54 protein-coding genes and 1 pseudogene (2 of these 55 only partly in view) are annotated in these 57,671 nt (G+C 34.0%); 6 read left to right on the top strand and 49 right to left on the bottom strand.

The features are described 5' to 3' along the window. The 13 genes and pseudogenes from DET63_RS12900 to DET63_RS12840 form a co-directional block, all read right to left on the bottom strand. A protein-coding gene (locus DET63_RS12900) for an S-layer homology domain-containing protein (RefSeq protein WP_113936931.1) crosses the window boundary here: on the bottom strand, positions 1–132 show its start. Its footprint begins 1,596 nt before the window's first position; 132 of the gene's 1,728 nt are visible here — the first part of the coding sequence; it begins with the start codon at positions 130–132; the stop codon falls past the left edge of the window. A 220-nt stretch (positions 133–352) separates the two neighbouring features. Then, a pseudogene (locus tag DET63_RS12895) lies at positions 353–921 on the bottom strand (hypothetical protein). Between the two features lie 112 nt (positions 922–1,033). Then, positions 1,034–2,068, bottom strand: a complete 1,035-nt coding sequence (locus DET63_RS12890; protein ID WP_113936930.1) for a nuclease-related domain-containing protein — start codon at positions 2,066–2,068, stop codon at positions 1,034–1,036. 140 nt (positions 2,069–2,208) lie between these two features. Continuing rightward, positions 2,209–3,255, bottom strand: a complete 1,047-nt coding sequence (locus tag DET63_RS12885; RefSeq protein ID WP_113936929.1) for a GH25 family lysozyme — start codon at positions 3,253–3,255, stop codon at positions 2,209–2,211. Positions 3,256–3,453: 198 nt separating this feature from the next. Continuing rightward, complete coding sequence (locus DET63_RS12880) at positions 3,454–5,217, bottom strand: ABC transporter ATP-binding protein (RefSeq protein WP_113936928.1); 1,764 nt, start codon at positions 5,215–5,217, stop codon at positions 3,454–3,456. Beyond that, positions 5,217–6,968 (bottom strand): ABC transporter transmembrane domain-containing protein, encoded by a 1,752-nt coding sequence (locus DET63_RS12875; RefSeq protein ID WP_113936927.1) that lies wholly within the window; start codon positions 6,966–6,968, stop codon positions 5,217–5,219. The genes DET63_RS12880 and DET63_RS12875 overlap by 1 nt, the downstream gene beginning before the upstream one ends. A gap of 124 nt (positions 6,969–7,092) precedes the next feature. Beyond that, positions 7,093–7,314 carry a YneF family protein gene (locus DET63_RS12870; RefSeq protein WP_001132292.1) on the bottom strand — a complete coding sequence of 74 codons (222 nt, stop codon included), beginning with the start codon at positions 7,312–7,314 and terminating at the stop codon, positions 7,093–7,095. 78 nt (positions 7,315–7,392) lie between these two features. Continuing rightward, complete coding sequence (gene sirA / locus DET63_RS12865; RefSeq protein WP_002014415.1) at positions 7,393–7,833, bottom strand: sporulation inhibitor of replication protein SirA; 441 nt, start codon at positions 7,831–7,833, stop codon at positions 7,393–7,395. A 156-nt stretch (positions 7,834–7,989) separates the two neighbouring features. Continuing rightward, positions 7,990–9,990, bottom strand: coding sequence for a transketolase (tkt, locus tag DET63_RS12860; protein ID WP_113936926.1), 2,001 nt, complete (start codon positions 9,988–9,990; stop codon positions 7,990–7,992). A 301-nt stretch (positions 9,991–10,291) separates the two neighbouring features. Further along, positions 10,292–11,095: a phosphonate ABC transporter, permease protein PhnE gene (gene phnE / locus DET63_RS12855; RefSeq protein WP_002066554.1), complete on the bottom strand. Its 804-nt coding sequence runs from the start codon at positions 11,093–11,095 to the stop codon at positions 10,292–10,294. Further along, positions 11,095–11,889 carry a phosphonate ABC transporter, permease protein PhnE gene (gene phnE, locus DET63_RS12850; protein ID WP_113936925.1) on the bottom strand — a complete coding sequence of 265 codons (795 nt, stop codon included), beginning with the start codon at positions 11,887–11,889 and terminating at the stop codon, positions 11,095–11,097. Before phnE (DET63_RS12850) ends, phnE (DET63_RS12855) begins: the two co-directional genes overlap by 1 nt. Continuing rightward, on the bottom strand, positions 11,886–12,659 hold the full coding sequence (phnC, locus tag DET63_RS12845; RefSeq protein ID WP_113936924.1) for a phosphonate ABC transporter ATP-binding protein: 774 nt from the start codon (positions 12,657–12,659) through the stop codon (positions 11,886–11,888). Before phnC ends, phnE (DET63_RS12850) begins: the two co-directional genes overlap by 4 nt. A gap of 95 nt (positions 12,660–12,754) precedes the next feature. Next, positions 12,755–13,693 (bottom strand): phosphate/phosphite/phosphonate ABC transporter substrate-binding protein, encoded by a 939-nt coding sequence (locus DET63_RS12840; RefSeq protein WP_002137777.1) that lies wholly within the window; start codon positions 13,691–13,693, stop codon positions 12,755–12,757. Between the two features lie 185 nt (positions 13,694–13,878). On the opposite strand from DET63_RS12840, the gene DET63_RS12835 reads away from it, so the two are divergent. Then, positions 13,879–15,462: a bifunctional metallophosphatase/5'-nucleotidase gene (locus DET63_RS12835; protein ID WP_113936923.1), complete on the top strand. Its 1,584-nt coding sequence runs from the start codon at positions 13,879–13,881 to the stop codon at positions 15,460–15,462. A 40-nt stretch (positions 15,463–15,502) separates the two neighbouring features. Here the strand turns inward: DET63_RS12835 and DET63_RS12830 are convergent, their stop codons facing one another. Both DET63_RS12830 and DET63_RS12825 read right to left on the bottom strand, forming a co-directional pair. Next, positions 15,503–15,742, bottom strand: coding sequence for a DUF896 domain-containing protein (locus DET63_RS12830; protein WP_113936922.1), 240 nt, complete (start codon positions 15,740–15,742; stop codon positions 15,503–15,505). Positions 15,743–15,787: 45 nt separating this feature from the next. Next, positions 15,788–16,444: a YneB family resolvase-like protein gene (locus DET63_RS12825; RefSeq protein ID WP_002014433.1), complete on the bottom strand. Its 657-nt coding sequence runs from the start codon at positions 16,442–16,444 to the stop codon at positions 15,788–15,790. Between the two features lie 141 nt (positions 16,445–16,585). On the opposite strand from DET63_RS12825, the gene lexA reads away from it, so the two are divergent. Next, the gene (gene lexA, locus DET63_RS12820) at positions 16,586–17,200 is read left to right on the top strand and encodes a transcriptional repressor LexA (RefSeq protein WP_002087894.1); all 615 of its coding nucleotides are present in this window, start codon (positions 16,586–16,588) and stop codon (positions 17,198–17,200) included. Positions 17,201–17,303: 103 nt separating this feature from the next. Here the strand turns inward: lexA and DET63_RS12815 are convergent, their stop codons facing one another. From DET63_RS12815 to hflX, 33 genes are all read right to left on the bottom strand, one after another. Beyond that, entirely contained in the window at positions 17,304–18,107 is an 804-nt protein-coding gene (locus DET63_RS12815; RefSeq protein ID WP_002014437.1) for a DUF4097 family beta strand repeat-containing protein, read from the bottom strand. After that, a complete protein-coding gene (locus DET63_RS12810) occupies positions 18,108–18,650 on the bottom strand; it encodes a DUF1700 domain-containing protein (RefSeq protein ID WP_113936921.1) in 543 nt (180 codons plus the stop codon). Next, complete coding sequence (locus DET63_RS12805) at positions 18,643–18,966, bottom strand: PadR family transcriptional regulator (protein ID WP_002066545.1); 324 nt, start codon at positions 18,964–18,966, stop codon at positions 18,643–18,645. Before DET63_RS12805 ends, DET63_RS12810 begins: the two co-directional genes overlap by 8 nt. A 228-nt stretch (positions 18,967–19,194) precedes the next feature. Beyond that, positions 19,195–20,994: an ABC transporter ATP-binding protein gene (locus DET63_RS12800; RefSeq protein ID WP_113936920.1), complete on the bottom strand. Its 1,800-nt coding sequence runs from the start codon at positions 20,992–20,994 to the stop codon at positions 19,195–19,197. Between the two features lie 11 nt (positions 20,995–21,005). After that, entirely contained in the window at positions 21,006–22,193 is a 1,188-nt protein-coding gene (locus tag DET63_RS12795) for a nucleotidyltransferase domain-containing protein (protein WP_113936919.1), read from the bottom strand. After that, positions 22,186–22,671, bottom strand: a complete 486-nt coding sequence (locus DET63_RS12790; RefSeq protein WP_113936918.1) for a lasso peptide biosynthesis B2 protein — start codon at positions 22,669–22,671, stop codon at positions 22,186–22,188. The genes DET63_RS12795 and DET63_RS12790 overlap by 8 nt, the downstream gene beginning before the upstream one ends. A 41-nt stretch (positions 22,672–22,712) precedes the next feature. Continuing rightward, on the bottom strand, positions 22,713–23,009 hold the full coding sequence (locus tag DET63_RS12785) for a lasso peptide biosynthesis PqqD family chaperone (RefSeq protein WP_181777913.1): 297 nt from the start codon (positions 23,007–23,009) through the stop codon (positions 22,713–22,715). After that, positions 23,010–23,939 carry a phosphoenolpyruvate carboxykinase (ATP) gene (locus tag DET63_RS12780; RefSeq protein ID WP_113936917.1) on the bottom strand — a complete coding sequence of 310 codons (930 nt, stop codon included), beginning with the start codon at positions 23,937–23,939 and terminating at the stop codon, positions 23,010–23,012. It lies immediately after the preceding gene. A gap of 136 nt (positions 23,940–24,075) precedes the next feature. Then, positions 24,076–24,210, bottom strand: a complete 135-nt coding sequence (locus DET63_RS12775; RefSeq protein WP_113936916.1) for a paeninodin family lasso peptide — start codon at positions 24,208–24,210, stop codon at positions 24,076–24,078. A gap of 14 nt (positions 24,211–24,224) precedes the next feature. After that, positions 24,225–26,165 (bottom strand): lasso peptide isopeptide bond-forming cyclase, encoded by a 1,941-nt coding sequence (locus tag DET63_RS12770; protein ID WP_113936915.1) that lies wholly within the window; start codon positions 26,163–26,165, stop codon positions 24,225–24,227. Positions 26,166–26,396: 231 nt separating this feature from the next. Continuing rightward, positions 26,397–27,557, bottom strand: a complete 1,161-nt coding sequence (locus tag DET63_RS12765; RefSeq protein WP_113936914.1) for an aminotransferase class I/II-fold pyridoxal phosphate-dependent enzyme — start codon at positions 27,555–27,557, stop codon at positions 26,397–26,399. 16 nt (positions 27,558–27,573) lie between these two features. After that, positions 27,574–28,206 carry an acetyltransferase gene (locus tag DET63_RS12760; protein WP_113936913.1) on the bottom strand — a complete coding sequence of 211 codons (633 nt, stop codon included), beginning with the start codon at positions 28,204–28,206 and terminating at the stop codon, positions 27,574–27,576. After that, positions 28,203–28,817 (bottom strand): sugar transferase, encoded by a 615-nt coding sequence (locus DET63_RS12755; protein ID WP_113936912.1) that lies wholly within the window; start codon positions 28,815–28,817, stop codon positions 28,203–28,205. Before DET63_RS12755 ends, DET63_RS12760 begins: the two co-directional genes overlap by 4 nt. A gap of 238 nt (positions 28,818–29,055) precedes the next feature. After that, positions 29,056–31,386, bottom strand: coding sequence for a right-handed parallel beta-helix repeat-containing protein (locus DET63_RS12745; protein WP_113936911.1), 2,331 nt, complete (start codon positions 31,384–31,386; stop codon positions 29,056–29,058). 262 nt (positions 31,387–31,648) lie between these two features. Next, positions 31,649–33,187, bottom strand: coding sequence for a lipopolysaccharide biosynthesis protein (locus DET63_RS12740; RefSeq protein WP_113936910.1), 1,539 nt, complete (start codon positions 33,185–33,187; stop codon positions 31,649–31,651). Positions 33,188–33,248: 61 nt separating this feature from the next. Then, on the bottom strand, positions 33,249–34,043 hold the full coding sequence (locus DET63_RS12735) for an SP_1767 family glycosyltransferase (RefSeq protein WP_235661817.1): 795 nt from the start codon (positions 34,041–34,043) through the stop codon (positions 33,249–33,251). A gap of 107 nt (positions 34,044–34,150) precedes the next feature. Then, on the bottom strand, positions 34,151–35,119 hold the full coding sequence (locus DET63_RS12730; protein WP_113936908.1) for a glycosyltransferase: 969 nt from the start codon (positions 35,117–35,119) through the stop codon (positions 34,151–34,153). A 22-nt stretch (positions 35,120–35,141) separates the two neighbouring features. Further along, positions 35,142–36,320 (bottom strand): glycosyltransferase, encoded by a 1,179-nt coding sequence (locus DET63_RS12725; RefSeq protein WP_113936907.1) that lies wholly within the window; start codon positions 36,318–36,320, stop codon positions 35,142–35,144. Positions 36,321–36,458: 138 nt separating this feature from the next. Then, on the bottom strand, positions 36,459–37,658 hold the full coding sequence (locus tag DET63_RS12720) for a glycosyltransferase (RefSeq protein WP_113936906.1): 1,200 nt from the start codon (positions 37,656–37,658) through the stop codon (positions 36,459–36,461). Between the two features lie 32 nt (positions 37,659–37,690). Then, complete coding sequence (locus tag DET63_RS12715; RefSeq protein ID WP_113936905.1) at positions 37,691–38,872, bottom strand: glycosyltransferase; 1,182 nt, start codon at positions 38,870–38,872, stop codon at positions 37,691–37,693. 67 nt (positions 38,873–38,939) lie between these two features. Further along, entirely contained in the window at positions 38,940–40,142 is a 1,203-nt protein-coding gene (locus DET63_RS12710; protein ID WP_113936904.1) for a glycosyltransferase, read from the bottom strand. Positions 40,143–40,204: 62 nt separating this feature from the next. Then, on the bottom strand, positions 40,205–41,353 hold the full coding sequence (locus tag DET63_RS12705) for a glycosyltransferase family 1 protein (protein ID WP_113936903.1): 1,149 nt from the start codon (positions 41,351–41,353) through the stop codon (positions 40,205–40,207). Between the two features lie 42 nt (positions 41,354–41,395). Next, a complete protein-coding gene (locus DET63_RS12700; RefSeq protein ID WP_113936902.1) occupies positions 41,396–42,460 on the bottom strand; it encodes an EpsG family protein in 1,065 nt (354 codons plus the stop codon). 35 nt (positions 42,461–42,495) lie between these two features. Further along, positions 42,496–43,389, bottom strand: a complete 894-nt coding sequence (locus DET63_RS12695; protein ID WP_113936901.1) for a glycosyltransferase family 2 protein — start codon at positions 43,387–43,389, stop codon at positions 42,496–42,498. Positions 43,390–43,394: 5 nt separating this feature from the next. Continuing rightward, positions 43,395–44,504, bottom strand: coding sequence for a glycosyltransferase family 1 protein (locus DET63_RS12690; RefSeq protein ID WP_113936900.1), 1,110 nt, complete (start codon positions 44,502–44,504; stop codon positions 43,395–43,397). Further along, positions 44,489–45,646 carry a glycosyltransferase family 4 protein gene (locus DET63_RS12685; RefSeq protein WP_113936899.1) on the bottom strand — a complete coding sequence of 386 codons (1,158 nt, stop codon included), beginning with the start codon at positions 45,644–45,646 and terminating at the stop codon, positions 44,489–44,491. Before DET63_RS12685 ends, DET63_RS12690 begins: the two co-directional genes overlap by 16 nt. A 32-nt stretch (positions 45,647–45,678) precedes the next feature. Beyond that, positions 45,679–47,505 carry a polysaccharide biosynthesis protein gene (locus tag DET63_RS12680; protein ID WP_002165237.1) on the bottom strand — a complete coding sequence of 609 codons (1,827 nt, stop codon included), beginning with the start codon at positions 47,503–47,505 and terminating at the stop codon, positions 45,679–45,681. A gap of 302 nt (positions 47,506–47,807) precedes the next feature. After that, positions 47,808–48,470: a CpsD/CapB family tyrosine-protein kinase gene (locus tag DET63_RS12675; RefSeq protein WP_113936898.1), complete on the bottom strand. Its 663-nt coding sequence runs from the start codon at positions 48,468–48,470 to the stop codon at positions 47,808–47,810. After that, positions 48,419–49,159: a YveK family protein gene (locus DET63_RS12670; RefSeq protein WP_002167787.1), complete on the bottom strand. Its 741-nt coding sequence runs from the start codon at positions 49,157–49,159 to the stop codon at positions 48,419–48,421. Before DET63_RS12670 ends, DET63_RS12675 begins: the two co-directional genes overlap by 52 nt. 270 nt (positions 49,160–49,429) lie before the next feature. After that, entirely contained in the window at positions 49,430–50,764 is a 1,335-nt protein-coding gene (gene glnA / locus DET63_RS12665) for a type I glutamate--ammonia ligase (protein WP_002014472.1), read from the bottom strand. Between the two features lie 48 nt (positions 50,765–50,812). Further along, positions 50,813–51,202, bottom strand: a complete 390-nt coding sequence (gene glnR / locus DET63_RS12660) for a transcriptional repressor GlnR (RefSeq protein ID WP_002014475.1) — start codon at positions 51,200–51,202, stop codon at positions 50,813–50,815. Between the two features lie 174 nt (positions 51,203–51,376). After that, entirely contained in the window at positions 51,377–52,648 is a 1,272-nt protein-coding gene (locus DET63_RS12655) for a methionine gamma-lyase family protein (RefSeq protein ID WP_113936897.1), read from the bottom strand. Further along, on the bottom strand, positions 52,641–53,912 hold the full coding sequence (gene hflX / locus DET63_RS12650) for a GTPase HflX (protein WP_113936896.1): 1,272 nt from the start codon (positions 53,910–53,912) through the stop codon (positions 52,641–52,643). The genes DET63_RS12655 and hflX overlap by 8 nt, the downstream gene beginning before the upstream one ends. 92 nt (positions 53,913–54,004) lie before the next feature. Between hflX and DET63_RS12645 the strand changes: the two genes are divergently transcribed. Both DET63_RS12645 and DET63_RS30225 read left to right on the top strand, forming a co-directional pair. Beyond that, entirely contained in the window at positions 54,005–54,628 is a 624-nt protein-coding gene (locus tag DET63_RS12645) for a trimeric intracellular cation channel family protein (protein ID WP_002014478.1), read from the top strand. Between the two features lie 99 nt (positions 54,629–54,727). After that, entirely contained in the window at positions 54,728–54,865 is a 138-nt protein-coding gene (locus DET63_RS30225; RefSeq protein ID WP_002087943.1) for a hypothetical protein, read from the top strand. 31 nt (positions 54,866–54,896) lie between these two features. Here DET63_RS30225 and spoVK read toward each other — a convergent pair whose 3' ends face one another. Next, positions 54,897–55,853: a stage V sporulation protein K gene (gene spoVK, locus DET63_RS12640; RefSeq protein WP_002014481.1), complete on the bottom strand. Its 957-nt coding sequence runs from the start codon at positions 55,851–55,853 to the stop codon at positions 54,897–54,899. Positions 55,854–55,966: 113 nt separating this feature from the next. Here spoVK and DET63_RS12635 point away from each other — a divergent pair, with 113 nt between their 5' ends. Then, on the top strand, positions 55,967–56,929 hold the full coding sequence (locus DET63_RS12635; protein WP_002128613.1) for a tyrosine-type recombinase/integrase: 963 nt from the start codon (positions 55,967–55,969) through the stop codon (positions 56,927–56,929). A gap of 116 nt (positions 56,930–57,045) precedes the next feature. Next, positions 57,046–57,671, top strand: partial view of a Gly-Xaa-Xaa repeat protein gene (locus DET63_RS12630; protein WP_113936895.1) — the 5' portion only. It continues 3,625 nt past the right edge of the window; 626 of the gene's 4,251 nt are visible here — the first part of the coding sequence; its start codon is at positions 57,046–57,048; its stop codon lies beyond the right edge, outside the window.

The following is a 57,671-nucleotide window of genomic DNA, read 5'->3' as shown; positions in this document are numbered from 1 at the left end:
ACTTTTTAATGCTTGCTCGTCTGTTGAAATCGTTACGGTCTTTTCTACTGTGTCGGCATAGGAAAAACTTGGAATCGTTACCATACTAAATACAATTGATGCAGCTAAAACATTATAAAATCCTTTTTTCATACTAATTATTTAACACGTTTATATCTTAATTCGTGTTAACTTCCCTCCCTAATCTAAAATATTTAAGACTATCTAGCAAACTTCTAAACTAAATAACCCTTTACAATATAACAAACTCTATCTCATTCGTATAGATAGGAATGACTACTATTTGCCTACTTTTTCTATATTGGAATATAGAAAAGAAGCTATAAAAGATATAGCTTCTCCTCTCACTATTTCAATCTCGTTGTACCTTATACTCTATAACTCTACCATCTTTATCAAATTGCAAAATAAGACATTCACTATCTATAGGAATGAAACTACGTTCATTCCCAAGATAGTATAGTGTAGTAATTCCCGTTTCCAAACTGCTTGTTTTCGTAGGGCCCCTAACAATTTTATGATTTCCTCGTTTGATTTCCCTATCAATTTATGCTGCTGTAATAGGTCATCTACCATATGTACTCGTTTTTCTTCATAATTTAACCACCGATCCTGATTAAAGTTTGAAGTATATTTATTTACACTTAATTGTACAGTGCATACTATCAATGGAATGAGAGCAACCATCATTACAGTGAACAGTTGTTTCTTATCTTTATCACGTCTTGCTGATACATGTAATATAAACTTTTGAATAATAACTAATAAAATAAAAGGCATTACTACCACAAACATACTCATTACACTCAATGGCACATGAACCATATCGATAACAAAGATAAACACAAGATACATTAATATATACAAACAAAAATAAATGTACAATATTCCCCACAATATAGAGCTTTTACCTTTCTCCATCCAAATAACACCTTCTTTATCCCGCTATTTGCAAACAGTTATACTCCCACCTCAAAATTCGGCTGTACAGGGTAGGAGCCGGGATGCCCATAAAACCCTACTGATTAAAGTTTTACTTCGCGACATAATTCATCTGACCAATCATATCTCTAATCTTTCTTAGTTCTTGTGCTGTATATATTACTTTACTTGTTAAAACTTCATTTCTGAAAAACGTTACAATTTGCTCTCTATCTTTAAATCTCGGCAATTCTTCATTAGAAAGATCAATAACTTCTTTTCCATTCTCATTTTCAAAATATACAATCGGTTTTATTTTTTCCTTTACAATATCTATTTGCATTTCTTCCAAACAATTATATAAAGTTTGAGATAATATTTTCGCTTTATACGCTGGATTCCCTTCATTTCTTACTTGCAAAGTTAATGACGTTCCATCCGTAATAAATTCAAATGTCTCTTCTTTTTCAATTTCATGTTGATGCTTGCCAATTTCCTCAATCATAAATGAATATATACCTGCATTTTCTCTCGTTAAGCCATGGATTAATTTCCCTGTCCATTTTTTCGTCTCAAGTAGATAAATACCAGTTTTACATAAAATGAGGTGATGGATTCGATTTTCGTTTATGTCACGTTTATGTCTAGATTTATTGCGTATCATAAAAACGTTCGGCATAATATGAAATTCATCTTCTAGTATAATTCCTTGCTCAACAAAACCTCGTTTCATATAATGTAATGTTTCATGCGCATTCACTTCAGCACCGTTTTTGGTATACTCTCGTAAATCCGCAATTAAATTTTGAAACATATGTAGTTCATTACTATGCTTATCTTGCATTTCACTACGTTCTTTACTATGTTGAACAGCCAGTTGATTTTTCATCATACGCATATTTTCAAGTTCTCTAGCTGTACTAACTTGTAAATCATTATATTTTTTCTGTTCCATATTCTTTAAAGTACTTTGTTGTTCTTTATGATCTGTAATCGTAGCTGCAATTTCACTTTCATACGTTTCAATCGCTTGTTTCTTTTCAAATTCTACTTGCTGACTCTCTGATTCTAACTGTTTATTTTTATAAAACAGTACAAACACTGCAGCTAATAATATTAAAATTCCACCTATTAGCACATAATCCATACTTCTACTCCTTTATTTCATTTTCGATTATTTTTTATAAATATATCCATTATATTATACTATGCTTTCAATATACACTTTGTAAAAATTATATATTTTTAATAAAAGGCACCTCAGTCGAGATACCTTTTAAGTTCACTTTATTGTACACCATACTGAATATAACTTGAATCATTATATACCCACTGATTTGTCCCTAAGCAAAGCCATCCATTTTGCTTACTCCATACTCGATATGATTCACCATGATGTAACTGTCTTATAACATTCCCGTTTAATGATGGAGCGTCTCGCAGATTCACATTATCGCCAGTAATAGTTGCCACATAATGTTTGTACTGAATATAACTTGAATCATTATATACCCACTGATTTGTCCCTAAACAAAGCCATCCATCTTGTTCTCCCCAAACTTCATATGATTCGCCACGATTCAATTGGCGAATTACACTAGACTGTATAGATGGTCCACTTCGTAAATTCACATTATCTCCATTAATTACAGCAACTCCGTATACTGGAGTCGCATTATTAGGCGTGGGAACATTACCTCCACCACTTGCTCCATTTCCTTGTAAAGCTTCTAATGAAACAGCTGCTGATACATCACAATTTCCTACACCTGAAATTTGCCCAGAATCTGTGTACTGCCATGCTGTCCACTCTGTCCATCCACCAGCATCAGCAGGCGGTATACTAGAATATCTGGAAATCCATAGTGGAATGTCACTTAATCCGCTAATTCCAAATTCATTAATATACCAAACTCCTGTATATAACATTACATTTTTCCCAGTAGCTTGTTTCACATAATTTACGAAACTTCTTGCCCAATTCGATATAGTCGCACCCGTTAAACTACTATTGCTAGTATCCGTTGGCGATTCTAAATCTAAAACAGGAATTAAGTCCGTCTGATTACTCTGTAATATATTCACAAAATATTTCGCTTCTGAAATGGCATCATTTTGTTCTGGGTGCGCAAAATGATATGCACCAATTAATACATTCGCATTTCTCGCAGCTTGTACATTTTGAACGAAAGTAGGGTCAATATAGTTCACACCTTCCGTCGCTTTTGCATACGCCGCTGGAATACCAGATGACTTCACAGCATTCCAATCAATGTTTCCTTCCCAATGAGACACATCGATAAACGTAACATTTGAACTGGATCTATTTTGCATATAAAAGCTCCTATCAAATTTTTTTATTCCGTATACAATATGTACAACTTCGGTTAGAGGACACGACTTTTATGCTATAGTAATAAAATTCTAATACATTTATTTTGTCGAGTTGTTTAAGAAAAAAGTGAAATTGAAACCACCCTTCACCAAAAACTCCATTAATACACTTTTAGCACCGCAAAAAAGGCCTTGTAATTACAAAGCCTTTTGCAAACTACCTTTATTTTGCAGTAAGTACATATTGTAATAAAGTCCTTGTTTACTAAGTAACTCTTGATGTGTTCCGCTTTCTACAATTTCCCCTTCATGCATAACAAATATTTGATCCGCATCTTGGATTGTAGACAATCTGTGCGCAATCGCTATCGTTGTTCTGCCTTTTCGCATTTGCTGCAATGCCGTTTGGATAGCCTCCTCTGTTTCTGTATCAATATTTGCCGTCGCTTCATCTAACACTAATACTTTCGGATTAGTTGCTATCGTTCTAGCAAAAGCAATTAATTGCCTTTGACCACTAGAAAATGCAGCTCCTCTTTCGACTACTTCTGTATCATACTGCTCTGGTAATTTTTCAATAAACGTATTCGCTTGCACAAATCGCGCTGCTTCCTCTATCTCTTCATCCGTAATCTCTTCATTATACATACGAATGTTTTGCTTTACATTTCCAGCAAATAAAAATGCATCTTGCAGCACAAGACCAATTTTCTTTCGAATTTCTTGTTCTTCAAACTTCTCTAAATCTACTCCGTCTATTACAATATTTCCTGATTTAATATTGTAAAATCTCATTAATAAATTCATAATCGTACTCTTTCCGCTACCAGTATGCCCTACGAAAGCAACCGTTTGCCCTGGCTTTACGTGAAAAGATACATTTTTTAAAACGTCACGCTTTCCATCATATGAAAAAGTAACATCTTTAAACTGAATTTCCCCATTAGCTATTCCTGGCTGTTCACTCCCCATTTGAACAGGAGCTAAATCTTTATCATCCATTAAATGAAATACACGCGATGATGAAACAAGCGCTTGTTGGAAGAAAGATAGTTTCATCATCATCTCATTTACCGGCTGGAAGAAACGATGAATATAGTTAACGAAAGCATATAAAACCCCTACTTCAACAGGACTCTTTAAAGCATCGATTCCGAATAAACCAAGTACTAACGCAATTGCTACAATATGAACAAGATCTGTTGCTGGACGTAAAAGTAATGCATCTAATTTCAATGTACGACGTCCAGCACTAAAATGTTTATTGTTCACTTCTTCAAATTCTTTTCTCATCCGCTTTTCTTGCCGGAACACCTGAACAATATTCATACCTTGAATGGACTCATTTAACTTTGCATTTAATATACTCAGCTGATTACGTACCTCTAAATAAAAAGCTGCACTTTTCCGTTGATACAACACCATAATTGCAAACATTACCGGAATTAATATGAGCGAAAATAGCGCTAATTTTACATCTAATAAAAACATCGCTACTAAAATCCCTACTAAAAAGACTACATTTTTCACGAATGTTGATAGTACACTAACATAAAAATCCTTAATCGCTTCTGTATCATTCGTTATGCGAGATACGAGCGTACCAATCGGCGTACGATCAAAGAAGCTTAATGACAATTTTTGAACATGTTCATACACTTCAACTCGCATATCTTGGACAATCTTAAAAGCGATATTTTGAAAGTACAATAAGTCTAAATAAGTAAATAATACTTTTAATAAATGAGCAATAATATACACTACAAATAGGGTTACAAGTGCTGATTGTTCAAAGTTACGTGGTACTAAGTGTTCATCAAGAAATTGTTTAATTAAAAAAGGACCCATCATTTCAGTTACAGTTGCACCAACTAGAAATAAAAATGCTAACGCTAATAACCTTTTATATGGTCTCATATAAGAAAGCAATCGCCTTAAATCACTCCGCTTTTTCTCAGCCATCATACGCCTCCTTTCTCCACCAACGCCTCTAACTGCTGGCTTTCATACATTTCCTTATACCAACCATTTTCGTTCATTAGTTGTCCATGTGTTCCTCGCTGCATAACCTTACCTTCATCAATAACAAGAATAAGATTTGCATGCTGAATCGCACTTAAACGGTGCGCAGTAATAATCGTCGTTTTTTCTGCTCTTTCTCGTTTCAATGCAGTTAAAATAGTTTCTTCTGTTTTTGCATCTACAGCTGATAAACAATCATCTAAAATTAAAATTTCAGCATTCGTTAATAACGCACGTGCAATTGAAATCCGCTGTTTTTGGCCTCCTGATAGCGAAACCCCTCTTTCTCCTACTACCGTTTCATATCCTTCCGAAAATTGAATAATATCATTATGAATACAAGCAATCTCAGCAGCCCTGCTAATTTCTTTATATGTAGCATCGGCCTTTCCAAAAGCAATGTTCTCCCCAATACTCGCTGAAAATAAAAAATGATCTTGCGGTACGTATGAAATTGCAGAGCGTACACCGTGAAGTGTTAAATCTCGAATATCCCGCTCACCAACTTTTAATTCACCATTAAAGTGGTCATACTCACGAATTAAACATTTTAATAACGTCGTCTTCCCTGCACCGGTACGCCCTACAACTCCTAACGTTTCACCTTTTCTTAAGTTAAAGTAAATATCTTTTAAGTTTAATAGTTCATTCTTTTTATAAGAAAACGAATCAACAGCAAACGAAACATCACCACTTGCTATAGTATGTATAGCATTTTCCTTATTCACTACATCTGAAGTTTGTGAAAGTATTTTCTCCACACGATCATACGAAGCACGTCCACGCTCCATAATATTAAATAGCCATCCAAAAGCTAACATTGGCCATACAAGTGTCCCTAAGTACGTTGTAAATGTTACTAATTCCCCTACAGTTAATTCGCCCCGTACAACTAATAATGATCCGTAACAAATTGCGATTAAAAATGAAAATCCGACAATTAGAGCAATCGTTGGATCGAATAACGAGTCAATACGTGCGACTAGCATATTTTTATGTACGACATCTTCCGATTTCTTCCGAAACGATTGTAAATCCTCTTTCTCTTGTCCAAGTGAGCGAATTACCTTCATCCCACTCATACTTTCTTGTACTTTATCATTGATTTCAGAAAACGATTGCTGTGCTTTATGAAATCTTCTATGTAGTAAAGTTCCATAATAATTTGTAGAAATAGCTACAATTGGCATCGGAATTAAACTTAATAACGTTAACTTCCAACTAATTGTAAATCCCATCGCTACGAGTACACATCCTCCAACAGCTAATGAATCAACGAGTGTTAAAACACCTGACCCCGCAGTTTGCTGAATGGCCTGAATATCATTTGTCGCATGTGCCATCAAATCGCCTGTGCGACGTGATTGATAAAAGGATGGGCTCATCTTAGTAAAATGTTCATATAGATTCTTTCGCAGTTGACGAGCTAGTTTTAAAGAAGATCCAAAAATCATAATACGCCATAAGTAACGTAATATATACATCGTAATTCCTACAACTGCTAATAGAATAACCCAGTTCAACAATTTTTCAGACGTTAATGTTCCATTGTTAATTTCATCTACTACAATGCCCAGTACTCTTGGCGCTACAAGTTCAAGAAGCGCGACACCAAATAACATAATAATTCCGATTATGTACGCTCGTTTTTCTTGCTTAAAAAACCAAGCTAAATTAAAAAACACTTTCATATTTATCCTCCTCCCTTAAAATGAGCGATGTTTTCAGTTTACCAAAAACACAGAATTTTTAAAAGTTTTAAACACTTATTATATCCAAAAGAAAAGGACACTCGGTAAGAGTGCCCTTTAGCGCTTATTTCGTTTGTTGCTTGTTCATCGCGCTCATCATTTGATTGATTTTCTTTTGGGAAGGTTTTTGTCCCATTTGCATCATCATCATTTTTAACATTTGTTCGTTAATTGGTGGATTTTTTTGTAAGTAATTCATCATATATTTGCGGGCAATGAAAAATCCTAACGCCACGCCTGCTACTAGTGCTACTACGCCCACTAGAATACCTAACCACATTGGCATATCTTTTCCTCCTTCATGTTGTCTACCTTACAGTGTACTAAAACCTTTTCAATAAGACAAGATACTATTCGACATTTTTTACACATATGTTCGTACTTGTTTGAGAGGATTTAACCAACCGTACTTTTTATTTTCATAATCCATCGCTAAAAATGTTAACTCACACTTTCTAAGCACCTCAAAGAAGGTTGTTTCCATGGATACATTTCCAGAAGTGTTTATTCGAATATATTGTGGTTTCACCATTATTTCTCCGTATTCGGCTCCTGTATAAAGCGTATGAGTATGATTTGTTCTTTCATATTTACCAAGAACACGCAAGGCTTGTTCTAATTTATGATGAATTTTCATTACTTGTAACGGCATCGTAATATACGTCATTTGTTTATATAATACTTTCTTCTCCGAAAGGAACCCAGATTCTGAAAATCGAGCAAATAAATCAAAAAACAAATATTCACGACCAAAGTAAGCTTTCGCAATATCCTCTTGAATTAAATACAATTCATACGTTTTCATTTTTCCCCTCCCGATCTGGACAACCTTTTCCCTACATTATATAAGAGAAGATTTGCAATGATTGTCTGACTACGGAGAGAGAAAAAACTTTTCCTGTCGAAAAAACTCAATTACATAGAAAAATCTCCCCATGCTGGAGAGATTTTTCTAAAATCATTAAAGTATTTCTTTTACTTTACGAACAACGTTCTCTACAGTAAATCCATACTCTTCCATAATCTTCTCACCAGGAGCAGAAGCACCGAATGTGTCAATACCTAGTACATCTCCATCAAGACCTACATAACGGTGCCATCCCATTGTAGCACCCATTTCAATTGCGAAACGTTTCGTTACTGCTTTTGGTAGTACAGATTCTTTGTACTCAGCAGTTTGAGCTTCAAAGCGATCCATAGATGGCATGCTAACAACAGCTGCATCAACGCCGTCTGCTGCTAGAGCTTTTTGCGCTTCGATCGCTAAGCTTACTTCAGATCCAGTTGCAATTAAGATTACATCAGCAGTTTCTTTCTTGCTTGCAGAAACTACATATGCACCTTTTGCTACTTTTTCATAAGTATCTTCTTTTGCACCTTCTAATGTTGGAAGATCTTGACGAGTTAACACTAATGCAGTTGGTGTTTTTGTAGATTCTAGAGCTAGTCTCCAAGCTGCAACTGATTCGTTACCGTCCGCTGGACGAATAACAGATACATTTGGCATTGCACGAAGCGCTGCTAATTGTTCAACTGGCTCATGTGTTGGACCATCTTCACCAACAGCAATACTGTCATGTGTAAATACATACGTTACAGGCAATTGCATTAATGCTGCAAGACGAATTGCTGGACGTAAGTAGTCAGAGAATACGAAGAACGTACCACCGTAAGTTTTTAAACCGCCATGAAGTGCGATACCGTTCATTGCTGCACCCATTGCGAACTCACGTACACCGTACCAAATGTTTTTTCCGCTGTAATCAGCTCTTGTAAAGTCTTTTTCGTTATTCATGTATGTTTTGTTAGAACCAGCAAGGTCAGCAGATCCACCGAAGAATGATGGTACAGACTCTGCAATTGCATTAATTACAGCACCTGAAGAATTACGTGTTGCTGCTTTTGATCCTAATTCATAAGTTGGTAAGCTTTGTTCCCAACCTTCTGGAAGAAGACCGTTCATTGCTGCTTGCAGTTCGTTTGCTAATTCTGGGTATGCTTGTGCATATTCACCAAGCATCGTGTTCCACGCAGCTTGCGTCGTTTCACCAACATCTTGTACTGTTTTACGGAAGTTGTCATATACTTCTTCTGCTACATGGAAGTCTTGTTCAGCAGTCCAAGCGTATGCTTCTTTCGTTAATTTTGTTTCGTCTACACCAAGTGGAGAACCATGTGAAGCTGATTTTCCTGATTTGTTTGGAGAACCGAAACCAATTGTCGTTCTTACTTCAATTAGCGTTGGGCGTTTTTCGTCAGCTTTCGCTTCTTCAATTGCTTTTGCGATTGCTTCAATATCATTTCCATCCTCAACACGGATTACTTGCCATCCGTATGCTTTGTAACGATCTTCTACACTTTCAGAGAATGAGCGATTTAAATCGCCATCTAATGAAATATCGTTTGAATCGTAAAGTACAACAAGACGACCTAATTGTAAATGAGCAGCTAATGAAGATGCTTCAGCAGAAACGCCTTCCATTAAATCTCCATCACCACAAATAGCGTATGTATGATGATCTACTACATTATACGCATCACGGTTGTATTTAGCCGCTAAATGTCTTTCAGCCATTGCCATACCTACAGCAGTTGCAATACCTTGTCCAAGTGGACCAGTTGTTGCGTCTACACCTGCTGTGTGACCGTACTCAGGATGTCCTGGAGTTTTGCTTCCCCATTGACGGAAGTTCTTTAAATCATCCATTGTTAAGTCATAACCAGATAGATGAAGTAGGCTGTATAGTAACATTGAACCATGACCTGCAGATAATACGAAACGATCGCGGTTAAACCACGTTGGGTTATTTGGATTGTGTTTCATAAATTGAGTCCATAATGTATAAGCCATTGGTGCTGCACCCATTGGCATTCCTGGGTGACCAGAGTTTGCTTTTTCAATCGCATCAATGGATAATGTGCGAATCGTGTTGATAGAAAGTTGTTCGATTGAATGTGACATGCTATTCTTCCCTTCGCGTATGTTAGTAAACGTTTTATACATTTATATGATAGCTTCCCACGCAAGATTATACAACATGTATCGACAAATATGTTGATGTTTTTTTGATTTTTCATAAAAAATACAGTGATTCAGGGAATGTATGGGCATTCAATATGACATACTTTTTAATTGTTTTTATTTTAAAAATAAAGATAATTATCTGTATATTTATACAAATATACTAATTTCTGATATATCTCCTTTTTGATAACCTTTAAAAATACAAAAAAGCATCTGAATTAGATGCTTTTAAAACAAATTAAATAATCCGCTTACGAATAGAACTTGAAATAAAATCAATTATAATTACCATTAAAATGATACCTAATAAAATAATTCCCACACGAGACCAATTACGTGAACTAAGTGCAAAAATTAATGGCGTACCAATACCACCTGCTCCAATAACACCTAAAATCGCAGCGGATCGTACATTAATTTCAAACCTGTATAACGTATACGATAGAAAATCCGGTAACACTTGTGGTAATACCGCATACCAAAGTATTTGAAACCGATTTGCACCCGTTGCTATTAACGCTTCCGTCGGTCCCTTATCTATATTTTCAATTCCTTCCGAATATAGTTTCCCTAACATTCCGATAGAGTGTAACCCTAAAGCTAGAACTCCGGCAAAAGAGCCTGGACCAACAGCTTTTATAAATAAAAGAGCCATAACTAATTCAGGAAATGTACGAACAAAACTAAGTACAAATTTCCCAGTTCCTGAAGTTAATTTTCCACTACTCATATTCGTTGCCGCCCAGAAAGCAAATGGAACAGATAAAAAAGCAGAAATAAATGTACCTAATATCGCAATTGCCAATGTATCAATTAAACCGTGTAATAAATCTTCACCATCTGGCAAAGATACATACGACCAATCTGGGTTCAATACGCCTGTCATAATGGCTTTTGTAATTTCTCCCGCCGTATTCTTTATTCCCTCTAACGGGACTCCTGAAAAGGCCCATACATATATAACTGTAAGTGCTATAAAAATAATCCAGCGATATATACTCGGTTTCTTCGGTTTTGGTACGATTATTGTCGTTTTACTCATTATAATTTCCCCCGCAACACTGTACTTACATAATCAATTAGCAATACAACAACAAGGGTATAAATAATAATAGAAGCAGTTTGTTGATATTGTAAAAATCCAAGTGTACGATCATAATATATTCCAATCCCACCTGCTCCTACTAAACCTAGAACAGCTGCTGCACGTACATTCACCTCAAATGTATAAAGTACATAGGAGACGAAGTGCGCTTTCACTTGCGGAATGACCCCATAAACTATCCATTGCACCTTATTCGCTCCTACAGCTGTCATCGCTTCTAATGGACCTGGATCAATTGATTCAATTGACTCATACAATAATTTTGCTACGAGTCCAACGGAGAAACAAGTAAGAGCCAAAATACCTGGAAGTGGTCCTATTCCAAAAATCGCTACAAAAATAGCCGCTAATAATAAATCTGGTATTGTTCGTATAAAATTTAAAATCAATCGAGCTGGACTGTACAAAAATACACTAGTAAATACATTACTTGCCGCAAATAGTGCAAGTGGAATGGCTAAAATCGCCCCTAAAGTCGTTCCGATAATCGCCATACGTATTGTATCTAACATTGCTGTTGTAATAATTTGAAAATAACTCCAATCTGGTGGCACCATTTCCTTCAATAAATCCATCATATTTGGAAAACCAACTACTAGTTTTGAAAATGATGCGTCGACCTGTACACTACTACCCCACAACAGTAAAATAACTAAAATAACAGTTAACATATGTTTCAGTTTACTCGGCGGCTTCGGTATCGATTTCGAATATATCGTCACTTCATTCATTTAGCTGCCACCTCTAATAATGCGCGTTTCTGAGCTACGTCCCCATAAATTTCAGCGAATTTTTCATCCGTTGCCTCTTCTACTAACCCATCAAAAACAATTTCACCAGCATGTAATCCAATAATACGAGTAGCATATTGCCTCGCTAAATCAATAGAATGTAAGTTTACAATTGTCGTAATTCCAAAATCTTCATTAATTTTCTTCAAATCATCCATTACTTGCTTTGTTGTCAGAGGATCTAACGAAGCAACAGGCTCATCTGCCAATATGATTTTCGCTTCTTGTGCCAATGCTCTAGCAATTGATACACGTTGCTGTTGTCCCCCTGATAATTCATCAGCTCGTGCATATGCTTTTTCTGAGATATTCACTCTATTCAGCGCCTGGAATGCAAGCTCCACATCCTCTTTCGGAAACAGACCTAACGTTGTACGCAATGTAGAATGATATCCAACCCGCCCAGCTAATACATTCTTCAGTACCGTTGATCGCTTCACAAGGTTAAAGCTTTGAAAAATCATACCAATATCTCGGCGCATGCGTCGTAATCCTTTTCCTTTTGCAGCAGTAATAGACTCCCCTTCAATAATGATTTCTCCTTCTGTGATCTCATGAAGGCGATTTACCGATCTGAGAAGTGTAGATTTTCCAGCCCCGGATAGCCCGACCATTACAACAAACTCACCTTTTTGAATTTCCAAGTTTATATTATTCAATCCTTTTGTACCATTCGGATACACTTTAGAAACATTTCGAAACTCTATCACACATCTTACCTACCTTCTATGTATTATCAATAACTGAAAAACGGCAAACTAACTGAAATCACACACTTTCCAGTTAGTCGCCATTTCCATATGTATTATTGCGTTTTCACTTTCTTTCCATATTCACGAACGATATCAAATTTACTATCATCAGATTTAACGTATCCTTCATGTGAGTATACTTCTTTAATGATTTTGTGCCCTTCCTCATTCTTTCCTATTTCAATGAAAGCATCCTGTAATTTCTTGCTCCACTCTGCATCTAAATCAGAACGTACAGAAATCGTATCGTTTGGAATTTTCTCCGTAAATTTTACTATTTTCGTTTGATCGAATATATTCGGATAATCTTTTTTTACAATATTGCGAGCATCTTGGAATACAACAGCTGCATCTACATCACCATTTAAAAGAGCAATAAGTGACTGATCATGACCTTTTAATGTAACAGGTTTCACATCCTTTAGCGGATCGATTCCCTCTTTTAACAATACAGCCGCAGGCCATACATAACCCGCTGATGATGTTACATCTTGATAGCCAATTTTTTTACCTTTTAAATCTTTTACACTATTAATATTAGAATCTTTCTTAACAACAAACTCTGATTTATAAACATCTACTAAATCCTTTGTGGGAGCTCCAGTTTCATCATCTACCCCAAAACGTTGCGCCTGTAAAATTACGTTTGCAGCCTTTTTCTCATGCGCTAACACATACGCTGTTGGAGGTAAAAAGCCTACATCTACTTGCTTAGATGCCATCGCTTCTACAATTGTATTGTAATTCGTTGAAATACTAACTTTTACCGGAATGTTTAATTTATCACTTAATAGCTTTTCCAATGGTTTTGCCTTCGCCTCTAACGTATCTGCATTTTGAGAAGGAACAAATTGAACATTTAGCGTCTTCGGTACATAACCTTTTTTCGTATCTTCATTTTTACTTGCACTTGATTCCTTCGTTCCACATCCACTTAATAATCCCGCTGCTAGTACAACTGTTGTGCTCATTGCAAAAACTTTTTTCAACATGTTAATGCCTCCATTTTTCGTTGTTATAAAATAACCTTCCATAAACATGAAGAAATATATCACATATTTTTACAAATAATTGCTTATTTACAGAATCTTTACACATTCTATACATTCACATTAAAATTCTTTTCATATATTTGATATGATTAATTGAAAGATAACTATAGAAAAGGTGAATGGTGTTGAATCAAAATCAAATTGTAACTTTAAATATTTTATTAACAAGCGATGTACATGGTACTGTGTATCCAATTCACTACCAAGATAACTCCAAAGCAGAAATTGGTTTAGCTAAAATTTCTACTCTCATAAAAAAAGAACGTTCTCAAAATGCAAACGTTCTTCTGATTGATAACGGGGACTTCATTCAAGGAACACCATTTACTTATCATTACGCTACATACGAAAAAGATATGGAAAACCCAATGTCCTTATTAGCCAACTACTTAGAGTATGACATTGCAATTATCGGAAATCATGAATTTAATTATGGAATGGATATATTAAATAATGCTGTGGCTACTGCAAATTCCCCTTATCTATCAGCAAACATTTTAGATAAAAACAGAAAAGAACCTTATTTCGGAAAACCATATATAATAAAACATATTGAATCAAATATAAAAATTGCTATTTTAGGGGTGACAACGCATTACATCCCCCATTGGGAACAAGCACATCATATTAAAGATTTACAATTTGAAGATGCATTTGAAACAACAAAAAAATGGGTTTCTTACATCCGTAAACATGAAAAACCAGATTTACTAGTCGTAGCCTATCACGGGGGATTTGAACGTGATTTACAAACCGGAGTACCGACTGAAGTTTTAACAGGTGAAAACCAAGGATATGCAATGTGCCATGAAATTGAAGGCATAGATATTTTACTAACAGGCCACCAACACCGAGAAATCGCTCACACCGTGATTAATGGTGTAACAATTTTACAGACTGGATGCAATGGACACTCAGTTGGAAAAGTAACAGTAACATTCGAAAAAGCAGAACAAAAATGGGTGAAAAAAGAGAGTTATTCAGAGTTATTGTCCGTACAAGGAATTGCGGCAGACCAAGATGTTCTTTCCTTGGTTGCCAATTATGAAGAGAAAACACAAAATTGGCTTGATAAACCTATTGGAATAATTTATGGGGATATGCAAATTTCCGATGCTATGCAAACACGTTTGCAAGACCATCCTTTTATTGAATTCATAAATAAAATACAGATGGATATAGCTAATGTTTCAATTTCTTGTACAAGTTTGTTTCATAATACATCTCCTGGTTTCCCGAAACATGTAACAATGCGTGACATCGTTTCTAATTATATTTATCCAAATACATTAAAAGTAATTAGAATAACCGGAGCGGATATAAAAGATGCTCTCGAACTCTCTGCTTCTTATTTCACATTAAAAGCAGATGGAACCATCATCGTAAACCCTGCCTATATAGAGCCAAAACCACAACACTTTAATTACGATATGTGGGAAGGGATTTCGTATGTATTAAACATTTCAAAACCAATTGGAGAGAGAGTAGAGTCTTTGCAGTATAAAGGCGCTCCTCTTAATATGAATGAAGAATATGACGTTGTTATGAATAATTATCGTGCAAGCGGTGGCGGGAACTTCTTTATGTTTCAAAATAAACCAGTAGTAAAAGACATACCAACAGATATGTCCGAACTTATCGCTAACTATATATTGAAGCATAAAAGGATAGAAGCAACGAAAAATGAAAACTGGAAAGTTATTAAATAACAATTTTAACAAATAAAAAAAGATGGGCTATGCCCATCTTTTAATTTAATTTTGCATTATCCTGCTTCTTTAAAGCTTTTAATTTCGCCGGTGTAACGTCCGTGCCTTCTTCGTTAACGACTTTAATTCCTTTTAATTCGTTTAACATATTTTGACGAAATCCTTTTAAATATTGTTCACGAAGCGATTTGCGCTCACGTTGTTCTTCTTCAGTTAAGCCTTCAGCTTTTGCTTTTTTCGCTAAGAAGTTAATGCGTTCAATGAGTTCTTGACTTGGCATCTCGAATCCCCCTTCTACTCAAAACTGATTATTATCATACAATAGTTATTCCTCTTTATCAAGCAATTGCTTTGTATATTCTACATACCTTCGATGTACAGTTGCTTTTGAAACATCATGACCAAAACCACGAAGTGTTGCTGCAATTTCTTCAAAAGTTAATTCATTCCGGCGCAAACGTACAATTTCCTCAATTGGCACTTCTTTTTTCTCACGTCCTACGCTTAAATGACGATTTTTCAAATTATTTTCTGGACGAAATCCTTTCTCCACTGCTCTTTGCATGCCACGTTTAATTTTTAAATTGTGGATCTTTCTTTGATACTCTTCAACGATCCCAATTATATTTAGCACCATCGAATCAGAATCTGAAAGCTGTAATTCACCACTATGCGTGTGCGTATAAACTTTTATCCCCTCTTTATGTAAACAATGCATTAATGCAATCTTTGCATTTCCTCTACCAAGACGCGTTTCATCTTGTATAAGTAGTACATCAACTTGTTCATCTCGAATTGTATCTAGCACTTCTAATATGCCATCACGTTCAATTGTATAACCGCTAGCCTGCTCCTCAATTACCTTTGTAACATCCATTTGATAGCGCTCAGCTAAATGCAATAATTCATCTTTTTGACGCAATAATGATGTTTCCTGTTCTTCTTTTGTTGTGCTCACACGTGCATAAATAATTGCATTCATTTTGAACCCTTCTTTCTCACTATATTTTCCTTATAGTGTATCATAAATTTGCCTTTCGTTCGAACTTATGTTTGTAGAATGTTTTTTCGCATGTTATACTTAATAATAAGAAAAATGAAAGAAAACGAGGTGTTAGAAAACATGGAAAAGTTAACGAAACGCCAGCAAGACATTCTCGACTTTATTAAGCTAAAAGTACAAGAAAAAGGATATCCACCTTCCGTACGTGAAATCGGTCAAGCAGTCGGCCTTGCTTCTAGTTCTACAGTGCACGGACATTTATCACGACTAGAAGAAAAGGGATATATTCGACGCGATCCAACAAAACCACGCGCAATTGAAATTTTAGGTGACAACCGAACGGAAACACAATCTGTTATTCAAGTTCCAATCATCGGAAAAGTTACTGCCGGTTTACCGATTACAGCAGTCGAAAGTGTAGAAGATCACTTCCCACTTCCAGCTAGTATCGTTGCTGGAGCAGATCAAGTGTTTATGTTACGCATTTCTGGAGATAGCATGATTGAAGCCGGTATCTTTGATGGTGATTTAGTTGTTGTTCGCCAACAACAGTCTGCATACAACGGTGAAATTGTAGTTGCTTTAACAGAAGATAACGAAGCAACTGTTAAACGTTTCTATAAAGAAAAAGATCATTTCCGTCTACAACCGGAAAACTCTTCACTAGAACCTATTATTTTAAAACAAGTGTCAGTTATTGGAAAAGTAATTGGCGTATATCGTGATTTACATTAAAAATAATAAAAAGAAGATAATTCCCTTATTTATATAGGTAATTATCTTCTTTTTATATTTTGATAGATTTCCGTTCATTCAAAAGAATGCGTTTCATTAATTATTAACGCGTTTCAATAGTAACATCTCCAGCAGCGGTTTTACCGCTAATCTTTTTACTACCATTACCAATCGTTATATTTTTATTGTCTTCATTAAAAATTGTCACGTCTCCAGCAGCAGTTTGCCCAGTTATAACTGCATCTTGTGGTTTTTCCAATAAAGTAATATCTACATCTCCAGCAGTTGAACTTACCTCTAAATCATATTTAGAATCATGATCAATAATATCTATATCCCCACTAGCCGTTTTTGCTGTTACTTTCCCTATTACTTTTTTAAAATTCACCTCACCAGCTTTTGTAGACCCCTCCACACTCTTTGCTGTTACATGTTTCAAATCCACTTCTCCGGCGAGTGTTTCAACACTTACGCGGTCACTTTTCACATTACTTATTTCTATTTGTCCAGCGGATGAATTTACTTTTATCTCTTGATAAGAACGTTCAGGTACTAATATAGTCAATGTAGGCGTTTGAAATCCGAAATTGTAAAATGAAAAATCAAATGAAACACCTTTTTCTATTTCCCCTATGATTTTTAATGTATCACCATCTTCAGCAATACGAATCTCCTGTTTACTTACGTCTCCTTTTTGCTTTACATAAAAAGAGGAATCAGGAGATTTTTGGACAACAATATCTCCAGCATCTAACTTAACTTCTACATTTTTTAGCGTTTCGTTTTTAATTACGTCCTCTTTATCTCCTTTTTCTGCAGTTTGCACTGCTTTTTCATATGTTTGTGAAATCCCTATTACTCCAATAATGATACAAGCGATAGCTACTAATAATATCTTTTTCATCATCTACTCCCCTTTTATCATTTTGAAGTTCCAGACTACATAGCGTACACATAATCTTTTAAACCACTTCGTACTATAATAAGCTACAATACATAACAACAAACCTACTCCGACAAACGTTATACTAACGAAAAGATCCAACCATATAAAAGTGCCCATAAATACTTTTACAATAACGAAAAATGGTGTCACTACACTAGCAATCCCACCGACCCAAAAAGAAAATATAAAACCGATAATTGCAACTAACGGGCCTAACACAATAATAAAATTAAACAAACTAAGTCCAACCGCTGCCATGACAGCTCTTGTCACATTTGAAGTCGACGGATCCTTTTTCATTTCATCAAATCGATACATCGCAAGTAAGTCTTTCGCAATTACTTTCGGAGAGCCAAGTCCCTTTATTATTTCTGATTCAGTTTTCCCCTCTTCCATCCCAAACTGAAAGTGCTCTTCATAATCAAATAAAATATCTTGTCGCTCTTCTTCTGGTAACTTTCTAAGATGACTTGATAATTCTTTAAGAAACCCTTCTTTACTCATCCCATTCCACCCCTTCAATAATTTCTTGAACACCTTTAGCAAAATCGCGCCACTCTGTTACTAATAAAGTAAGTTGCATCTCTCCTTGCTCCGTTAGTTGATAATATTTACGAGGTGGTCCTTCCGTAGATTCCTTTAAATACGTTTGAAAATACCCTTCTTTCGTTAAACGACGTAATAAAGGATACACTGATCCTTCCGATATTAAAAATTTATTTGAGATTTGCTGAACAAGTTCATAACCGTAACAATCTTTACGTTTCACAAGTGCCAAAACACACAGTTCTAACACGCCTTTTTTAAACTGAACGTTCAAGGTCAATCCCCCTTTCTCATTCCAGTACTGTTCAATACACGGTACCTGTTATATCCATAATATACCACTTAGTATTATCCATTGCAAGGTACTCATTTATATTTACTCCCTAAATGTAGAAAACGTACAAATAAAAGCCCGAATAAGATCTTGTTATAACTGACCATTACTCGGGCTTTTATTCGATTCGAACTGTATGAATACAAAAATTCATTCACCCTTTCCCTTCTAAGAACCAACTTCCATTTGTGACCCTAACAAACTTCGAAATACACCTTTTCTCTCTTTAGCCAATTGATTAAATTCACCTTTTTGGACAATTTCACCTTTTCCTAAGACAATGACTTGATCTGCATTGCGTATAGTAGATAAACGATGCGCAATCACAATAATTGTCATTGTTCCTTTCAACCTTTCTATTGCTGATTGGATTTTCACTTCATTTTCAGTATCTAATGCACTCGTAGCTTCATCTAATACTAAAATCGATGGCCTTCTTAAAATAGCCCGAGCTAGTACAAGTCGCTGACGTTCACCACCTGAAAGCCTCACCCCACGATCTCCAATCAGTGTTTCAAGCCCATTTGGTAGCGTTTGTACAAATTCAGCGGCGGCTGCAAAACTTAATGCATCCCAAATTTCTTCCTCATTTGCATTCGGTTCAATCATCAATAAATTATCTCTTATGCTCGCATTAAATAAGAAAGGATCTTGTGGTACATAACTAATAGCCCGCCTTAATGACAATAAATTATCAGTTGTAAGGGGAGTACCATCTATTAACACTTGACCTTTTTCTGGCTGGATTAATCCCATTAATACATCAATTAATGTACTTTTTCCTGCACCAGAATGCCCCACAATGGCCGTCATACTATTTATTGGAATTTGTACATTAATATTTTGAAGTGCGTATAAAGATTCTTGCTTATTATAACGAAAGTGAACATCCTTACACTCAATACCTTGTTCAATACAAATCGGCTTTATTTGTTTGTGCTGATGTATATCCTGTATTTCAATCGCTTCCTTACATTCCTCTTGCAACTCCCATAATGACTTAAAAGCAGGAATACTTGCAGCTAGTTGTTCTAAATTTGATTGAATCGTCATAAATCTTGGCCACAATCTGGAAAAAATGAGAATGATTAATAATAATTGGGTTGGTTGCGATTGAAATAGTTTAACAGATATAAAAACGAGCAATGCTATTAAAACAGATGATGCAGCTCTATAAAAAAGTTGTGATTTATTTTTCAATCTCATAAACCCCAATTGCTCGCTCTCTATTTTTTGACACCAATAATATAACCATTCATACCTAGACTCTTCTAGCGTATTACTCTTAATATCTTTAATCCCGTTAAAATGATCTGTAATACCAGCAAGATAACTTTTGGATATCTCTGTCTTTTTATTTCCTAAATCTCTAAACTTTTTTATAAAACCTCTCAACAAAAATGCAAGTATTAGACCCGCAAATAGTACAAAAATCGTTATTGTTGCAGAGAGCCATAATGCAATACCAATTTGGATGAAAGTAAATACTAAGGCGGTTAACATTTGAAAACACAAATTTGTCCCTTGTATGATTCTTCCTAACTCTTCAGTTAAAGAGTTAATCAAGTCAGACTTTCTCTTTTTCACAAAGAATTCCCAATTCACTTTTAGTAGAGAACTATATGTTTCTAATCTTATATAATTTGTAAAGCGAATAATAATCTTCATATTTTGAAGACTCAAATGTTGTTGTAGAAACGCTTGAAAAACTACTAGAAAAATATAGATACCTAAGATGAGTAGTAAACTTATTGTTCCAGGGATATTATGAAAAAAACTAAACATCTCCATAAAGGAACTCGAATCACTTTTCATGTTTACAACTCCACTTACACTTATCATTGGAATCAATAAAAGTATCCCCATTCCTTCCAAAAGACTCACTACTGTCATCCCTAATAAATTTATATATAATTTTTTCCCAGCAAAAGAATGTAATTTTTTCATAAAATATAAGAGGTAGTTCAATTTTTATCCTCCTATGAGAATACATATTTTTTCGTTTTTCTCCAAGCACATAAAATAGGTCGTAAAGGAAAGTATAGAAAATGAAGTGACTTTGGTAACGGTAACGTCTTTGCATCAATTGGATAGGGATAAAAATGACTTATCATAAATACAGCCCTTTGCCTATTTGACATTAGCAAAAATAGATGTCGACTGTGATATTCTGCTACATCATCCGGAACAGGAGGTGTATGCAAGTTTATCTTTTGCTTCAAATAAAACAATGCTCCTTTCGCTAGCCGCTTCGTACGACTCCGATTCATCAACCCTATCATTTCCTCGGTAGTTATGGCATTTAAAAGTTCGCTAACTAAAATTAACGCTTGTCCTCCCACATTCTCATTTTGATATTTTTTAAATAACTTTTTAATAACTGGCCGATTGAGATCTTGCTTTAACATCTGATGAATATCAACTAACCAACGTAATCGAGACCAACCATGACGCGCTCCATGAGAAACAAGAAACCAAAATAAATCCTCTCTTCCTAACATATAAACAGGATAACTTCCCAGCAAGCTCTTCCTTTTCCTCTCCCAAAGCGCTTCAAAATTTGGTTCTTTCCCAGGGCCAGGGTGTAATCTCCAATGAATTTCTACTTTAATATGCTTCTGATGATGAAAAAATGTTACATGATGATGTCTCCATTTCCAATCATTTAATATTGTTTGAATGTACTCATCTTTCACATAACCTTCTTCCACAAGGAGTTTCTCCACTTTTTCTAACTGTTGAATCGGAATAAGAATGTCCAGATCACAAGATGTACGTAAAGAAATATCACCATATAGATCATGCGCAAGTATTGGCCCTTTTAAAAAAAGTGTACGAATCTCATTTCCAAAAAACATTTTACTCAACCGTTCCATTTCAGCACTCAAATACAGCATTTGAAAAGTATTCTTTTTAAACTGTTGGTACAACAATTCCACTACACAATCAGGTATCCGTTCTTCTCCTATGCCTTTTAATTTCGAATATATGCTTGGGTAAACACGGTGATGCATTGCAAGTGCAACAAACTCATGCCAATCAATATCCAGCAGCCATTCACTTCGATTTTGAAATCCATCATCACCATCTTCCATTTTCAAAATCTCCAAAAGCAATTTTAACTCCTTAGAAAAATCATCTGTGTCTAGACAGAAACTCTTATGCATCGTAGTCTCCTTTTTTTGGATTCTTCTCATCTATTTTCTTTGCAAATGTACTAACAACAGTAAATTGATCCATACTTTCCATTCCAGTAATATAAAAAGGACCACTACGTAACCACGCATGAGCGACCAGCTTTCCATCCTTATCCTTTGCAGTTCCAAAATATAAAGTACTTTCTATTCGTCGCCTCTCTAACATTTTCATTGCGGCTATCGATTTCTCAAAACACATACTGTCCCATAAAGTATGCTGGCTCACAATTTGTATAGCCTCAGAAACTCTCCCGATTATTGGTTTATTAAATTCTATATAACTTAAAGGTGTTTCTTCCATATGAATACCTAAGGCCGATGAAACTTTAGAGAATGGCATTACCTTTAAAATCCGTGCCCATCCTAAATACACACATGCCTCTGCAAATAAAAACATTACCTGCCTATCTAATGAAATAAAAGCCCCTACTTTTCTCAACATTTCCATATCCTCCTACTTCTTTTCGAAAATAAAAGAATACACTAAACTTATTTACTGACCTCAATTAACCCTTCCTCTAATAAAATCTCCAAATAAGATACCACTTCTTTCTCACATTTCGATTGTTCTACCTCATATTCTAATGTTAATTCCTTAACCAATTGAGTAACTGCTAGTGGTTTCTCAATTAATCCCCATATAACCCCTCCTAACTCACCTAAATTGTAATATTTACCATTCCGTATACTTAACATTACTTTCTCCCCGTTCATATCGCTTACTATATTCCCTTGAACTTGTGTAATGAATTGATTTAATGAGATACCTTGTTTTTCCATAATCACTCATTCTCCTTTGTTTATAGTATTTATTATGATATCAACTAGTTTCGGTGCACTGAATCTAGAAATCGGTCTACACAACTGATACATATTAACTTTACTTAAAATATCTGCTGATTTGTTAAAGTGCCATTCCGTTAGCCCTAAATCATGAATAAGAAAGTTGCGAAAAGTATGTCGGAATAAAGCATAAAAACGCTCCAGATTTTCAATTTTTTGGACCTCTATTTCCTCACTTTCCGTTTTCACCAATTCAAATATACCTGCCAAAGGCAATATTTCACTAAAGTATTGAGAGGTAACTGGAACACTATACTTCTTCTCTCGACCACATATGGATTGATACTTTCCTATTTCCATTCTAAAGTTGGTCAAACTATCCTGCCATAACTTCTGTTGAGGATAAGAAGGGATAACTATCGGCGCATATGTGTCTTGCGAAAAAGATACTGCAATCACATCATCACTTAAAAACTGATATCCTTTTTTTATAAACCCTGACGCTAATGTAGACTTTCCTGCACCTGAATCTCCTATGAATGCATATGCTTTTCCGTTAATCACCACTGCACTACCATGCAATGGAAAAACCTTCCTTTGCATTAGTATTGCACCCATACAAGTTCCAAGAATCCAAAGTCGAATCATATCTTCTTCATACTTTTCCAAAGGTGAAACAGTTATCGTCTTTCCACCTTGTATCGAAAAAATTACTACATTAGGAACCTGAAACATAACTCTGTTTTCATCGACTATAAAAGTCCTTTCTTTATCTGATAAGTCAAACCAAATTTTTGATAGATCTTCTATTTTTATTTCTACATCTATTTTGTCTAGTTTATTATTCGCATAAGGTAATTCTGGTAGAGGAATATCACTAACAACCGACAAACCAAAGGCTTGATACACCGTTTCCTTCTGAATTATTAGCATCCTTTTCACCTCCTATTTAGTTTTATGTTAAAAACCCTTATATTTTTTCATATAAGGGTTTTTTAACAACAACCGGTCATATAAAATCTAAGTAGATTCGAATAACTAAATACACTCAATAAAAAACTCTTTTCACCTAACTCCAAGTTAAATCATCTCGATCTGTTCCTGCCTCATAAGTATGATCAAGATGTCTTCCATTTTTCGGATCAAGCATTGTCATATTCACATCAAGCACTTCTAATACAGGTGTTTTCCATTCTTTTTTCATATTATCACCTCCTTTCAAACAAATTTTTTCATAAATCTATATAATATTAAACAACGCATTAATATCTTATAATTCGGATCAGTTGCATACTCCGGTCGAACATCTCTGCTAATTTCAGATAACGCTCGCTTAATTATCTTGCCATCTATAAATTCTAAAATCCTTTCGTCTTCACTAAGCTGCTGTAACTCCTCTATTACCATATCCCAATACGGAATCATTCGATGAAGCCAATCGGCTCCTTGAACACCACGAACTCTTTGATTTAATCTAACTTTATCTGGCAAATACTTTTCAGTAGATTTTCTAATAAGCGCTCGATCCAGCCCATTTTGAACAAATTGTTTCTCTGGAACAGATAAACAAAAACGAATTACACGTATGTCATTAGTAGGATCACGTGTCCATAACGAATAATATAAAGATAATTTACTTCCTAATGTACTAGTTGCGTTCCAATGAAAACCATCTTCAAAATGTCTAATTCTCCGTTCGTAAATATTTGTGGTAGCAAACCATCCCTTTTGATCTAATCCGTAATTTTTGAGTTTATTAAAAACATCTGTCCTCTTTGCAAATTCTTGATTAATGAATGATGGAATTTCATACGGTTCACCCATCGGAAATATTTGATCAATAAATGGAAATGCTACTCTTGCAACAACGGGTATTCTTCTTAATCTAGCCCCACCTGCATTTTTACTGTACTGATGTAATTCATAAATAAGACGAAACCATTTCATTCTTTTCAGTAAAATTGCATAATAATCTAAGGCAGCTCCCCAAGATATACTTAAATTACCTCTTGCCCCACTTAAAAGCACCCCAACTTTTTCTTCTTGTCCTTTCTCATACATCCCCTTCAACCAAAAAGAATTTTCGAAAAATTTATACGGCATCTCCATCATTTCTAATAGACTATCAATTTCAGAGAAAGAATTTTTCTCTTTAAAATCTAAATAATGCGCTTTAATTCCGCCTACGTATTGGACGGTTGATTGAATAAATGTCCTTTCATCTGGCATTAAAGACTTAGGAGTATAATCTTCAAAATCATCCGAAGGAATATAGCTGAATGTATGCAATTGTTTATTTTCTGTACTTAACGCCTTTACAGCGAAACTAACAACTGCACCAGAATCTAGCCCACCACTTAAATGAGCCCCAATTTGACGATAAGTACGTGTACAAGATGTTACAGCCTGTTGAAAAACTTCTTGAAACGCTTCTACATACTCTTCATCTGTCTTGAGCTTTAACTTCTGGCCCAAGTCCAAAGTACAATATTTTGTTAACTTTATCTTACCTCTGTCAATTGTAATGCTGTGAGCTGGAGGTATTTGTTCTATTTTTTTATAGGGTGTTATTGAGGTATCTACCGTATCAACTACTGTTGAAATTGCTAAATACTCAGCAATCCATTGTTCGTTTAATTCTCTTCGTATATAAGGTAATGTTAACAAAGGACTTATCGTCGTACAAAAAACAACCCGTTGCTTATCATAGTAATAATACAGAGTTCGACTTCCTGAAAAATCTCTAGCTCCAAATAATTTTTGATTACGTTCATCCCAAATCATAAAAGCAAAATTACCGACTAAATATTTTGGAGCATCTTCTCCCCACTTTTGATAAGCTAGTAAAATTAATTTACTATCAGGTATTACCTTTCTCTCGTTATAATTTACTTGCAACCTATCAAATAGTTCATTTCGATTATCAATAATTGCATCTGCTGTAATCACTAATTTTGCTGTTTCATTATAGTAAGGTAACTGTTCACCAATAGCTTCTGGTGTAATCCATTGTGCATGACACCCAAAAAATGTGTTCTCTTTATGGAAAATTCCAATGTCATTAGCAGGATATTTATATAAACAATCCATTATCCTTCTTCCATGCTCAATTAATACGGGTTCATTAGTAAGATGAACAATACCAGTTATTGCGCTCATGTTTTCCTCCTAATATATAAGGAATTTCTATAAATACTGCTTTTATATTTATTTCGTTAAACATACCCTTATATCATTCTTTTTAAAGAACAAAAACATTTATTCTCACACTTCCTCCATTATATGGTCCTATAAATCAGTAGATTACGGGTATGTCAAAACTACTATCATGCACTTATTTTCATTATAAAGAACAAATTACAATGCCTAATTTCATTCTTATTTGTTGTTTTATTTGCTTTTCTTTAACACTACATTTAAAACACACTGAATCACCCGTTGTTGATCTTCGATTAACATATTAGATCCTGAAGGTAAACAAATTCCACTTTGAAACAGACACTGCGACACATCTTCATTTTTGCTATGCGGATAATACTTCTTCCTTTTAAAGAGCGATTGTATATGCAATGGCTTCCACATAGGACGCGCTTCAATATTTGCTTCCTCTAAATCCCTCAATAAGTTCCCAACAGAGATCCCGGATTCCTTTTCATCAATTGTTAATGTGGTAAGCCATCGATTCGAGCGAGTATTTTCTAATTCAGGCATAAAATAAAATCCTGGTATGAGAGATAACTCTTCGTAATAACGTTTATATACAGATCTTCTAGCTCTCACCCTGTCTTCTAACACTTCTAATTGTCCTCTTCCAATACCAGCCAATATATTACTCATTCGATAATTATACCCTACCTTACTATGCTCATAATGTGGTGCTGGATCCTTTGCTTGTGTTGCTAAAAATCTCGCTCTTTCTAACGCTTCCACATCATCAGAAATTAACATTCCACCGCCCGAAGTTGTAATAATTTTATTTCCATTAAATGAATAAATACCAAATCTTCCGAATGTACCACTTGCTTTTCCTTTATATGTGGAACCTAGGGATTCTGCTGCATCCTCAATTATGGGAACACCATAATGATTACAAAGCGAAAGAATTTCATCTAATTTTGCACTCTGACCATATAAATGAACAAGAATGACAGCCTTAGGTAATTTCCCTGCTTTATCAGCATCATGCAACGCAAGTGCTAGAGCTTGTGGTGACATATTCCATGTTTCCGGTTCTGAGTCAATAAATACCGGTTCTGCTCCCAAATAAACAATCGGATTCGCACTTGCTACAAAAGTGAAACTTGAACAAAACACTGTATCACCCTCTTGAACGTTTAATAATCGTAAAGCTAAATGAATGGCCGCAGTACCTGAACTAACCGCAGCCCCACCTTTAACTCCTACAAAAGAAGCAAGCTCTCTTTCAAATCCATCTACATTTGGGCCTAGAGGCGCAATCCAATTTGAGTCAAAAGCATCTTTTATATATTTTTGTTCATTTCCACTCATGTGTGGAGAGGAAAGATAGATTTTCTCCTTATTTTTTATCATCACTCTTCATCTCCTCTTAATTTACTACATTAATAACTTTTGCTGGAATACCAGCAGCAGTACAATTAGATGGAAAATCATTTATGACTACAGAACCAGCTCCAACAATAGACCACTTACCAATTTGAACACCTGGAATTATAGTAGCTGATGCTCCTATATGTGCCCCCTCTGCTATAGTGACAGAACCTGTAAGTGTAGCATGTGGTGAAATATGAACAAAATCATCAATTATATTATCATGTTCTATTATTGAGCCCGTATTTATTATAGTATGGTTACCGATGAACGTATCCGCATTAACAACCACATTTGGCATAATTACCGTTCCGTTTCCTATATTAGCATTTGAACTTATAATGGCTGTTTTATGAATTAAAGTAGCATATATGCTACTTTGTTGATTTAATATTTCTGAAATTTCTCTTCTTATTTTATTATTTCCTATAGCAATCACGAGCCTTACATCATTAAAATTATTGATAATTTCCCTTGCATCTGCAATTGCTCCAAAATAAAGATTGTCTACAATATTTATCCCTGTGTACAAATCATCTAAATAACCGACTATTTCATATCCTTCATTTGATAAGATTATATCCCTCACAACCTTGCTATGCCCACCACATCCTATTATTAAAATTTTCATTTTCCCTCCCCCTTTATTTCTATTTTCCCTCCAGTAAATCTCTCCATTGTCACATGCCCTACATAATTTATTCCCTCTGTTTTAAATACTTTTAATATTGTAAGTACAATTATTTTCAAGTCTAATAAAAAAGAGTGATTCTCCACATACCATACATCCAATTCAAATTTTTCTTCCCAGGTAATCAAATTCCTACCATTTATTTGTGCCCATCCCGTAATTCCTGGTTTTACATTATGCCTTTTAGCCTGTTTACTAGAATATAGGGGTAAGTATTCCATCAATAATGGCCTTGGACCTACTAAACTTAAATCACCCCATAGAACATTCATCAGTTGGGGTAACTCATCTAAACTATATTTTCTAAGAATTGCCCCAAAAGTAGTCAATCTATTTTGATCTGGAAGTAATTCCCCATCACTCCCCTTCTTATCTAGCATAGTTCGAAACTTATAAACATTAAACGGTTTTCCATGTAGTCCTGGACGCTGTTGCTTAAACAGTACAGGAGATCCTATTTTCAGCCTAACTAAGATTGCTATAACAAGAATAGGAAGCAAACATACAAATAATAACAATAAAGAAATACATACATCAAAAATTCTTTTCATGTACTATCCTCCTTACTCATTTACGTTTAATACCCCTAGGACCATTTAAAACTTTATATGCAATTAAACAAAACAAAAGGCAACTACAGTTAGTTGCCCCTTGTTTTGTTTAATTACGTCATCTTTCATTAATTCTATCTCATCAAATAGTTTAAACATAGCTAGCCTATGTGAATATTTCCATGCGATATCACTGCTTATTTACAAAGGACCCGTTACTCCATTAGTTTCTATAACTTTACATGTATGGATCAAAGACGCCATTAATATAATTATCCCTTTTTATATGTTCATCCCTTAACTTTATAACTACTGTGTCCACAATATTATCTTTAAAAATCAAAGTAATTGAGGATGAAATTTGATTTGCATTCACGCCTATCATACTTTTATTTGACCTAAATATATTATTTTCTATTAACATAAACTCACTCGTAAATGTTTCATTCCAAAAATTCATTATACTGTCTGTCGATTCCGAATTAAGGTATTCAAATGCATTATTATTAAATTCTATTCTTCCCCCAATGTCCCATAAAAAAAATGCTGAGCCCCATCTTCCACCTCTAAAATTACTATTTTTCACTTTTAGCATCGCTATCCTTTGAGAAGACTCAACAGTAAACAGATTATAAGCATCCCAACTAAATGAACATCCATTAAATTCATATTCTGCTTGAGGAGTTTTTGTAACAAATGATATTGTACCGCTGTTCTCAAATTTACATCCCGTATATACTCCTGGTGGTAAATTCGTAATGATTCCTTGCGGGTGTTTCGTATCTATAAAAGCAATATTATTTAATCTCCATCCATTTTTCATACCAGGTGATACGCCTGTCAAACTTGTACCCTCTACAGCCCCTCCTTTAATAACACAATTTGATATAGTTTGCGGTTCTGCTGAAAAACCAATTATTGAACCCAACTGTGAAAAAGAATGAAATAAATCTCGATCACTAAAAAATTCACATTGGTTCACTTGAATACAATATGCTTTATCTCTTCCCATTAACAATGCGCTATTATGGAAAATACAGTTACCAATAAGCGCTTCCTTATCTCCTTGATCTATCGTGACTCGAGTAGCATACATTTGATTATTCGTAAAAGTTACTTCTCCGCTTAAAACACAACTTACTTCCCTTAAGTGATTATTGTTTATAATCACTTTCTCTACATTTTCACCTACTACTAATGAATTATTAGCTAATTTATTTTGAATGATATTAATATATCTACCACCGACTACAACAACGTTATATCCCTGATTATCATATATGTTATTACGCTCAATGTTTATATATTGATTTAATCGATATCCATCTTCAATATCTATTGCTCCCTGAGGTGCTGTACCTTTCATTTTGTAAATTTCACAATCTCTAATATAAATTTGTTTCGCTCCAGATACACTTACCCCAAGCCTTCTACAATCATGTATTTTACATTTTTCGATAAATACATTTCGGGAAAATTCTGGAATTCTAACAGTTATTTTACAACCGTTTTCTGTAGGTATTGTACCTTGATGAAGAACTATTTTCGCATAATCTGCTTCTTTTGGAACACTCACTTCTTCAAAAAACTTTACTCTATTCGCAGCCGTTACAAAAGTATTATCAGCTTTATAAAATAACACATCATATAATTCTGTATATATTTCTGAACCAATTCCACCATAGCCATCTCCATACAAACCGAAATATCCCCATTTTATAATGCTACTATGATGTAAATCTATTTTTAAATTGGATCTAATTTTATTATCATCTACTATTAGGGAACCATTGACATCACTAATCCCCCCCACTTCAAATGTACTGGCAAAATCATATTCTCCAATTTGTCCCCATGTACTTTCCATTGCTATCCCATCGCCAGTACAATTTAAAATTTCCATATTATCTATTGAAATATAATTCATATTACTCCCCTCAGCAGGAGTAGTATTTCCTACTTCAATCCCATATCCCCATTCATGAGTATGAGGAATCGTTGTATAATCGTGTGTATCTTTATCTCCTTCAACCCTTCCATTGGTAACCCGAGAAAATTTTTGATTTCTTTGATATCGTACGATTGCATATTTAACTAATCCATTACTTCTTATTTTTAAAGTTGATCCACCTAAATTTAAAGTCATAAAACTTTGTGGCTCAATTGGTGTATTTTCATCAATTAAATATGTCCCCATGGGTAAAACAACTTCTATAAATCCTTGTTGAAATGCCCATAATAATGCATTATTAATCCCTTTAGAAGTATTATCCGCGTCCGTTCCATCATTTTTAACATTCCATCTCTCTAACTCAAGAAAATACGTGCCCGAAACCACATTAGCAGATTCTGTTTCTCCAATCAGTGATTTTCTAGAATTAGAACTTCCAAATGTATTGCTTTTAAGTTTACTTACTAACCTCTCAAATTTATTCTCCGTTGATACTTTTATATTCCCTTTTTTCGTCCCAATAAATAACTCACAAGTATCTATACAAAAACAAAATTCTCCCTCGCTTAACACAGGAAGATTCCCTTTTAACACAGATGTCACTTGAAATTTTGCCATGATTTATATAACCTCCAACTAAGATAGAAGTTGAATTTTTACAGAAAATTCAAACTTATACCAGTGCATAGGGACAAATATTTTATATTCTGCTTACATACGTATCCCTTTAATAGAATACTATGCATTATATAAATGCTATGTTAGGGCTAATGATTCACGTTTTCTAATTAATATCAAGTTTCATTTCATACTAAGAGGCTTCAACAACAATATACTTACTTAATAATTCAAACCAATATAATATCCATAATTTTTATACCTAAATAACGTTTCGTTTCTTTTTAATTTGTAAAAACATCACACTAAAGATATTTCTTATATAATGAAATTCTGTGCTTTTATAAAAAATTAAAATGTATATTACATTTGGTACTAATAAGCAAATCATACCTTTTCCGACTAACGAAATAAAGGTACTATCTTCTATGAAATAATTACATATACTTGTAGTAATGAAACCTGTCACGACAGTTAAAAATATATAAAATACATATGCTGTGAAATACTTCCAAACTGATTTCTTAAAAAGATTTTTATATACAATATAAGGCTGAATCCAAAGTACCGTAGTAATTGTACTAATCGCCGTTCCTATGAATATACCTACCAATCCTAACATTTTAGCTAATAGAATGGATAAACTTAAATTGATTATCGCTTCAACTAATGGAATATACTTATCTTGTACAAATAATCCCGCTTTATTTTTAAAAATAGCTATCGCGGTTCGCATCCCTGTTAAATAAAAGTTTATGAGTATCACTACAAAAACCATGTTATTTAATAAATACTTCTTATCAAGCCACCACCCTATAAATGGCTCTAACAGATTAAATAAAAATATGGTACAAAAAGAAAAAACCCAAAAATTCACTAAATAAGTCACTTTAAATATTGCATAATTTTTGTCACTATTCTCAGTTGCGATTAGATTTCCTACACTTGCTTCAATACCATTTAATATAGGATTTACTACAGCTGCTAATTGATTTATTATCATTGTATAATTCGAATATATCCCGACCGTAGCAAGACCTACAAAAGATGAAATCAGTATATTATCCGTTCCAAATACAATATATCCTCCAATATTATGCAAAAACATCGCCTTTACATTTATAATTAATTTTTCTTTCGTATCATTATCTATAGAATACTTCTTTTTTGTCTTTATATAAGAATAGTTCTTATTCACAATCCTACCGTTTACGACATTTTGAATTACATATATACTCAACTCTATAATTAAATACAATATATAATTTTTTGTGTACATTAGTATAAATATTTTAAATATTGTAGTTACCACTTGGAATAAGAGATCCACCCTAGCCAATATGTATCCTCTTTGATCAGCTTGTATTAAAGACCTCTTGTGAGCATTTAAATAAGTAACGACATTTTTCACCACGAATATCGAATAGATTATCGCAACATTCGATATAGACTCCCCATCTTTCATTAAATAACTTAAAAAGGGATATATCATAGCACTTATTACTAAAATAATGATTGCTAAAATCTGATAAATTTTTTTATATAATTGAACAAGGGCTATAATTTTATACTGATTATTTTCTGCCAATGGTTTATACAAATTGTATACTATACTCGCTCCTATGCCAGCTTCAATTAACGCTAACATGGATAATACATTAATTAACAAACCATCTATCCCTAAATACTCTATTCCTAAACTATCCAAAAAAACTTTCCTAGATATAAAGCCTAGAATAACAATAACTATTTGAGAAAATATACTTATTGCTATGTTTTTAATTGAATACATTGTTCGCATGATTAATCCCCTTCATTAACTAGATCATCTCTAAGTAGAAAGAATCCTCATAACAATAAAGTTATATTATCCTGGCAATAATTTCACTCTCATAATTCAAGTCACTAATTGCATTCACATTAGTTCCAGCATCTACTTCACCAACATACTTATTTTTTATAGGTTGTTTTTCTGTCGCTTTCTTCAAAAACCATTCATACTCTATATCAATATGACCAATATCTAACGTTTGATATCCAGCAGAAGATAAATCATACGCTAATACCGTAGCTGTTGGGCCTAGTGCAATTAATATTAATTTCGATTTTTGTTGACTCTTTGCTAGCTCTAAAATTTCCCTATACTTCGCAAAAGCATTTTTCGATGGGCATATTATTCTATCAATTGTTTTAACATTTTTAAAAAGATCGTTTCCTACCCCTAGTCTACTTTGAGCCCCTTCAATAATGATTATTTCTCTACCATTCCAAATATCTTTCATTTTATCAAAACGAATTCCAACCATACTTTTATCTTGATGATCTATATATAACCTTGTAACTAATGCATCGTAATATTCTTTATTCATACGTATACTCTTATAAATTCTGCTACGATTTAACTCTAAATATTTTTCCCAATACCCTCTTGATTTGCCCGTACACCAATTTAAATTTTCAAAAACATTTGGAATACAAACTAAATGGCCCATCTTATTACTCTTAATAACTTCATCCAGTCTATCCTTTAATTCTTTTGAATACGGCTGAAAAATTAAATTTTCTCCATTTATAAGAGCAAATTCACCATCACCAAATCTACTTACTGAACAATTATTACTTATAATATAGTCAAGTGTTTCATCAACACTTTTCACTATTGGAGGCTTCCTTTTCATAGTAATCACCCTATTATATTGAATAGTCACTTTATTCTTCGTTCCAATATATAAATAATATAATTTCAACAAAGACGTCTTCATACCTATCCCCTTTTTGCAAAATTATTAATTAAAATTTTATATAATAATGGATGTAGCTTGGTCGCCAATAATAAAAACTTTACACTTTTCCCATACTCTTTTAAACGCATTGTTTTATAAAAATAACGATTCAATATACCAATAACCTTATAATATTTACTCTTATGCTCATTAAGTCTTCCACTCAATGATATTAAATTTAATACTACCATCGAACAATTTCCTAGTTTTAATATAACTAAGTTATATAACTCCTTATAATATCGCTCCATAAATTTACACATTTCATCATAAATTAAGACTGAGTCAATTTTAATCTCTTTTACAGCCTGATCCATCATACTATTATCACGCTTTATATAATGATATTTAGATTCTCCTATAAAACATACTTTGTTACACTTATGAATAACTTTATACGTAAATGCTGTATCTTCATATGACATACCTACTGGAAATTTAATACCCTCTAATAACTGTCTTTTGAAAAGTTTAGTCCAAACAACTTCATCATATAAATTCCCTTCTAGCATCGCTTTCATCGCACTATATCTATCATGAATAACAAACGGATGATTGCTTGAAATTACCGTTTTATCCTTGTAATGAATTTCACTACTACAAATAGCTATATCACAATCCTGTTCTAAACACATACCATATAACAATTCATACATATCCACTTCTATCCAATCATCACTATCAACAAATCCTATATAATCCCCCTGTGCTATTTCTAATCCAGCATTTCTTGCAGAAGATAACCCACCATTCTCCTTATGGATTACTTTAATTCGACTATCTTGAGTCGCATACCCTTCACAAATCTCACCACAACTATCAGGAGATCCATCATCAACAAGTATCAACTCAAACTCTTTGAACGTTTGCTTTAATATAGAATCAATACATTTATGAATATATTGCTCAACTTTATAAACGGGAACAATAATACTAATTTTAGGATTCATAATTGCATCCTTTCATTTACAATTAACTTAGAAAACGATTTACCTTTTCTAAGTTGTTAAATTCCTCTTTTAACAAATTAGTCGTTACCTCTTCACGCACTCTTGGTTGATCCAAAAGATATTTAATCTTGTAATATAGGCTTTCCTCATTACATTCAGCAACAAAACCATTATATCCATCTTTTATTTGCTCATATGCCCCTGTAAAATTAGTCGTTACGATAGGTTTTTTTAAACATTTCGCCTCAGCTAACGTGAGGCAATACCCTTCATGCCTAGAAGTTTGAACATATATATCTGATTGATTTACATATGGATACGGATTTATTGCTGATCCTAATAATAGAAAATCCTGTTTCAAATTATACTTACATATTAATGTCTCATAATACTCTCTATTCTCTCCTTCTCCGATACAGTACCATCGTACTTCGTATCCCTCCTTACGTAGCATTGATAAAACTTTAATTGCAAGGTCTTGACCTTTTTCTTTTGAAAGTCTACCTACTGTTACTATCTTCATACCTTTATATTCATTATCAAATTCTACTTTTTCTTTCGCCATTTCATTTATTAAATCTGGAAGTACAATATTTAAAAAGACACTTGTCTTACTTTTTACTTTAGGAAACTTCTCTATTAAATGTTTTTGTGCTTCTTTAGAAACTACATATATATTATCCAGCTGATTATATAATTTTTCATATAATTTTGTATTAACTTGATGTTGAAAAACATCAAAATGGATCCAAGAAATTTTCTTTTCTGAAGTCACTCTATTAACTATATAATAATCAATTATGTCAGTAGGACCTTGATATGCTATTGCAATATCATAATTATTCTTATTATGTGGAATATCTTTAAAAATCTCTTTATAGAAAATATATCTATCCTTTAAATTTTTTGATACCACATAAGTGAGTAAAAAATTTAAACCCTTTATATACTTTGCATTTTCAAAATACTCTTTAATCGTTTTCTTTGGTGGTTGCATAATTTTAGGCTTTATATTTTCAAACCAAGTAACTTCTTCTATCTTTACCCAACTTGGTAATTGTTTTAAAAATCCCCCTCGCTTCTCCAGCATCAATACTGTGACATCATACTTTTCTTTTGGTATTACAGATAACAAAGAAAGAAGTGATTTTTCTACACCACCTATATTCATACTACTTACCATAAATAGCACTCTCTTCATAACTATCTCCTTCTACCACCTAAAAGTTTTATATCAAAATAAAAAAACACCCTCGAAGATGTTTTCACAAAAAACATAATTTATAATAGCGAACCGCCCATATTTCTGTAATGCGATAATAATACCTTCTAAAATAAGTTACCTATTAGAATTGGCTATTCTATATAACTTTTTTAACTCTTCTCTCGTATCTACCACTTCTTTTTCTATATTTTTTCTCAACCGTTCATCCAGCAATTTATCACTTAATATCTGTACAATAGAATCATACATTTGCTGCTCATCAAATTGAACTATTAATCCATTGTGGTTATGGATTATCTGTTCACTTGCTCCTGTAAAATCTGTACTAATAATTGGGTTATTAAAACATCTAGCTTCTGCAAGTGTTATGCAGTATCCCTCATATCGAGACGGTTGAACATATAAATCACATTGTTTCATAAATGGATAGGGATTCGAAACTGCTCCTAAAAATATATAATCACCCTGGACATCGTAATTTTCCACAAGCTTTTCATACATTCCTCTTTCCTTTCCATCTCCTATACAATACCATCTAACATTGAAGCCAGCTTCTTTAAGCTTAGCTAACACAGATATTGTCAAATCCTGCCCCTTTTCTATACTCAATCTACCAACAGTAAGGATTCTTACGCCCTCAAAATCATCCGTAAACCCAATTCCTTCATTTGCCATTTTACATATCATTTCAGGTGAAATAATATTTAAAAAAGTTTCTGTTTTATTTATCAATTCTGGAACAGTTTGAGTAAGTTTCATCTTTCCTAAATCTGAAACTACAAAAACATGTTGAAATTTTTTATATACTTTGTTAACAAAATGCTTATTAAAATATATCTTTTCAATATCGAAATGGATCCATTGAATCTTTCGTCTAGCCTCTACTTTATTTGCCACAAAGTAACTAATAAAATCCATTGGTCCAGCATAAGCGATAGCAATATCATAATTTTTATAAGTACCTTCATAATTCTGTAAATAATATTTAAAAATAACACTCCGTTCTTTCATAATCTTAGAGATTATGTACAACACTGCCAGTTGCAGCGCTTTTACAATTTTTCTTTGTTTTATAAAATCTGCTATAACTAATCGTGTTGGTTTATTCAATATATATTGCATTTCCTTGTAACCCTTTACGTACTCAATATGAACCTCCTTTGGAATAAAATTCAAAAAATCTCCTTTTTTCTCTAACATTAAAATTGTCACTTCATATTTTTCTTTTGGGATTTCTGCTACCATATTTAATAAGGCCTTCTCCGTACCACCTATATTCATATTTATAATCATAAAAAGTATTTTCTTTTTCATAGTTCCCCCATTCTTTCTATTTATAAAATCCTTTAATTGAAAGAAGCATATATCTTCTCAATTTCCTCTTCCGTTCCAACCTTTTCTTTCCTTAAATTTTCAAATAACCGTTTTTTTAGCAAATCGTTTTCTATAATTTCTTTCACTCCTTCATATATTGCTTCCGAATCCATCTTCACTATTAAACCATTCTCTCTATGTTTGATTTGATTATGAACTGTAACAAAATCGGTTACTACTATAGGTTTTTGAAATATTCTAGCCTCTGCTATTGCCAAGCCGAATCCTTCATACCTAGAGGGTTGTACATATATATCACTGTGTTTTATAAAGGGATAGGGATTCTTGTATGTACCTAATAATATGAAAGTATCGTGTAAATTATATTTACTTATCCTATCCTCGAGTTCACTTTGAAGATTTCCTTCGCCGATTACATACCACTTAAATCTATAGCCTTTTTGCTTTAATTTATAACAAGCTTCTATGGCCAATTCATATCCTTTTTCATAGACTAACCTACCAATCGTTAATATTCGTAATCCCTCAAACTGATCACTAAATCCTTTACTCTCATTTGCCATCGATTTAATTAACGTCGGCGATATAATATCATAGACAACCTGAATTTTCGACTCTATTTTGGGAATTTCTTGAATCAATACTTCCTTACAACAATCGGAAACAGCTACTATTTCATTAAATTCCTCATAATAGTTCAAGTCAAAATCTTTATTATATGCAGCTAACCTATAATCTGTATTCACCCAGGCAATTTTTTTACTTGCGTAAACCTTATTCGCCACAAAATATGTCGGCATTCCTTGACTATAAGCTATGGCAACATCATATGTCCCCTTTAAACTATCCATCCCTTTAGACACCCATCTCCAAACTACTTGAGCTGCATGTAATTTTTTATTTATGTATGGATTTCTAAGAGATATAGAAGCCCCAACTCTAAGAAATAACTCTTTAAAGTATTTATGTTTGATTAAATAATTATATTTCTCAGCCTGTCTTTTAATAATCGTCGGTACTTCTAAAACCTTTACCTGTTTTGGAAGTAATGGTAAATACAATCCACTGGCAGAGAACATTAACAAATCAACTTCATATTTCGTATAATCAAATAAAGAAAGTAAAGAAACCAAACTTTTTTCAGCTCCTCCACTTTGTAGCGAATCTATAACGAATACAATTTTTTTCTTCATCACTATCACTACCCTAAAGTGTTTTTATTGCGCTCAAAATATTAAAAATCATTTACTTATTCTCCCTTTACGAAAATAATGCGTATAATTTATTGATTTCATTACAATTTCCATATTCACCTTTAAGAGTATGTTCTACCAGTGCTTCCCTTAATTCTTTATCTTCAATAAGTTTCTTTATTCCATTAACTATCCCGTTTATTCCCATCTCAGTTATTAATCCATCAATTCCATCCTGTACCTGACTTTTAGCAGTTGAAAAATTAGTAATAAGTACTGGCTTTCCGATAATTTGTGCTTCACGAACTGTTACAGCTTTCCCCTCATACCTTGATGGCTGCACATATATATCACATGCTTTTATATATGGATAGGGATTTGTCTTTTTACCCAATAAAAAAAAATGTTTTCCCAGGTTAAGTTCCACTAATAACTTTCTAAGTTCAGCTTCTAGCGCTCCATACCCAACTACATACCATTCCATATCATATCCCTCATCTAATAACTTTCTTAAGGCATGCATAGCAACGTCTATTCCTTTTGCATATGATAACCGCCCTACAGTAACAAGCTTTATTTTTCCTGGTTTCATCTGTAGTTCTTTCATAATATCTTCCCTGTGTGCTTGCTCACGTACGAACTCCGGAGATAATATATTTTCTATAATTTCAACATCCTTATTTACATTTGGTAAAATACTAAGAAATGAATCTCGACATCCTTCTGAAACTGCTACGATGTTATCCATTTTGCTCCACATTTTATACTCCATGCTTGCATTAAGGTTTATATTTGAATAATCTGTATGAATCCAACCAATCTTTCGTTTCGCTCGAACTTTATCTCCAACAAAATAATGGGGCCATAAAAAACTAATTGCTACATCATACTCCTCTTCCAGTTTCGGTATAAATGGTAAAGTTATTCTCCATCCATACTGAATAACGAAATATCCCACCTCTGCACTTTTCACATATCTCCCATGCACATCTCCCAAAATTTTCCCTAAAGTCCTTGCCATCCCAATTGTAATTTGCCCTTCTTGCAATATTTGTTTAATTGATTTTCTAAAAGTAGTATATTGTTTTACTTCCTTTAACAAATTAGGCAGTTTAGGTAATAAAAAAAGAAACTCTCCCTCATGTTTAAATAACATTAAATCTACATCATATTTGCTATAGTCGATTGTATTCAATAAACCAATTAAACTTCTTTCTACTCCTCCAATTGCCATATCAAATGATGTAATGAGAATTTTTTTCTTTTTCATGTCTTACTCCCTCATCCGATTTATTTTACTAGTTTTATTCTTATGAAAGTAATTACATTTAACTATGATTCCCTATACTCTAATCCATACAATAATAACCACTCTGGAATATTACTCTTTATATCAAAACCGAGCTTCGAGATCGTATCAGCTATTATTTCTGTATTTAATTTTTCTTTTTCCAAAACCCTTTGAATTTCTGCAGACCATATTTTAAGATTTTCATCTAAGCTAACAAATGATATTATCCCTAATCCCATATCAACATTTTTAGTTATTGTATTTGCCACTACACACGGAACACCTGCACACTGTGCTTCTAATGCAACAATTCCAAATCCCTCAAAAAGTGACGGAAAAAGAAAAACATCAAACATCCTTATAATTCTTGGAATGTCTTTTCTTACTCCTAAAAATCTAACTTTTTCATAGATACCTAGTCTTTTAGATTCTAGCTCAATAGAGTTCTTTAACGGTCCATCTCCTACTAAAACAAGCATAAAATTAGGATCATATTTTAATACCTCATTGAAAACTTTCAATATAAATATATGATTTTTAGATTCAGAAAAACGCCCAATATGACCAATAACTTTCTGTTCAACTGGTATATTGAATTCATTCCTTACTGCATTATCATCCTGTATATTTGCATTAACAAATTGGTTAATATCTATTGCGTTTTTCATTATCTTTACCTTTGAATTATCAATGTTTTTTTGAAATAAAAAACGTGCAGATTCTACACTGCACGCACAATAATTTGTTCCCGCATAAGTAATAATTGTTCGTAAAAAACTCAATAAAACTTTCCCTTTTACCCCCGATCCCATCGGCCAATTATTACTATGTGAATGACAAATCCTTATTTTTATACCCGCTATTTTAGCAGCAACAGCAACAAATCCCCCTTGGTAATCAGTATGTGCATGTGCTGCCACATATTGATTACTAGACATTACCTTAACAAGCTCTTTAATGTACGAAAGAGGGCCTGCCTGTCCTAAGCTAGATATTCGATATATTTTCCCACCCAATGCAATTATTTCCTTATCATAATCACATTCTTCACTTTTATGGGAAACAAAATCAAATTGTACCTTTTCTCTATCTACATTCCTATATACATTCATTAGCAACGCCTCTGCACCACCTCGGTCCATCGCACTAACGATATGCAACACCCTTTTAGGTCGTTCTAGTTTACACATTGAAAATTACTCCCATCTAAGAATGATTTTCAAATATACATTTTACCCCCAAAAATTACTCTTATAAACTATCCCTAAAGTAATAACATGTTCATATACAAAATAAATAAAGTAACATAATATTACTGCATAATAAATTAACTTTTGGTCCTTTTCAATAAATACCTTTATAACCCACGATATCAATATCAATTGGTATAATCCAAAATATATGGAGAATCTAGCAAAAATCCAATTTTGAGTTGAAATAATCATAAAAACTAGACCTAATAATGCCATATTTACGATATAATCACTCTTCGGAAAGAGCTCTCTTAGTTTATGCCTCCCAATAAAAGCAAGGATGAGCGGGGTTGCTTCCACAGCAACTCGAAGAATATTAGCTCCCCCTTCTTGAAAATCCTTATAATGTCCATATTGAGTATCTCCTATAGTCGCAAAGAAAGCTTCTGCAAATTGATTAAATCCTATCACAATAAGCACCGCAAGAAAGAGTAGTATAAATGTTATTGTCGACCAAGCTTTCCTTCGGACTACAAAATAAATAGGAATTAATACAAGAGCACTTTGATGAAAAGTAGATGCAAACAGGACTATTAAAAAATATTTTTTCCAATTCCCATCTAAAATATATTTTGTGGCGGTAAAAATAATTGCTGCTGTTAAATACTGCCTCACTCCATTCATTGAAACTAAGTACATACCCGATGCTATATATACATATAAACTTAACTCAATCATTCTTGAATATTTATATAAAACTGCTACTATTAATATATTTGTTATTAACGCTGTTATAAAAATTAGAACTTGGGGATCATCCGTATATACTTTTAATATCATTTGTAAAATACTAAATCCAACATCCTTACTATTTTGAATATACCCCCAATTGAAATCAGTAACTTTAAAAGCATGCATATAAAAATACGTATCACCAATATTATTTCTAAAACCAGATACTAATACAAGAGAGGTAGTCGCCATTAAAATCAATAATCGATTCGGCTTTAACATCACAATTCCCGTAGTTACAGGCATAGCAAAATACCTTGCAAAAAATGCGAGTATGAATACGCTAAAAAGATTCATCCAAAGTATAGTCATTATTATTCCCTCTCATTTAACTACCAAATAGATTTCTATATATTTGCTTTGACTCTTGTTTTTACTGTTATATAACTATAAAGAATAACTCCAAATGGCAGTGCGCAAAGTGTAAGCACTTTGTATGGTGACTCTTTTATAAATCTTATATTTTTTGCTATAAAGCTACTTGATACATAATGTACAGCTTGCCTATATTTAAATAACCTATTTGTAAATGGTAGCTTCATAAGTTCCTTACGATAAAAAGCAAAACCTTTTGGATTCTGACGATACTGATTTAACATATTCATCGAAGAACCATCAGGCATATATTCAACATAGCAAAGAGCTTCATTCATCAGTAACATCTCATATTTCTGATCCAACATATAATATTTATATGCCAAACCTACATACTTCTCATTTTTAAAAATCGGATATGGATACTTCTTTGTTAGTTCTGTACGATATACTAATTTCTTATCTCCAGTTACACCATGTTTATTGTAGAGATTAAAAAGTGTAGAACGGTTAAGATGTAATGGTAACTTTGAACCAATTACCTTCTCATCTTTATATAAATCAAGAGCAATTATCCCACTTACCTGTTCATTTCCATTTTCATTCCAAAAATTAATGATTTTCTCTACGGCATCACTGGGCATTGAATCATCTGAATCAATACATACATTGAGTTCTGTATCAATCATTTCATAAGCCGTATTATGAGCACCATGCATCCCTTGATTTGGTTGCCAATAATACCGTATGTCTATGTAATCTTCAGAAACCCAAGAATGCACTAACTCTTTTGTATTATCATCAGATCCATCATCTATAATAAGCCATATAAAATCTTTACATGTTTGCTGCTTCAAGCTTTCATAACACCCCTGAAGACAATACGCTCTATTATATGTAGGGGTAAAAACCGTTAGTTTTTTCAAATTTCTCACCTCGATACTGCTACATAAAATTTTTGAGTGAATCCAGTAATATTTTTTATATCGTATCCTTTTTCAGCTAACGTAAATTGTGCAATGCTCCTCGATATCTTTCTATCCGCTATACTTTGTAATTTCCCTGTCCACTCTCTTACATCTAACAAAGAGCACTGTTCAACTAAATTCAAACCCAGATCTACATCTTGCGTAATAGTGTCTGATATAATACATGGTAAACCCGCCCCTTGCGCTTCAATAAGGGTAACGGGTAACCCTTCATAAATAGACGGAAAAATAAACATATCAAATGCCTGCAACAAGCGATTGATATCATCTCGTATCCCCAAGAATTTGACTCGACCTTTTATATTCAGTTTTTCTACTTTCTTCTCAATCTCTGATCGAAGAGGACCATCTCCCACTAACAAAAGAATAGATTTCGGTCGAGTTTCTATTAATCGTACAAAAATATCTATTAGAAAAGTATGATTTTTAGGATACGCAAATCTTCCGACATGCCCAATTACAAAAGCATCCTCATGAAGTTTCAGTTCTTTTCTTACTTGTTCTCTAATTTCTGAAGAAAATGCAAACTTATCACATTCAATTCCATTCTTTAAAATTTCAGTTGTACTTAACCTATCAGCAAACAACCATTTTGCCGCTGTAATTGAGCATGCTAAAAAATGTGTTGCACATGGCACAATAAATGCTCCTGCATACCATTTATATATCTTCGCCATAGTTCCGCCTTCACTACTTGTACTATGGCTATGTGAAATCCTAACCGGTATTCCCGCCTTCTTAGCAGAACGAAGTACAAATCCGCTCATTTTATCCATGTGTGAATGTACAATTCTATATTCTTGATGAGAGGTGAAAAAATTATCCAGTGCTTTTATATATCCTCTATGACCAACGTTTGTGATATATGGAATTCTATGAATTTCTCCGCCCAACTTTACTACCTCATCATCAAACACTCCTTCTTTACATGTTAAAAAATCAAATTGAACTTTGGAACGATCTATATTGCGATATAAATTCATAATTAGTGTTTCGGCGCCGCCTCTATTCATATTTACGACTACATGTAATACTCTTAATGGAGTGCCCAATTTAAATCCTCCATTTCATCCATATATGTTGTATAAATTTCTTGTTTCTCTTTCAATACTTCATTAACTGAATATTTACTCGTAATAATAGTACGTCCACACTGCCCAAACTGAGCTTGTAATTTAGTATTTTTAGAAATAAAATTTATTCTTTCAGACATTGTCTTTATATCATCACGATCTATAATCCAACCATTTTTATTACTAATAATTAGCTCCCTATGTCCCCGATTGTCCGTAGCGATAACCGGAAGTCCACAAGCCATGGCTTCCATAATATTAACTGGCAAACCTTCCCTGTAACTAGATGCAACTGCAAGATCAGACATCTGTAGTAAGGAAGCTATATCATTTCTGTAACCGAGAAAATGAACCATGTTAGTCACTCCTAGTTGAGTCGCTATTTTTTTACACTCTTCTATTAACGGACCTTCTCCAGCAAGCAAAAGCTTCGCATGTGGCATTTCATTTTTCAATTGTGCTAATACACGGATTAAAAAGCTTTGATTTTTATTCTTATTAAATTCAGCAGCATAAAACATTAAAAAATCTTGTGATTTATAGCCATATTGTAGCTTTAATTCTCGTTTCTCAATTTCAGTTACAAGAGTAAACCGTTGTACATCTATTCCTACACCGTGAACTAGCTTAATATCTTTCACTGGAAAGCGATGTTTAACTGCTAAATCATAATCTTCTTGGTTAATTGTTATTAGACAATCCGTATGAGAAGCTAGAATTCTTTCAATCGGATAATAAAGCAACCAATTCATATACGGTGATCCTTTACAAAAGTGAAATCCATGTGCTGTATATACGACTTTCGTTCCTTGCCGCCTGGCTTTCTGAGCAGCTAAACGAGCAATTACTCCTCCCATAGGCGTATGACAATGAATGATATGATATTTATTTTGATCAATAATTGATTTTAGTTTTTTATATGCGTGGAGGTTTTGTATACTAAGAGGTGACCTTTGAATAGGAATATTATATTTTCGAGTTACGTACGGAAGATGTATATTCCCATTCGCTGCAACATGTACTTCCCATCCTTGTTCTGAAAACCATTTCAAATACGGTAAATGAAAAGCCTTAAAATGATAATCTACAGTTGCACAAAACAGAACTTTTTTAGACACCATCCCACGCACCCGTCTTATATAAATTTTTTCTATTAACCCGATACAGGTATTAACAGTTTTAAAGTTTTACGCTGATTTACTAACTTTAACAATCGTTTTCTTAATTCTACTTCGTTTAAATCTGTATAACTTGAAATAAACTCTTCAATTTCTTCTATACGAACATTCATTTCTTGTCCTACGTAAATCCTCGGATGAATTTGCTTTTCATTCATTTCATCTTCTTTTAGTAATTCTTCAAAAAGTTTCTCCCCTGGGCGTATACCAGTAAATTCTATTCCTATTTCATCCACAGAATTTCCTGATAATCGAATAAGATTTTTGGCAAGGTCGACTATTTTCACTGGTTCTCCCATGTCCAATACAAAAATCTCTCCACCTTTAGCTAAAGCACCAGCTTGCACTACGAGTCTTGATGCTTCCGGGATTGTCATAAAATACCGAACCATATCAGGATGAGTAACTGTAACTGGTCCACCATTTTGAATTTGCTTCTTAAATAAAGGTATAACACTCCCTCTACTTCCTAAGACATTCCCAAAGCGTACAGTAACAAACTTTGTATGACTTATTTTATCTTTATGTTGAATTACCATCTCAGCTAATTTCTTTGTTGCTCCCATAACACTCGTCGGGTTCACAGCTTTATCAGAGGAAATCATAACAAACGTTCCTACTCCATGTGCTCTCGCTGCCTCTGATACATTCATAGTTCCAATCAAATTATTTTTAACAGCCTCTTCAGGATTATTCTCCATTAGTGGTACATGTTTATGTGCAGCTGCATGATATACAACATTTGGAAGATGTTTATTCATTATTAAATTCATCTTTTTTTCATCTTGTATATCTGCGATTTCAGGAATAAACGTGCCTTTCATATCTCCATATTTTCTGTTTAATTCCATTTCTATAGAATAAATACTGTTCTCCCCATGCCCTAGTAAAATCAACCTTTTCGGCCTGAATTTTGCAATTTGTCTACAAATTTCCGAACCAATTGAACCTCCTGCACCAGTAACTAAAATAACTTTGTTAGTTATATAATCTGAAATAACATCCACATCAAGCTCTACAAGATCGCGCCCTAATAAATCTTCTACTTGAACATCTCTGAATTCGTTCACCGATACTTTACCCGTTACTAAGTCTTCTAACATCGGAAGAATTTGAGTTTTCACTTCTGTTTTTAAACATCTTTTCAAAATAACATTTTGCTCTCTTTTGTTTAAGGAAGGAATTGCCAAAATTATTATTTCAATATTCAGTTTTTTAACAACATACTCAATTTGATTCTTACCACCAATTACTGGAATACCCCAAATATCAAGGTTATGTTTTTTTACATTATCATCAATAAATGCGACTGGCATTAATTCGGCAGCACTATTCTTTAACAACTGCCTTGCAACCATTGTCCCAGCAGATCCCGCACCAACAATTAACGTTCTTTTTTTATCACCCTTTTTTACATAATAAATATCTCTGTACATTCTCCATATAAAACGTGAACCACCAATTAATAAAATATGAATCATCCAAGTTACAACTAACAGCCGAAAATACATTTTTTGCATGATTAGTTGCTGCACAACTGCTGTAGCAATTATAGAAAATGTAACAACTTTGCATATAATGAGTAATTCTCCTATACTTGCATATTCCCAAGCTTTATTATACAACTTATATATTAAAGCAAATAAATGATGACTGACTAATAGAGTGATAGAGCTAATAATTGATGATAAAGTGATAACACTAAAGCTAGCATTTACAAAGAAATAACTAAAGAAAATAGCACTTAACACAATCATTGAATCCATTAAAAGCAATAACGATATCCTCCGCCGATACGTCATGTAACTTCCTCCTTTAATCAATTCCATACTTAACTCTTTCAAATTTAAAGTTTCTAACTATATTCTCTTTATTAAAAGCACATAGTTAGAAACTTTAATAAAACATGGGCATCTAACCCAGCCTCACATTACACTCTTGATGACTCGCATCTAAGGTTGTTTTCACAACCCACAGCATAATCGAGTGCCTCCGTTGATAGCGGTAAGGAGACATCACCACATCGTAGCTCTTTAAAAAATTCTTTATAAAGAACACCTTAATATTAGGATATTAAATTTTTTTAAAAGTCCATTTATGTTATTTATACTTTTCCATTCAAAATCGCACCTAATATCCTACTTTTCGTAAAACTTAACGCCCTTTTCGTTTCAAGCGCATCTTCATTCACAGTACGATTATAACGTATCACCAATAATACACCTTCACACTTATCGGCCAATACACTTGTATCTGTTACTTCTAGTACAGGAGAAGAATCAAATAATATAATATCATATCGTTCCATTGCCTTTTGAACTAACATATCCATTGCACTCGAACTAAGTACTTCGGATGGATTGAATGGTACCGGTCCGCTAGTTAATACATCCAGACTTTCCATCTCTGTTTTTTTCACGGCGCCCTCTAAAGTTGTTTTTCCGTTCAATATATCAATTAATCCAATTGTATTTTCTACTCCAAACATTTCATGAATCGTTGGTGTTCGTAAATTTGCATCTATTACCAATACTTTTTCACCTTTTTGTGCTATTGAGACTGCTAAATTAACTGTAATCGTTGATTTTCCTTCACCATACCTCGGAGAAGTAATAACTATAGTTCTGCTTTTATGAATAGATGACGATAATTGAAGGTTTGTTCGAAGCGAACGATACTGCTCCGAAATTTTCGATCTTGGAGCGGTATGTACAATTATACTTTCTCCTTTAACTTTATTTGTTTTTCGTCTATTTTTGTAAGCCACTCCGTTCCCTCCCCCAATAATACCGTATTTTTTTTACTGAATTTGTCTTTCACATTTTTTCTATTCATTTTAGATATTCCGCCCAAAACAGGGACATCTAACAATTGTTCAATTCGCCGTTCCGATTTGATTCTCTCATCAAGTGAATCCAATAAAAAAATGAATCCAATACTGAGCACCATACCTATAGAGAATGCAATTAGTATCGTCTTAAGGTGATTTATATTTATAGGCATAGAATGTTTTTGAACTGGGTCTTCTGGTAATATACTCACATTATTAAAATTCAGTATATTCGCTACTTCTTTCTTATAAACAGCGGCTGTAGTATTTGCAATTTTATGAGCAAGCACAGGATCTATATCCACTACATTTATTCTCATAATCTGGGACCCTTGCACACTTTCTGTACTTATTTGTCCACTTAATGCACCTGCAGATCTGTTAATATTCAATTCAGCAGCCACTTTTTCTAATATTACAGGCTCATTTACCATCGCTTTCAATGTATTCATCGTTTCAGCATTAGCTTGAACAATAACTCTTGCTGAAGAGGCATATAATGGTGTTTTTACATATATAGTATACATCGCTCCTGCTACTGTTGTGAGAGTTGTAAATAATAGAATGATCCAAATCCTTTTCCGTATAATAGTAAATAGATTTTTCAAATTTATTTCCTTATCCATAACTTCCCTCCTCATTTAAAACCAATGAGCTTCAACTTGAAATTAGCATCGAAAACTTAAGAAAAAAACAATATTTTTATTCTTTTTAATATACAAACATTTCTAGTTAATGCCATTTTAGTTCTTTATACAGAACGAGTCAACACAAATTATTTTCAATAAATTACTTCCTGATGACACTAAAAAAAATGCGACAATATTCGTGTTTTTTTCACTGTAGATAAATGACGAAAAAGCCCTAATACCGTAGTATTAGGGCTTTTTTCTCTCTTAGTATAGAGACATATATTGATCGCGTTCCCATTGGTGAACTTGAGTTCTAAAGATATCCCACTCAATTTCTTTTGCTTCAATGAAGTGCTCAAGTAAATGATCACCTAATGCACCACATACGATTTCATTAGATTGTAAAGTAACTAACGCTTGCGCTAATGTTGCTGGTAAGTCAACGATACCTGCTTCTTCACGCTCTTCTTTTGTCATTACGTAGATGTTACGGTCTACCGCAGCTGGTGGAGTTAATTTATTTTTAATTCCATCAAGACCTGCTGCTAATAATGTAGCCATTACTAAATACGGGTTCGCAGCTGGGTCAACACTACGTACTTCTACGCGTGTACTAATACCACGAGATGCAGGGATACGCACTAATGGACTACGGTTTTGTGCAGACCATGCTACGTAACATGGAGCTTCATATCCAGGTACTAAACGCTTGTAAGAGTTTACAGTTGGGTTTGCTACCGCTGTAAATGCTGGCGCATGTTTTAAAATACCTGCGATGAAGTGACGAGCATCATCACTTAATTGTAAATCACCGTTTTGATCGAAGAATACGTTCTCACCATTTTTAAATAATGATAAGTTACAGTGCATACCTGAACCGTTCACACCGTATAATGGTTTCGGCATAAATGTTGCGTGTAAACCATGTTTACGAGCAATCGTTCTTACAACAAGCTTGAATGTTTGAATGTCATCACATGAGCGAATTGCATTTGCATATTTAAAGTCAATTTCATGTTGACCTGGCGCAACCTCATGGTGAGATGCTTCAATTTCAAAGCCCATTTCTTCAAGTTCAAGAACGATATCACGACGACAGTTTTCCCCTAGATCCATCGGCGCAAGGTCGAAGTATCCACCGTTATCGTTTAATTCTAATGTTGGATTTCCTTTTTCATCAACTTTAAATAGGAAGAATTCTGGCTCTGGTCCAAGATTGAAATCTGAGAATCCTAATGCTTCCATTTCTTTTAACACACGCTTTAAGTTGTTACGTGGGTCGCCATCAAATGGAGTACCATCAGCATTGTAAATATCACAGATTAAACGAGCTACTTTACCTTTTTCAGCTGTCCAAGGGAAAATTACCCAAGTATCTAAATCCGGATATAAATACATATCAGATTCTTCAATACGTACGAAACCTTCAATAGAAGATCCATCAAACATCATTTTGTTATCAAGAGCTTTTGTTAATTGGCTCACTGGAATTTCTACGTTTTTAATTACCCCTAAAAGGTCCGTAAATTGCAGACGGATATACTTTACATTCTCTTCTTTCGCCAAACGGAAAATATCTTCTTTTGTGTACCTAGCCATTATAAATTCCTCCTTAGTCCCTCTAAACACCTTCAGAATCAGTTATCTTTAGTGAAAAAACCTTGAAATGTCACCTTGTCGCAATGAGGTCCGATTAAATCTACCTGTATGTTGTAGTTCATCTCGAAGAATTTTGCGAAGCTCGGATTTTGAAATTTCTTTCGTTTCTTCTTTTACTTTCACTGCTTCTGTTTGATTTTCTTTCATTTGCAATACTTGTTTAATTCCGGCCATATTTAAGCCTTGATCTAACAAATCTTTAATTTCCAACAATTTATCTACATCGTTAAATGAAAATAATCTACGATTCCCTTTTGTACGGGTTGGAAAAATAAGATTATGCTCTTCATAGTAGCGAATTTGACGTGCAGATAATTGTGTTAAATCCATTACAATACCAATTGGAAACAGCGGAGCAGAACGTCTATCTTCTTTCATTGTTTCAGTTCCTCCTTCGCCTTAACTGTTTCTCATTTTATACCATGTTATGTTTAGTGTCAATAGATGTTAGCTTTTCTTACATGATTTTTTTGTAAATTTTTTCATTTTTTTTCTAATGGCACAAATCATTACTTTCACACGAAAAAAGCTGCCGAAATCGACAGCTTTCCTTTAAGAAATTGTTAATAGTTTTTTTTCAATTAACGCATCAATCGCAGAACAAATCGCAATCTTTACATGCGAATAAGTTAACCCACCTTGCACGTAAGCAACATAAGGCGGACGAATCGGACCATCAGCCGACAGCTCAATACTTGCACCTTGAATAAACGTCCCCGCAGCCATAATTACATCATCTTCATAACCCGGCATATAGTTTGCATATGGAGTGAAATGAGAATTAATTGGAGATGCATATTGAATCGCTTGACAGAACGCAATCATACGATCTTTATCATCAAATTGAACAGACTGAATTAAATCCGTTCTTGGTGCATTCCAAGCTGGTGATGTATTCATCCCTAACTTTTCTAAAAATGCAGCTGTAAAAATCGCACCTTTTAGCGCTTGTCCCGCTACATGCGGCGCTAAGAAGAAGCCTTGATACATTTCTTGCAAACTGTATAAAGATGCCCCTGCTTCCGCACCAATCCCTGGAGATGTTAGACGATATGCACACGCTTCAACATACTGCTCTTTACCAACAATGTAACCACCAGTTTTAACAATTCCACCGCCAGGATTCTTAATAAGAGAGCCTGCCATTAAGTCCGCACCAACATGACATGGCTCTTCTTCTTCAATAAATTCGCCATAGCAGTTATCTACAAATACAACAACATCAGGTTTAATCTCTTTCACAAACGCAATCATCTCTTTAATTTGTGAAACAGTAAACGACGGACGAGTAGCATATCCTTTTGAACGCTGAATACCAATCATCTTCGTATTACTATGGATCGCAGCTGCAACATATTCAAAGTCCACAAATCCCTCTTCAGTTAACGGAACTGCGTTATAACCAATATTATATTCTTTAAATGAGCCTACACCTTTTCCGCGTACACCAACGATTTCTTCTAACGTATCATATGGTTTTCCTGTTATGTATAGTAGTTCATCTCCTGGACGTAAAATACCGAATAGAGCTGTCGAAATTGCGTGAGTACCTGAAATAATTTGCGGACGAACAAGACCCGCTTCTGCCCCAAATACATCAGCATACACTTTTTCTAACGTGTCACGACCAATATCATCATACCCATAACCTGTCGTCGGAATAAAATGCGAATCGCTAATTTTATGTTTACGAAAACTTTCTAATACACGAAATTGGTTACTCTCAATCACTTCATCCACATGTTTATGTACTTCTGTAATTTGACTTTCTACTTCTTTTACGATTGGAGCAATTTTTTCTCCATTTTTCAAACGATCAAACATTATTTTCTCCTTCTTCCACTAAAAATCTCTTTAATTGCCCCTTAAGCGATGAATGAGCAAATATATACCCTGTACAATCATATACAAATTTATCTTCTAGAAAATCCATTTTAGTTAATAACGTTTCCGTCTTTAAAAGTGTTAACAACCTACCTTCACTCGGAGGAATTTCCACTTTATAATCATCCATTTCTTCCTTCATCTTCGTTTCTATCGCTTCTTTTATACGCAGTAAATCACTTTCTTCAAAAGCACTAGTCATTAAGAAATCACTTTTCGGAAATGGAATGAAGTTTTGATGCAATTTATCTTTTTTATTATATAACGTAATAATAGGAATATGATTAATTTCAAGGTCCGACAATAATTGTTTTACTGTCTGCTCATGCCCTACATAATTAGGATCTGCTGAATCAACAACATGTAAAATAACATCCGCTTCCCCAGCTTCTTCTAACGTAGATCGAAAAGCAGCAATTAGTGACGTAGGTAAATCTTGTATAAAACCAACCGTATCAGTCAAAAGCACTGTATAACCAGAAGGTAACGGCATCTTTCTTGTCGTCGGATCTAGCGTTGCAAACAATAAGTTTTCTTCAAACGTATCAGCTTCCGTTAATCTATTAAACAACGTAGATTTCCCTGCATTTGTATACCCAATTAACGCAACTTGAAACACTTTATTATCTTTTCTTCTCTCACGATATCTTTTTCGATGCTCCACAACAACCGCAAGTTGTCTCTTTATTTCATCAATACGAGATCGAATATGACGACGATCTGTCTCAAGCTTCGTCTCTCCTGGTCCCCTTGTACCAATTCCACCACCAAGACGTGATAAAGCAAGACCTTGTCCCATAAGGCGCGGCATTGTATATTGCAATTGAGCTAATTCTACTTGAAGCTTACCCTCTCTCGATTTCGCACGTTGCGCAAAAATATCTAGTATTAACTGCGTTCGGTCAATCACTCTCGCATCTAATACTGAAGATAAATTCCGAATTTGACTTGGTGTTAACTCATTATTAAAAACAATAACAGCTGGTTCTAATTCTTCCGTCAACGCTGCAAGCTCTTCTAGTTTACCTTTTCCTATATAAGTCGCCGGATGAAACTTCGGGCGCTTTTGCGTCGTTGATACTAACACTTCCGCTCGCGCAGTTTTCGCTAGCGATGCAAGCTCTTTCATGGAATGCATAAATTTTTCATCATCATCTTGTGGCAATTGACAGCCAACTAATATGATTTTTTCTTTTTCTTCCATCAAATATGTTCACTCATCCTTTTCGAAATTTAAACCTTCTAATATAATAGCAGAGGAAGCACATTTCATCTAGTTAGCGGGGGAGAAAATTCATGGCATGGGAGATTTTTAGCATCATAGGCACAATCGCTTTCGCACTAAGCGGAGCCATTGTTGCAATGGAAGAGGATTATGATATTTTCGGGGTATATATTTTAGGAATGGCAACCGCATTTGGGGGAGGTGCCCTTCGTAATTTATTAATCGGTTATCCAATCGTCGCGTTTTGGCAACAAGACATGTTATTCCAAATCGCACTATTATCAATGACGATCATTTTTCTTTTTCCTAATAAATTAATTAAGCATTGGAAAAAGTGGGAAAACATCACAGATGCCATCGGCTTATCAGCGTTCGCCGTACAAGGAGCTCTATACGCCCAAAAATTAAATTTACCAATTAGTGCTACAATTGTAGCTGCTGTTTTAACTGGCATTGGTGGCGGTATTATTCGTGATCTTTTAGCACGTAGAAAACCTCTCGTCCTTCGAGCTGATGTATATGCGTTTTGGACGATTTTAGCCGGTTTTTTGATTGGCGCTAAAGTCATCGTTAGCGATTGGGCTCTATACACCTTATTCATTTTAATTGTTTGCTTCCGCATGGTTTCTATTCATTACAAATGGCATTTACCGCATAGACGCATCGATACAAAGGAGCGCTCAATGCATAAATAGCAATCTAACCTCTTTACATATCGTAAAGAGGTTTTTCTTTTCTAACGAGTTTTTCTTTACATAATGTTTATACTAATTTTTAAAGCGAGGTGAATGCAAATGACAAACCATGTTAATAAAGGAGCTCAAAAAAGCTCAGTAAACCAATTTGGACATGATCCAAATTCAGCGCACGAAAAGAGCGCTAAAATGGAACGTCTTCATAAAACTCACCAAGAAAAAGCAAAAAAAGAGTAAACGAACTTATGCATAAAAACAGACGCACAGTTTACGTACTGTGCGTCTCCTCTTCAAGCATTAAATCCATACTTGATATCCCAATTAAATCATATTTATCATACGTATCCTCTTGTAACAATCGCATAGCTTGTGTACGAATCGATTTTTCAACAATATTCCGTACGTATCGCCCATTACTAAACGATGTAATTTGCGACGAATACTTTACCGCATGTAAATGATCTCGAAATTTCCACTCCGCTTCTTTAGATAACTGATATTCGCGCTCCTCATACATTCTCTTTCCAATTTCCAACAGCTGATTTACCGAGTAATCCGCAAATTCAATAATAAACGGAAAACGAGATTGTAACCCTGGATTTAATGAAAGAAAATGATTCATCTCTCTTGAATATCCAGCTAAAATTAATACAAAACCGTGTTGCTTATCTTCCATATGCTTCACAAGTGTATCAATAGCTTCCTTCCCAAAATCCTTCTCTCCCCCCCGCGCTAAAGAATACGCCTCATCAATAAACAAAATACCTCCCATGGCCTTTTTTATTAAATCTCTCGTCTTTTGCGCTGTATGACCGATATACTCCCCCACAAGATCAGCACGTTCTGCTTCAACTAAATGCCCCTTCGATAAAATATTCATCTCAAACAACAATTTCCCTATCATTCTAGCAACGGTTGTCTTCCCAGTACCGGGATTCCCCCTAAATAACATGTGAAGCACTTGCTTCTCAGATTTCAACCCCATCTCTTGTCTTTTTTTATTTACATAAATCCAAGCATAAATTTCTTTTATTATCTTTTTTATTTCATCCATCCCAACAAGCTTTCCCATCTCTTCTTCAATTCTCTGCAACATCTCATGTTTAGTAGTGGTTTCACTTGAAATTACCGTTTTATTTTCTGATGCCGGTAACGAAATTTTCTTTCGATGGTTTAATACAATATTAATTTGATTGTTATTTTTCTTACGCATCGATTGTTCCATACAATCACCTCATTTTATCCACTCACCAAATATTATTATTCCAGTCCCTCTTGCAAATGCCTATTTTCAGAAAAGTTTGCTATAATATAAGAAATAATCAAGGTGGTGGGACTATGGAAACAACGGAATTCCATGATACAATACAAGCCTTTTCTATTTTTTTATTGAATAAAGGCCGAAAGTCTTCAACCATTAAACGTTATGTTTATGACATTGAAGATTTTGGACATTGGTTAGAAAAAAACAAAAAGCTCCCTTCCAGTAATATATGGGCAACACTTTGTACAAAAGACTATGAAGATTACTTTTCAGACTTAAAAAAGAATCGACACTACTCTGAGAAAACAATGCATCGTGTATTTATTGTATTAAATAGAATGCATCATTTTCTTAACATTCCAAATCCATTGAATGATATGGAAATTACTATTCAACCAAACCGTGCATTGCGTAATGAAGATTTCATTTCATCCGATGAAGAAAAAAGATTAAAGCATATAGTCACTTCATTAGAAGGACTTTCAGAAAAACAACGTCCCGTTCGTCCATTATTAATGGATCGTAATATCGCCATTTTAAGTATATTAATCGACTACGGACTATCCTTACAAGAGCTTACAGCATTAACTATGCATCACGTTCATTTTGAAACTAACACACTTTCTATTCCAGCAACCGCAGGAGTAGAAAGAACAATCACATTAGCAATCGAAGACAAAAAACAACTGTACACATATTATAAAAGTATTCCAGAACCAGTTCGTCCTAAATACCATAGTAATGACCCGTTGTTTGTTGCATTCGATTTTAACCGCGGAACATACAGATGGGTATACGAAAACGATGCACCAAAAGCACTAACAGAAATCGCTATCCAAAAAATGATCCGACTTGAAGTAGCAAGAGCCAATTTACGTAAAGGCATTTCTGGACAACATTTCCGGAACACGTTTATTTTACGCCTAATAAAAAAACAAACCCCAGAGCCAGAAATCATAAAATTAGTTGGCTTCAAATCAAAAATTTCACTAAAGCGATATTATCAATATGCTGAAAATAAAAAAAACGCCCTATAATAAGGCGTTTTTTTTATTTTTTCTCGAAAGAATCCATTTCACTATGACCATTTAACTACTCTCTGCATCTACTATGATGAGTTTCGTTCACATTCTTATTAGAAAGGAGAGATTTAATGTCTCGCTTTAACGACAATCAAAATAAATACTCCAATCCATGCTTTCCAACTAGCGCTGGACGAATTCCAACTACCCCAACGATTCCAATTACTAAAGCGCAAATTAGAACATTCCGTGCAATCATTAACGATTTAATAAAAATAATCCCTAAACTTTTCGCCAATCCATCTCCCAAAAACATTGAGAATCTAATAGATACATTGCACCTACTAAGCAAATTCATCTGTTCACTAGACACTACTTCCGCTCTGAAAGCACAAGGATTAGCCATCATTAAAAACTTAATAACTATATTAAAAAATCCAACCTTCGTAGCAAGTGCTGTATTTGTTGAACTTCAAATTTTAATTAATTATTTACTTTACATTACAAAGTTATTCCGAATTGATCCTTGTACACTCCAAGAACTCCTTAAATTAATTGCAGAGTTACAAACTACTCTAGTTAATTCAGCTTCGTTCGGCAGAGGACCTACTGGACCTACTGGACCTACCGGACCTAGAGGTAACACAGGTGCTACTGGTGCGACCGGACCTAGAGGTAACACGGGCGTGACTGGTGCTACCGGACCTAGGGGTAACACGGGCGTGACTGGTGCTACTGGACCTCAAGGTATTCAAGG

The organism is Bacillus sp. DB-2, assembly GCF_003315125.1.
Taxonomy (GTDB): Bacteria; Bacillota; Bacilli; order Bacillales; family Bacillaceae_G; genus Bacillus_A; species Bacillus_A mycoides.
Note: the sequence above shows the minus strand (reverse complement) of the source record. Positions and strands in the feature narration are given on the sequence as shown.

What these genes read in the sequence shown, in the direction of transcription:
- DET63_RS12890 (WP_113936930.1), bottom strand. Translation starts at nt 2,068, where the DNA reads ATGGATTATGTGCTAATAGGTGGAATTTTAATATTATTAGCTGCAGTG.
- DET63_RS12885 (WP_113936929.1), bottom strand. Translation starts at nt 3,255, where the DNA reads ATGCAAAATAGATCCAGTTCAAATGTTACGTTTATCGATGTGTCTCAT.
- DET63_RS12880 (WP_113936928.1), bottom strand. Translation starts at nt 5,217, where the DNA reads ATGGCTGAGAAAAAGCGGAGTGATTTAAGGCGATTGCTTTCTTATATG.
- DET63_RS12875 (WP_113936927.1), bottom strand. Translation starts at nt 6,968, where the DNA reads ATGAAAGTGTTTTTTAATTTAGCTTGGTTTTTTAAGCAAGAAAAACGA.
- DET63_RS12870 (WP_001132292.1), bottom strand. Translation starts at nt 7,314, where the DNA reads ATGCCAATGTGGTTAGGTATTCTAGTGGGCGTAGTAGCACTAGTAGCA.
- sirA (WP_002014415.1), bottom strand. Translation starts at nt 7,833, where the DNA reads ATGAAAACGTATGAATTGTATTTAATTCAAGAGGATATTGCGAAAGCT.
- tkt (WP_113936926.1), bottom strand. Translation starts at nt 9,990, where the DNA reads ATGTCACATTCAATCGAACAACTTTCTATCAACACGATTCGCACATTA.
- phnE (WP_002066554.1), bottom strand. Translation starts at nt 11,095, where the DNA reads ATGAGTAAAACGACAATAATCGTACCAAAACCGAAGAAACCGAGTATA.
- phnE (WP_113936925.1), bottom strand. Translation starts at nt 11,889, where the DNA reads ATGAATGAAGTGACGATATATTCGAAATCGATACCGAAGCCGCCGAGT.
- DET63_RS12840 (WP_002137777.1), bottom strand. Translation starts at nt 13,693, where the DNA reads ATGTTGAAAAAAGTTTTTGCAATGAGCACAACAGTTGTACTAGCAGCG.
- DET63_RS12830 (WP_113936922.1), bottom strand. Translation starts at nt 15,742, where the DNA reads ATGCCAAGTCAAGAACTCATTGAACGCATTAACTTCTTAGCGAAAAAA.
- DET63_RS12825 (WP_002014433.1), bottom strand. Translation starts at nt 16,444, where the DNA reads ATGAATGCAATTATTTATGCACGTGTGAGCACAACAAAAGAAGAACAG.
- lexA (WP_002087894.1), top strand. Translation starts at nt 16,586, where the DNA reads ATGGAAAAGTTAACGAAACGCCAGCAAGACATTCTCGACTTTATTAAG.
- DET63_RS12815 (WP_002014437.1), bottom strand. Translation starts at nt 18,107, where the DNA reads ATGATGAAAAAGATATTATTAGTAGCTATCGCTTGTATCATTATTGGA.
- DET63_RS12810 (WP_113936921.1), bottom strand. Translation starts at nt 18,650, where the DNA reads ATGAGTAAAGAAGGGTTTCTTAAAGAATTATCAAGTCATCTTAGAAAG.
- DET63_RS12795 (WP_113936919.1), bottom strand. Translation starts at nt 22,193, where the DNA reads ATGCATAAGAGTTTCTGTCTAGACACAGATGATTTTTCTAAGGAGTTA.
- DET63_RS12790 (WP_113936918.1), bottom strand. Translation starts at nt 22,671, where the DNA reads ATGGAAATGTTGAGAAAAGTAGGGGCTTTTATTTCATTAGATAGGCAG.
- DET63_RS12780 (WP_113936917.1), bottom strand. Translation starts at nt 23,939, where the DNA reads ATGCTAATAATTCAGAAGGAAACGGTGTATCAAGCCTTTGGTTTGTCG.
- DET63_RS12775 (WP_113936916.1), bottom strand. Translation starts at nt 24,210, where the DNA reads ATGAAAAAAGAATGGAAAACACCTGTATTAGAAGTGCTTGATGTGAAT.
- DET63_RS12770 (WP_113936915.1), bottom strand. Translation starts at nt 26,165, where the DNA reads ATGAGCGCAATAACTGGTATTGTTCATCTTACTAATGAACCCGTATTA.
- DET63_RS12765 (WP_113936914.1), bottom strand. Translation starts at nt 27,557, where the DNA reads ATGATAAAAAATAAGGAGAAAATCTATCTTTCCTCTCCACACATGAGT.
- DET63_RS12760 (WP_113936913.1), bottom strand. Translation starts at nt 28,206, where the DNA reads ATGAAAATTTTAATAATAGGATGTGGTGGGCATAGCAAGGTTGTGAGG.
- DET63_RS12755 (WP_113936912.1), bottom strand. Translation starts at nt 28,817, where the DNA reads ATGAAAAGAATTTTTGATGTATGTATTTCTTTATTGTTATTATTTGTA.
- DET63_RS12745 (WP_113936911.1), bottom strand. Translation starts at nt 31,386, where the DNA reads ATGGCAAAATTTCAAGTGACATCTGTGTTAAAAGGGAATCTTCCTGTG.
- DET63_RS12740 (WP_113936910.1), bottom strand. Translation starts at nt 33,187, where the DNA reads ATGCGAACAATGTATTCAATTAAAAACATAGCAATAAGTATATTTTCT.
- DET63_RS12730 (WP_113936908.1), bottom strand. Translation starts at nt 35,119, where the DNA reads ATGAATCCTAAAATTAGTATTATTGTTCCCGTTTATAAAGTTGAGCAA.
- DET63_RS12725 (WP_113936907.1), bottom strand. Translation starts at nt 36,320, where the DNA reads ATGAAGAGAGTGCTATTTATGGTAAGTAGTATGAATATAGGTGGTGTA.
- DET63_RS12720 (WP_113936906.1), bottom strand. Translation starts at nt 37,658, where the DNA reads ATGAAAAAGAAAATACTTTTTATGATTATAAATATGAATATAGGTGGT.
- DET63_RS12715 (WP_113936905.1), bottom strand. Translation starts at nt 38,872, where the DNA reads ATGAAGAAAAAAATTGTATTCGTTATAGATTCGCTACAAAGTGGAGGA.
- DET63_RS12710 (WP_113936904.1), bottom strand. Translation starts at nt 40,142, where the DNA reads ATGAAAAAGAAAAAAATTCTCATTACATCATTTGATATGGCAATTGGA.
- DET63_RS12705 (WP_113936903.1), bottom strand. Translation starts at nt 41,353, where the DNA reads ATGTGTAAACTAGAACGACCTAAAAGGGTGTTGCATATCGTTAGTGCG.
- DET63_RS12700 (WP_113936902.1), bottom strand. Translation starts at nt 42,460, where the DNA reads ATGACTATACTTTGGATGAATCTTTTTAGCGTATTCATACTCGCATTT.
- DET63_RS12685 (WP_113936899.1), bottom strand. Translation starts at nt 45,646, where the DNA reads ATGGTGTCTAAAAAAGTTCTGTTTTGTGCAACTGTAGATTATCATTTT.
- DET63_RS12680 (WP_002165237.1), bottom strand. Translation starts at nt 47,505, where the DNA reads ATGACGTATCGGCGGAGGATATCGTTATTGCTTTTAATGGATTCAATG.
- DET63_RS12670 (WP_002167787.1), bottom strand. Translation starts at nt 49,159, where the DNA reads ATGGATAAGGAAATAAATTTGAAAAATCTATTTACTATTATACGGAAA.
- glnA (WP_002014472.1), bottom strand. Translation starts at nt 50,764, where the DNA reads ATGGCTAGGTACACAAAAGAAGATATTTTCCGTTTGGCGAAAGAAGAG.
- glnR (WP_002014475.1), bottom strand. Translation starts at nt 51,202, where the DNA reads ATGAAAGAAGATAGACGTTCTGCTCCGCTGTTTCCAATTGGTATTGTA.
- DET63_RS12655 (WP_113936897.1), bottom strand. Translation starts at nt 52,648, where the DNA reads ATGTTTGATCGTTTGAAAAATGGAGAAAAAATTGCTCCAATCGTAAAA.
- hflX (WP_113936896.1), bottom strand. Translation starts at nt 53,912, where the DNA reads ATGGAAGAAAAAGAAAAAATCATATTAGTTGGCTGTCAATTGCCACAA.
- DET63_RS12645 (WP_002014478.1), top strand. Translation starts at nt 54,005, where the DNA reads ATGGCATGGGAGATTTTTAGCATCATAGGCACAATCGCTTTCGCACTA.
- DET63_RS30225 (WP_002087943.1), top strand. Translation starts at nt 54,728, where the DNA reads ATGACAAACCATGTTAATAAAGGAGCTCAAAAAAGCTCAGTAAACCAA.
- spoVK (WP_002014481.1), bottom strand. Translation starts at nt 55,853, where the DNA reads ATGGAACAATCGATGCGTAAGAAAAATAACAATCAAATTAATATTGTA.
- DET63_RS12635 (WP_002128613.1), top strand. Translation starts at nt 55,967, where the DNA reads ATGGAAACAACGGAATTCCATGATACAATACAAGCCTTTTCTATTTTT.